The organism is Enterococcus sp. CSURQ0835 (genome assembly GCF_902706605.1).
Lineage (GTDB): Bacteria > Bacillota > Bacilli > Lactobacillales > Enterococcaceae > Enterococcus_A.
Window position 1 is genome coordinate 1 of record NZ_CACSLH010000021.1, and the last position, 53,008, is coordinate 53,008.

The window sequence follows — 53,008 nt, forward strand, 5'->3', positions numbered from 1 at the left end:
TTAAAGTAGCCTTTCAGGGCGTTACCCCGTCATTCGACTATTCGTGTGTTTAGTTCTCCAACACACATTAAATATTGATTTAATGAAGTGCTGTGCCTACTCTTTTCAAGTAGGAACGTTTCGCACCCCCCTTTGGATCGACAATCACAGCTTGACCACCAAAAAGGACGGCATAATAGACTAAGAGATTGTTGCTAAAAGATTTCCCACCACCAAGAGAACCAAGGAATGCCGCTGCTAGTGCATTGGTAATTGAACCCTTTACTCCTTGTGAAGCCAATGCCGGTTTCAGGTAAACATTACGGCCTGTATCTACGTTATAGCCAAAGTAAATGCCTTCCAATTCTCCTAACATTTGAGTGGCACCAAAACCAAGTCCGGCGAGAAAATCAGACGTAACATACTGAATATAATCATTCATGTATCGCTTACTAGAAGGTAAGAATTCTTCATGTAGCCCCATCATATCGCCAAAGGGCCGGACTAGTTTTACATTGGTATCATCATAAAAATCGAACACTTCATCACAGCGGCGCTTTAGTTCATCTACCGATTCTGCACTCACTCGAATCACATAACTCAATTTGTACATGGATTCTTTTGACTGGTCCAAGGCAGTTTCCAATTCATCCACGGAATCCAAAGCGTCTAAGACATTGAAATTCGTTTCATTATCGGATTGATAAGCATGGTTGTCTAAATCTTTCAGTTCTTTTTTCTTATTGCGAACGGTAGCTAGGGCCTTTTTGTTCGTCACGATTTCCACATTCATTGAAGTATCAATCGGAAAAGTGAATTGTTGTTGCTGGTAATAGAAAAGCTCTGAGGAAGGAAATTCCATCTCTCCTACAATCGTATTGATTGTTAAGTACGCTACATATGATTCATGATTTTCATGTTCAATCCGTAAGTAACGAGTCTTTTCTTCAATCAAACAACGACTAGGACGTAATAAGTCGTAACGTTTCACCAAAGTTTCCGACTTCAGCTTTTTCTTTGGTAGCTGAAATTCATATTCTTCAAACGGTGTCCCTTTTTCACCATAGATATGTTCAATCAAATACGTCAGATCACTCGGTGTGACTCGTCTGACTTTAAATCTTCGGGCCAATTTACTTTCCATTAGTTTTTCAAGCTTGGTGTACCGGCGAATTTCTTCATTAGATAAGGAAACGAAATCACCCATCAAATGGTGATTCACTCCATAGACAAATTCTTGAAGCCCAGAAAAGAAAGATTTCTTGAGACTCTTTAGATTGACCTCTTCATCTGTCGCAATTAGTTTGAAGCCAATAAAAAAGCGATAATCAATCTGACTATCACCAATCATAGATACTAATGCATCTGTCTGTAAATCAATTCGTTGTTTCGCTACTTCTTTGAGTCTACCGGTAATTTCCTTTTTCGATCGCTCTTGTGTGGCATGAATACTACTTTCTGTGGCAATTTGTAAGGCATGGATCTTACCTTCTCTGTTCTGAGCAATTAATTGGCGAAAGTTATCGTGCACTTGATACTTCTGTTCAGGTGACAAGAAAGAGTAATTATAAGGTACTAGTTCATAATAGGCAAAACACTCTCCCTCTTGATTAAAGACAAGATTATTTTCGATATACTTAATCGGGTACATAGTTCACACTCCTTACAAGAGTAATAGGTTCATTCCATCGTTTCTTCTGTTCTTTGACTTTCTTCCCAGCAAAAGTGACCTTAAATCGCAAGTGATAACTGATAAAGGATCGTAAAAATCCCAATGGTTTCTTACCGTCAAACGTCTTTTGCGACATAAACCAAGTAACCGCCAACGGTATGCCTAAGTATTTTAAAAAGGCCCCCTCTATCATGGATAGTGGAGGCACATGGGCAAATACAATGACAAACAGCAAGGATAAAACAAACCAAGCCATCTGGTTAAAGGTCACAGGAAAAGGCAGCTGAAAGTCATTAATTGCATAAATGACTTTTTCAACTGCCCAGATACTGGTGTAGCTTTTTATTTTTTTCATTTAATCTCCTCTCAGTTATCTCTTAGTTTTACTACAGATAAAATTTTCATATTTATCATAGTTAATATTGTAAAAATCAAGTTCAGTTGTAATCTCAAGTAAGTCACTTTTACTTATTAAGCCTTTAGTTAATAAAATATCCATATTGGTGCTACATTGAGTCGCAATTTCCATATCTCTAGACTCTATGAATATTACAGAAATAATAAAAATGTCCATAATATTTTCTTCATCTATCTCCAAAGTAAGGAAAAAGGATTTTAAAGGAATCGTGATTTCATCTAACTTTATCTTATTATGGTTTTCAAGATAACTCCAAAAGATATTTTCCCACGTAATTCCTAACTCATTACCGATTGAAGTTTTTAAAGTATTTGCCGATATAACTTTATATTTATCTGGTTCCGCTAAAAAATCCCGAATTTTTTTAAAAGGTGGCTTCAAATAATTACGTGCAATCACAGCATATTCTTCATCCCAAGAACTTATTCCAAAAAAATTCCCAATCAGTTTTTTTACAAGATAACGCAACATATCTGCTTCTGTAATATTTTTTGAGATGTTAAAAAAAGGGGTTAAAGGCCAGCGAAAAACAGGTTGGAATAGAATCCGTCCATGTGCAATACCGTTTCTAAGTTTGACTATAGTTTCAACAAAATACATTTCATTTTCAGAGATTATCCCATTTTTAAAAAGAAGATACTTTATTTTAGTTGCAAAATTTGGATTATTAGAATCTAAGGATTTTGAAATAATACTCAAATTTTGATTAACATACTCTTCTAATTCGCTCTCCCTTATCAACATAAGAGAACCGTATTCTCTAAGACTCTCCTTTATTTTTCTGTTTGCTTCTTTCTTCAATTCACCAGCACAGTTTTCACTAAGTAACTCTAAAATATGAAATAAACCCAGTAATGATTCATCCCGATAAAGATGACCATCAATATCCTCATTTTCTAAATTGAGATTTTTTCTCCATCTATCTAAAATTGAAATAGACAAGTTTCTATTTTGAGATTCATTCAATTTTACTAAGACTTTTTTTAAATCTTGTGTGAAATCTCTATCTCCAACTTTAAAAACATACTCTTTCAAATCTTCATCAGCGATAACTTCCTTGAAATAATTTGTACTCTCAATTTCATAAACTGTAATAGGAATATCTAAAAAAAGTGAGAGTATTCCTTGAATAATTAATAGTAACGGTCTAATTAATCTACCCGTCTCAAAAAGTGATTGCTTAGAATTTTTATTCACATATCCTTTAATCTCAATACATTTCACATTTTGTTTAGTGTCAATAATCGATTCAACAATGATATTTTCATAACAAAAATATATTTTAAGATCCTCTATATCTGGAAAATTCTCAGGAATATCCTGGACTATACAAAAATTCACGTTAATGTTAATCCCTCTTCTCTTCACATTTTATGTGTAAAGTATATCATCAATCTTAAGATATTTGATATTTTGTAATGTAACTTACAATTATTTGCTTTCCTGAATTTAATTGCTATTCAGCAAATTCAAAAATACCTAGATTTGTAACAAGATAGTTCCCTTCCAATTCCAAGTCACGTCCATACGCTTCATAATCAATATAATTTTGTAGATTAGTCGGTATCTCGCCTAGAGCTCCTGTTTCTTCAATCAAGTAATACGCTACATCACTCATATCATTACAATCCGGATAATAAATAATATCATCCACATGCTCTACCATTTCCTCAAAAGAATTGAAGAAGGCATGTTGAATCTCAGAAGCAACTTCACCAATTGGCGTTCCTTCTAGTTCCTCCGCTAAACCACACAACCGATTAATCTCTTCAATTGGCGTATACTCATCAAGCTCAAAAGGCAGTTCATAATCATGAATTGCGTACTCTTCGTATTCATTATTTAATCCAATCCGTTCTTTCACTTCATCAAAATCGACAGGTGGGGTAAACCACGCCCCCACCAACTCACCTTCATTGTATTTTCCAAGGTTCGCAATATACACACGCATCTGTTCCATCGTGATTCCCCCTCAGGCACCGATAATTCGGTTAAACAAATTGAGTAAGACATCCTTCACACCAGAAGCATTAAAGACCAGACCTACCGCAATCAAAGCAATCACCAAAAAGCCAATCAGTTTGGAAAACTCTCGCTTAAATCCTAAAAACAAACCAATGACCACAATCGCTAGTAAGACTAAAGATTGAGCATTGGTTAAAAACCATTGATATAAATTTTGTCCGAAATTCATCTCATCACTTTCCTTTCTTCTCCATTGCTCGGTCTGCTGCTGCACTTGCATGCATCAAGCACATCACAGTAACACCAAGCATACTGCCACCAAATACCAAAAAAATATCTTTTACAATTCCCATGACGATTCCTCTTTTCATATAATCAAATTTTCAATTGCCATACTTTGTTGCTCCAAAATCTTTTTGTGCCGGTCTGATAACCGTGCATTCTGTACCATATCCTGGATATAGGTTGTCTGATTCAAACGATCTAATTCTTTAGCCATTTTCCAAGTAGGGGCGACTTGTCGGCCTAGCCAATTCAAGGTTCGTTCAATGGTATACGGTTTCGGTTCAGAAGTTAATTGAATCTCTTTCCGATTCCGACCAATAAAACGACCCCATTGTTCATTCAAGGGCCAGTTGGTTCGCCGTTTTCCTTCCACTTTATCCGCAAATCGCAAATACCGATTGATAATAGAAAATGTGGTACTTTCAATACTACGACCTTTTAACAAATCTTGAATCGCATAATAAGCCCGGTCATTTTTCAGTCGAATCTCAAAGCGATTTTTCGTTTCAGTTTGGTCTAATGGAATCCCTAACTTGATATATTGTTCATAATCTTTTTCGTACAAACAGAAGTAAACCTCACTTTTGAGACTGCCGATATATAAGGTATTGCCCATACCATCCTTTTCATCAGCTTTCAACAGTTCCCCGGAACGGTAACTTTTAAAGGTACGAAACAAGGAGATACATTCTTCCTTCTGACATTTTTTCGTTAAATCAGGAATATCTAACAAACCAACTCGATCATTGATTGCCAAGTCTAAGCGTTTCATCACGCCACCGGCTTTTAGACAATCCTCGAAAAAGTCGTACCAGCTACGCTTTTGGGCGAGTAAAAAAGTTTCAAACTGCCGAGAACCTCGCCCTTTTAATTCTAAAAGCACACCTTTGTCTTCTTCATGAGACAACATCACCACAATATCGCCCATAACATATTGTTCCTGATAAGAGTAAAAGGCGTAATCTTCGTGGAGCATATACTCAAATTTCAAATGGAGAATTTCTTGAATAATTTTTCGTGCATCCGTTGTGGGAAAACGAATCCTTACATAGTCAAACAGTAACGTCAAAGGCAAATCAGGATTGAAACTTTCCAGTTGGTCAAAAATTTTCCTCATAGTCTTTATAGAGGCAGTTACACCACCGTTTTCTATCTGATTTAAATAGGGACGACTAAGCCCACAAGCCGTAGCCAATTTATTTTGTGAAACGCCATATTCGTTGCGTCGGTCTTTTAATAACCGATAATCTAAATTCCTTTGTGCCAAGTTCTCACCTCCAAATTCAAGGTGTTAACTTTTTCAAATGAGTTAACACCTAAACAAATTACTTAATATCCTTGATACAACAATCATTCTTAATGGTTACTTGATTATTTTTTGTGTTTTTGTACCCCCCTGTTAGATACGGGGGGTGAGACATCATGGCCGGCTGGCGCCGTCCATGAACAGGCACAGCACCACGGAGGATTTCTGCTTCGCAAATCCCCCGCGGTCAGCGCCTATCAGTGGTTTATTTGGCTGTTACTCTGCAGTAATACCCTCAATTTCCAACTCTGCCTTTATCTCAAACAAATATTGACGGATATCGGGTTCTTTGGTGAGATCCGCAATTCGTTCAAATTCTGCAATTACTTGATTCACTTCAATTCTGGCATCCGTTTCTTCATCCATTACATATGGATCACCCGGGACTTTCACCCCATTTTTGCGAATCTCAAAATTGAGCCGGTGCAATTCCTCTTCTAGCTCCGGATCTGACCGAATCTTACCAATCACCCAATAGATTTCCCCAATCAACTCATCATAAATCATGCTTCTCCACCTCCTTTAGTCTTCTGGCAATATCAAAAATGACCGGAACTGTCACAGAGTTTCCGGCCTGTTTGTACAATTGACTATCTGAATTGACTTGAGCTGCCCGATCAAAGGCCCAATCAGGAAAGCCTTGTAGCCGCCAGCACTCTCTTGGCGTGAGCTTCCGAATCTGATACCGATCCGTGACGACTGCTTGTTGGTCTCCTGTTAATAAGGTATGCACACTTTGTTTCCCAAGACGACCTCGACGACTAGTGGAATGAGGAAAAGCCAGGTTCACACTATCCCCTGGCTTCACTTCTTGGTATTCAGTTTCATTTTTCCGAATCATAATTTTCGTTCCACCTTGTTTCGTTGACAAGGTAGGCGCTGTTCCAGTTACCTCATACACCCGATTCCCTTGTTCAAAATTCCCCGGCAACACCCCCGCCACCGATATGCCTTCTTTGACTGGTAACGCGATTTTGATTCCTTCATCTCCTGTTAAGGTTGGTGCCACGCCATCTGGACCATAGACTTGTCCACCCATCCCACGATTGGAAGGATTGATATTTACCACGTTTCTGATGTTTTGATCAGATGTTGAAGACGATCCAATGATAGGAAATACTTGTTCGGTACATGCGTCTCGAGAATGTCCGATAAGGAAGACCCGCTCACGGCTTTGGGGAACGTAGGCCTTTGAGTTAAGCACTTGCCATTCCACATCATACCCCAATCCATCCAACGTTCGGAGGATCGTCTCGAACGTAGCCCCTCCTTCGTGATTGAGCAATCCCCGGACGTTCTCAAGGAATAAAAGCTTAGGTCGGAGAAGAGTGGCGAACCGAGCGATTTCAAAGAATAAAGTACCTCGAGTATCGGAAAATCCTTGCCGCTTTCCCGCAATTGAAAAAGCTTGGCACGGAAATCCGCCGCAAAGGATGTCCACTGGTCCGAGGGATCGAACAAACTCGTCTGATACACTTGTGATGTCATGCATTTCCACCTCCTTCCTTGTATCATGGATTGCGTTATAACTCCGCCGAGCAAATTCATCAATTTCACAAAAACCGATACACTGGTGGCCCGCTTGTTCCATGCCTAAGCGAAAGCCACCAATCCCAGCGAATAAATCTAAAAATGTCATAAATCACCTCATTCATTGCAAAGAAAAAAGCCAAGAACATTTTGCTCTTGGCTAAACACAGATGTTATCCATTATTTTCTTGTAAATCCTTCCATTTTTTAAAATCCTTCACGTTCACTAAATAAAGGTTCCCTTTAGATCTGGTAAGCGCTACATACAATTTGTTTCTTGTACTCACGCTATCTATATCACCCCATTTTTCTAATTTATCAGTTTTACCCGTTAAAATTACACATGTGTCATCATAGGTGTCCCCCTTTGAATATGACCAGTTGACAAAATTCTTTCCATATTTTTGTTGATTAGCCCTGTTCCAAATCAGTTTTACAATTTTTTCGTTATTCATTAAAGAATCTATTTGGGTTTCATCCTCAACAAAAAAGTAATTACCCGTTGATTCTGACTGAGAATATATTTCAATATTCATATTATCTCTTATTAACTTACAAATATTTTCAGAAACCCTACGAGTATTTAGTAATACAGTAGAGTCTATCTTAATCTTTTTGTAAGTAATATTACACAAGTCTTCTATAGATTCAATCTTATTGAATGGCCATGACGCATCCTTAACTCCTTTATGTCTTATTGGGGTTACTCCACTCTGAAATATATCACCTACAGCAAAAGCATTGAGTTTAATATTTTTGAGAATGTAATCCATCACCTTATAGTCAAAGCAAGTGTAGTCCTGAAATTCATCAAAATAGATAGCATCGAAATATCTTTCAATTCTTCGTAAAGTCTTCTTTTTGAATTCAGAGTTATGTTCCGTAAAAAGTTTTGACATCCTACTGACATAATATTTACCGCTTTGAGTTAAAAAATGATATGGATTGTCTTTTTTTTGGTATCTCCAATCCTGAGTGTCTGTGACAGGATCAGCCTTAACTTCTACACCTCTAGATTTGAAATTCTTAAACTTCATTATAGGCTCAAATGGTCTCAATAAAAAATTATATACAAAGGAATCAAAGGTCAGAATCATTATATTATCGGGTATTATCCCATCAAATCTTACCCTTACTTCTTTTCTAATATTTTCTACATTCCCATTTGTAAATGAAACTAGTAATACGGATGAATCTGCAGGAAAATCATTAGCAATGTAATATGTTTTACCCGATCCTGCCGTAGCAAGTATTATTTTCCTATCCATTTAATTGCCTCGCAAATATATTCTGGTATCTCAATGTGTTCAAGCTTATCTTCTAAATCTAAAGCAACATCAGTTTTATTTTTTAACATATGAGCTAATGCCTTGTCCATTGATTTTCCATTATACTCAGCTTTCGTTCTTTTTCCTTTATATAACTCCTGAATAAAACTCCTATTCTTATTATATAATGCAACTTCGAGAGTATAATTTTCTTTTGAAGCATCTGTATATACATGAAACTTATCTGTTTTCATGGCTTCAGTATCAATCTCATTTTTATCATTATCAGTAATAGCTACAACTTTCTTATCTAAAAGTTCAGAAAGCTCCTGATAATTTTTGTAGGAAATACTTCCCATAGAAATGACATCAACTTCAAAATTATCCATAGATTTCCCAGTTACTTTTTCTATAATTTTTGGCATCAAAATATATTCCGCAGCGCCTTCCACCAAAATAACTTTTTTTGCCAATATAAATCTTAATATATCCAAATTATCTATCGCTTTAAAATATTTTGCAGTTTGACTTCTTAAATCCTTCAAAGAAAAGGTGTTAGTATCTGACAAATAAATAGCATTCTTTAGATTTAGTTTGTTTACTATAAGAGAACTATGAGAGGCGATTATCACTTGGCCACCAGTCGTTTCTGATACCGAATCTATTAATTTTCGAGTTCTAGTATAGCTTAAATGGCTTTCCGGTTCATCTATTACTACCAAATCAAAAAGTTTATCATTAAGTGCCATTTCTGTCCTAACAATATTTTCTTTTCCTTTCCCCATATCTTGAATAGAAATATCACCCTCATAGATATCTAGTAATTTAGTGATATCAGTTTTACTGGAATCAAGACCAATTTTTTTCATTTTTTCTATTGCTAAATCCGTATCATGATCATTACGAAATTTATTCACTGCTTTTTTAAAATCTGTTGATAAAACTCGTTTCTTTTCTTCACTTATTTTTGCGTCATATATTTTTTTTGCGTAACCACCAAATACATCATTTTTTAGGGTAGCGTTATCCAAATAAATCATTTTTAGCGGTGCCATTCGGCGTACGTAACTTTTTCCCTCAAATGTATTCCATGAAGATTTATAGTACTCAAGTGGGAGCATTTTATTTTCAGCGAGACCTGCAAAATCAACTATATTTGAAAATTCTGTATTAAATTCATAAGAAAAACGTATACCCGTTTTCTCCATCTTGCTATTATAAGCTTCTTTGTAATGTAACCCATCAAAATCTGAAATTTTAGCTTTAGGAAATCCCTCTAAATCTAAAAATAACTCAAATTCGATTTTAGGTAAATCATTCATTTTGCCACTATTAAAGAAAATCTCAGCAAGCTCGTTATTAATGTATCTTTCCAAACTTCCGTCATTGAAATAGAACAACGATTGATTCAATACAATGTCCAACGCTCTCAAAATAGTCGATTTTCCCATTTCATTTTCTCCGATAATTACTGAGAAACGATCATTAAATTCTATTTTCATTTCCTTAAATTTTTTAAATCCCCAAATATTTAGAGCAGTTATTCTCATGTAATCGCCTACTTTTTCATTTTATTAATATTTTAGCACTACATGAGGTAAATGGCTTCTTTAATCTGAAAAGTTGTACATCAAGATAACACTATCTTTTACAACCTTCTTTATTTGACAAAGAAAGTCATATTTCTTTGGTACAAGTGGCGTATAAAACTCACTAATCGCACTCCCTCCTGCATCCACATATCCTCGACCTTTGATGCGTTTCATGGCGAATAAATCTAAAAATGTCATAAATCACCTCGTTCATTACAAAGAAAAAAGCCAAGAATATTTTTGCTCTTGGCTTCTACATCTACATTATTACTTTATTTTACTATTTTTTATCTAACCCAACTAATCTCCGCTGTTTTTCATTGGCCTGATCGGCAACATACTTAATTACCGTTTTAAACTCTTTCGCAGTAGCATTATCCGACAAATCCGCTATGCTCTTATTATATTTTTTTACAATTTTCGTTACTTGTTCTTTCTCAGTCATGTAATTGAACCTCCAAATCTTCCTTATCGTACTGTAATGGCAAAAACAATTCCAAATTATCCGCAGCATAATGAACTTCGGAAATGTTATTCATATAATCTTTTATAATAATATGAAGCAGCACATCTGGATGCTTACTCTTTACTTTTGCAATATTTTCTCTTGATTTGAAAAAGGAGTTAATGAATACCTTTTTGGGCACATGGCGTCCCTCTGCCAGTTCACGTTCTTGTGTAAAATTCCAAGCGATTTTTGGGTCTTGATAAACATAGAAAATCGTTACTCGAAAATGATTTTTCAATGCCCGCGAAATATTTTTTTCAGCACTTAATATAGCAAAAGTTGCATCCAGGATAAAAGAATAGCCATAATCTAAGACATATCTAAATGCCTGCTCCACCAACCAAGAAGATGCTTTTTGAAAGAGACTAGAGTTTTTTCCATTATAATCAGGAAACAGGGTACGAAAGTAATCCGCATCAATAATTACGTGATTATCATAATTCTCGGCCAATCCAATGGCAACCTCTGACTTTCCAGCGCCAGGACTCCCTGCCATAAAAACTGCGTCTCGTCCAACTTCGGGGGATTTCCCTTTGATAATATAAGAAATAAAACTATCCTTATTTGCTTTTGCATACTCTAAATAAGAATCATTACTTTCCAAATTATTCGCCCCCTTTTTTCTACTACATAAAAGTATTATACGTTACTTAAAGTATAAAGTCAGTATTTGAAGGTCACTCAATCATTCAACTTTCTTAATTTATTAATTGAGCCTAAAAAATCATATCCTTTTGGTACAAGTGGTGTATAAAACTCACTAATCACACTCCCTCCTGTATCTACATAACCTCGTCCTTTGATACGTTTCATAAAGAAATTTTTATCGACCTCACCAAACATCATGGAATACCCGAGCTCACTCATGCGACCCAGAGCGACCCGGAAGTTAAACTGATCGCGAATCCCATCTCCTAGATATTTCGCATCCGGTCTTTGGCAAGCCAAAATCAGAAAGAAACCCGACTGACGACCTAACATGACGATTTGCTTGAGCTTATTCAAAACCACCGCACTTTCTTTCGTCGTTAACATTTCCATATAAGCCACGTATTCATCAAAGATTAAAAAGTTTGGTGGAAGTCCAAGAAACGCATAATTCTCTCCTATTTTGTAGTTAGCCATTTCTTTCATTGTCTTGCTACGAGCCAGCATGCGTTCATGGAAATCTTCCACACATGCAGAAATTTCTTCCTTTTGAGAATAAACATGAGGCATCACCGTATCTAAATCGGCAAGGTCTGCATTTTTTGGATCGAGGATAAACAATTCTGCATCCGACTTCAATAGTGCTTGGATAATGGTGAGGAGGAAATAGGTCTTCCCTCCACCTGTGCCACCAGCAATTAACATATGAGGTAAGGAATCATACGCCCATACTTGATTTTTCATCAATCGTAAAGCTCCATTTTCAGCCACTACTTCTTCTATCCCAATTCGATTAGCAATCATATCGTATAACAAGGTGTATTCCACATAGGAGTCTTTGAGTTCTTTTTCTACTAGTTCACAATACAACCCACTTTCTAGCTTCTTTTCCAACTTCAATAGTTGATCTTGGTATTTCCCAAGTGAAATTTGAACACGTATGGAAAGTAAGCCATCTTTCATTCGATAATAGATTTTGGGGAAGTAACTGATAGTCTCTTTGGTCCGACTACTATTCAAATCTTTGAAAAAGCCTTCACTTTGAGTTTGTTTCACTTCATACCAATGGTTTTCTAGAATCATCCGAGCTAGCTTTTGTCGATGCCACAAACTTCGCCAATGATCCTGAAAAAAGTGAATATAAAGTAACATCATAGCTCCTGAAAGAGCGAGACTTCCAAGCAGACATACTAAATCTTTCATGGACCAAGCGATTTCAATAGTAGAAAGTGATAGCTTAGAAAGACCAAATTGTCTAAGCTCTTGAAAATAAAAGACACCCATCCAACCGATGAATAAGGCACTTAGCCATCCAAGAACAAAGTGATAAACCAAATACTGATCTCCTGCGCGTATGCGATGCCCTTTGTACATTTTAATGGTTTCCACCTCCATTCAAAAAGTGCCCAATAGAATTTATCAGGAAATTTCAAAAAGTTAAGCTAGTCCTTTACTGCTATAGGAAGTTGCTTTGTTTCGACTAATTGTTTTAAAAAGCTTTCAATGGCATCCGGCATTTCCACACCGATTTCTTCTAAGACTGATTCTGCTTGACGACATAAACTTTCATTTACCTCGACAACCATAAAGAAGGACTCTTCTTCCCCTAACCAATCCAGTACATCAAAGTCTTCTTTGGTATTGTTACCTACTTCCAGTAACCCTTGATGCATAATCAGAAACATTTTTTCATCATAGGTTAATGCGTTAGTGAGCTGTTCCTCCGTTAGCTCACCTTTTCCATATTGATCGAGACAATCTAAAATATGTTCCACATTAATTTCCATATTCTTCACCTATTTCTTTCCTTCATTTTGGTTCGTAGGATTTCCTTGATTCGGTTGTCGTTTCAAGACTAAATCATCCGCCTTAATGAACCAATTGACAGTAGTTCCTTCTCGGAAAACATAATTGGCAACCGTATCCACGATAGGATTGACCAACTCTACCTCTGCATCATAGGCAAATTCCCGTAATGGCACGTTAGCAGGAATACTCACTTGAATCATTCGCCCTTGCGCGGAGGATTTCAAGTTATAGGTTCGTTCTTTTACCTCGTTACTAATCGTTCCATCCTCATTTTGCTTCCGTACTTCTCGACGTAATGCAGAAAAACGCAACTTGCCAAACGTTAATCCTGAATCTACAACAATACCTTCTGTTAATCTCATCTTCTTTTCCTCCTATGCTTTCACTAAATCATCAACATACAACACGTAATCGGTAAACCCACGATTCTCAATCTCATAGCCTTTGGCAACCAAGTGGGGATTCACAGCTTTTAACGGTTGGTCTTGGTCAAAATCCTTTTCACCAGCTTCCGCAGCTACCACCACTTCAATATCATCAGCTCGTTGTTTACTGGAATACAAATGATAACTACGACCAATTACTGTAGTATTCCGTCCATATCCTTCTGTTAAAACTTCACCTTCGCCGGCATAACTTATCTTTCCAAAGGTTTCGGCCATATCTGGCACAACAAATTTCAATTCCATCTTCTTTTCCTCTTTTCATTGTTAGTTTTGGATACAAAAATAGTGCGACCACTTTTTTTAGGAGGCGGTCGCGCACGTTGGTTCTTCTTATTTACTTGTTTCATCTCATCGCCTTAGTTCCGGTGATTCCAGAAATAATACCCAGCCGTCGCAAAAATCAAGGTAAAGCCAATGAACAGTAACACATTGGAACTTTTCTCCCCAGTTTGAGGGAATGTCTTCACTGTAGGACTAGATTCTTGAGAGCCACTTGGAACGGTTGGTATTTCCGGTTGTTCCGGCGTACTTGGTGTGGTTGGCACTTCTTTTGGTGTTAAGGTTTGAGATTTTTCTTTCAAATCTTCATTGTGTTCCCCATTGATGTTTCCATCTTTGTCGTAGTTAATTTCTTTAAAGGTAAAACTTGTACCTTCTGGATATTTACTTGTATCCACTTTTTCCACAAGCACGGTTTTGGTGAATTCTTTGTCATTCACTTCGTAATCAATTTTTCCAGAATTCCAAATTTCTTTGGTCGTGCCATCTGGTAGTAGTGCATACAGAATTGTTTCGAAAGCTTCTTTTGAGCTATCCAGTACATCATGAGTAATGGATACATCATCAAACATATCCACCACATCACCATGAGTAAAGGTCTGAGAACCGTCTTCTAGGTGCGCTTTTGTTTGGATAGAAACATGACGTTCCACTGTACAATTGACAGTTTGGGCTTGGTTATTCAAACTAGCATCCTTCGCTACTGGATCGTCACCAGCTTCATAGGCTTCCTTATTTTCATACACATAGTTGAACAAGACGATGGTTTTATCCAAAACTTGTTCGGCGGTTAATTTATGCAGAATTTCCCAAGTTCCTGTTTTTTCTTTGTTCGCCAAGGTGGCCGTTGTTTTGGCAATTACCACTGGTTTGGCTTTTTCATCTTTTTCTTGAGTAGCTTTTGTGGCTTCTACATCAATGGCATGCGCTACCACATACCAGTCTTCTTTAATTTCATGAAGATTGTAGCTCAATTTATCAACTAGTTCAGTAGAATCATGAGTACTCAATTCTTTGTTTCCGTCCTTCCAAGTCGCAAGAGAAGTCAAACTATCTTCTTCCTCAGGCAAATCATAGAGCATCAAACGATTCAAACTGACAGAAAATTCTTTGTTAGTCAGCTTCTCATAAGGAACGCTCACCGTTTTAATTGGTTGTTTTTGGCCTTGTTCGGTAATGGTAAAGACGTACTCACTCTTGGCGTAATCCTCTTTATTTTCTTTAAAAGTGGAACGGATTTCTAAAGGCGTAATCTTTTGAAATCCTTCTGGGGCTTCTACTTCTTCAAGTAAATAATCCCCATAAGGAAGATTTTCAAACTTGCCGTAGCCATCAAACCCTAATTGCTCGTTATAAGCTGTGGTCGCTTCATCTTCAGCACCTGTGATCTCATTGGTTCCTTCTAAGGGCGACACTTTAAAGGTTAAGTCATTAAACCCAGTTTCGGCAGTGCCAGCAGCTGATCCGGCAAATTTGAAGAAATCAAAACCAAAGCAAATCACTTGTTCTTTTGCCGTAACATCTCGAGTAATCACAGCATTTTTTTCGCTATCATCCACCTTTTTGATGGATACAGGATACTTCGTTTCATCCAAAGTATACCCTTCAGGTGCTTTTGTTTCTTGCCAGTAATACTCATTAATGGCTAAGTGTTTAATAGCAACTTGATTCTTTTCATCTAAAGTCAAAGTCACCGTTTCATCAGAAGCTTTCGTTCCTTTCACTAATTCCGGTTTAAAGTCCTCGGTCCATTTGACCGCTTTTCCATCCTTAGCAGTAAACAAGGTATATTCAGTCCCCTCAAAGACTGACTTTCCTTGTGTTTTATCTCCAGTGTCTTTGTCTTCTTTCATCAAAGTAGTTTCTCCAGTAATTTCTTGGTTTTGTCCTTTTACGTTACTCGTAACGAGGGCTACGGTTTGATTGGCATACTTCAATTCAACTTTTACGGGTTTGAAAGTATTCACGAAACCATTAGATGCTTTGGTTTCGGTCACATAATAAGTTCCCAATTCCAACGCGTTAGCAATCTCTTTTGGTGTCTCTGCATGACCGTTTTCATCCATTATCATTTCTTGAACGATTTCACCAGTTGGGCTATCCTTGCGAATGGCAAACGTATTGCCCGCTAAAGAGTAATTATCGTTCCAAAGGTCAGTCCCTGTTTCAACTCCGGTTTTATCCAACAGAATTTGACCTTTTTCTCGCGTGTTTTTTGAAGTCACGGAAATGGTTTCGCCTGCTTTAATCGTAGCAGTCATAGGTGTGGCATCAATCGTATAAGGCGCCGGCACCGATTTTTCGGTAATGGTTACCTTTGTACCATGGGGAATCCCATCCAATATCGCAATGCCTTCTTTATCGGTAGTTACGTCTTTTACGGGTAATGTTTTCCCAAAATCTAAATGGAAAACTGTTCCTGGTACAACATCACCTGATTCTTTATCGACTTTTTTAATTTTTAAAGAACCCTCGGTTTCTACATCAATTTTGATCGTGTAGGTGTTCGGCTTATCAATTGCCCCGGCCATCAAGGTCTGTTGTCCAGCCATCTTATAAGCAACCGGTGTCCCCGTCCCAGCGGATTTCTTAAGCGTCAGCACACCGCTTTCTTTTGAATTGGTATTAGGTGTGATGACCAATTGATTACCGTTCACACGATAATCAATATTTGCAGTATTTTCGACAACTTCATCGAACTCTGACAAGTTCAGATTATTCGTATCCGTCACAGTAGTCGATTGACCTAACACTGTTTTTACTGTGGATTTATGGAAACTTGGTTTCTTCTGATAATCGGCAATAGCTTGATTAATTTTCGCTTCAATGGCTGCGATATTTACGGCACTACCATCTGGATGCTTCATAGAGTGAAGAGTATACCCGTTGGCCTCCTGCCAGATCATCTTTTGAGCAACCATTTGTGTATCAATGTCTGTACCGGCGTTTTTCCATAAAACGGAAACTAATTTGGCTTTCTCCGACATATCAGGCAATGGATTTTTCTCATAACCTGGAGTGAACTCATTGTAAATTGGCACTCCTGGTTCAATACAGAAAATATCTTGTTTCTCCCCATTATAGATAGCATAGTGAGGAACCGTTACCTCAGATAATGTTCGACCATCACTGAACGTGCCTTCGACCGCATATAAGTGTGACAAATCGCAGTGCACAGTCACTGTTTGCGGATGAGTAATCTCATCAGCAAAGGCAATCGTAGGACCAATCGCTCCGCCAATTGTTTGACCCAACAGAGCTAAAGTCGCAAACAATCGCCAATTTTTAAATCTCGGCTTTTTCATATAATTAATCTCCTTTCCCATTTGGGTAATAAAAAAGAGACATCCATCTCTGAATGTCTCAAATGTTTAAAACTATTCTTTTCAAAAATTGTCAGATACCATATATCAAAAACTCCAAAGAGACTTTTCCTATATAGGCATACTGAATAATACGATCCGTATTTGGGATATCTTTTCCATTCTCATATCTATCCATCGACCATTTTGTAATCAGTGGTGAAAAAAACTTTCCAAAGTCTTCTCTTTCTAAACGATAATCCCTTCGAATCTTCCTGAATCTTAGTCCCATTCGGAAAGGATCCAACTTTTCAAATTGGTTAATCGTATTTCCCCTTTTCAACATCTTGCTAAAAGTCTCTCCATACAAAATATAAGGGACAGTCACTTTTCCAAGATAGGCAACATTCATTAATCTTTCGATATCAGGAATATTTGTACCCTTTTCCCATCTATTCACAACATTCTTACCTGCTGGTTGAGTAAAGTTCTTACCAAATTTTTCCAGTGTCTCACCTCGATTTTTCCGAATCTCTTGGATTCGTCTTCCCATCGCTATTTTATCGATAATGGGTAATTTAAACGAACCATCCTCTTGTTTTATATCCATCAAAATCTCTTTACCATCGTTAGAGAGAAACACAGCAATTTTTTGCTGCACATCCTTTGATGGCTTTCGACTACCGCTCAATATACGACTCATCAAGGGTGCATCAATTCCAATCTTTTGCGCTAACTGTTTACTTGTTAAACAATTCTTTTCTTTAAAAGCTGACAATTGATTTACTGTAGTTGTTACTAAGTCAGTTTGATCACTTAAAAGTGTATCTACATTGAAGATTTCACTTAAAACAATATCAATATCCTTTGAGATTTTTCTTGTTCCTTTTTCATACTTCACTAAAGCGCTTTGCGAAATCCCCGCTAGGTCAGCTAGCTTCTTTTGAGACATTTTTTTCTCTTTCCTTAAAGACTTAAGAAGTTCTCCACTTATATTTTCAGACATGAAAAAAGCACCTCCCATGAGATGCTTTCATCATACGCTGACGGTTAAAAACCTTCAAGGAAAAATATTCCGTTTTTGACAATTTTTTTTGATCCGTGACAACCGTATGACAGTTTAAACTTTTTTAAACGGGTAAATCACGAATTTTACGCTACTCGAAAAGATTGATTTAATAGGGTTTTCCGTTGAAAACAAGCTATTTCGCGTTATCCTGGTCGTCCATTTTCAAAACCGCCATGAAGGCTTCTTGTGGGACTTCCACGGAACCAATTTGTTTCATCCGTTTCTTTCCTTCTTTTTGTTTTTCTAAGAGTTTGCGTTTACGGGAAACATCCCCGCCGTAACATTTAGCTAAGACGTTTTTCCGTAAAGCTTTGATATCAGTTCGAGCTACGATTTTTGTACCGATTGCAGCTTGGATTGGCACTTCGAATTGTTGGCGTGGGATCAAAGCTTTTAATTTTTCAACGATAGCCCGGCCACGTTCTTGGGCGAACTCACGGTGCACGATGAAGCTCAAGGCATCGACTTTTTCGGCGTTTAATAAAATATCCATCTTCACTAAACGGCTTTCGCGATAGCCAGACATTTCATAATCTAGTGATGCATAGCCTTTAGTGCTGGATTTTAATTTATCGAAGAAGTCGAACACGATTTCTGATAATGGGATCTCATAAATCACATTGACCCGATAATCATCTAAATAATCCATCGTCACAAATTCGCCGCGCTTGCGTTGGGATAATTCCATTACCGCACCAACGAAATCATTTGGCACCATGATATTAGCTTTGACATAAGGCTCTTCAACACTTTGGATCGTGGAAGGATCAGGAAATTCAGCTGGATTATCCACTACGATCTGCGTGCCATCGGTTAAATTGACGTGGTAAATTACCGATGGCGCGGTCGTGATGAGTTCTAAATTAAATTCCCGTTCTAATCGTTCTTGGACGACATCCATGTGCAATAGACCTAAGAAGCCGCAACGGAAGCCAAAACCTAATGCTTGTGAGGTTTCTGGTTCAAATTGCAATGCCGCATCATTTAATTGTAATTTTTCTAACGCTTCCCGTAACTCATTGTATTTTGACGTGTCGATCGGATACAGACCGCAATAAACCATGGGATTCATTTTCCGATAGCCCGGTAAAGCTTCTTTTGCTGGATTGTTGGCTAAGGTCACGGTGTCCCCGACCCGCGTGTCTTGGACGGATTTGATGCTGGCTGTGATGTAGCCGACATCTCCCACCATCAAATAATCGCGCTTGATCGCTTTAGGCGAGAAAACGCCGACTTCGGTCACTTCAAATTTTTTCCCGTTACTCATCAGTTCGATCGTATCACCGGGACGCACGACACCATCGTGAATCCGGACGTTTAGCACCACACCGCGATAACTGTCATAGATCGAGTCGAAGATCAACGCTTTGAGCGGTGCTTCGAGATCGCCTTGAGGTGCGGGAACTTTAGCCACGATCTGTTCTAAGATCTCGGCGATCCCGATTCCAGTTTTCGCACTAGCTAAAACGGCATCATCAGCGTCGATCCCGATCACGTCTTCGATTTCTTGGCGAACCCGTTCTGGATCAGCCGCGGGAAGATCGATTTTATTGATGACAGGCAAAATTTCTAAATCATTGTCAACTGCTAAATAAACGTTGGCCAATGTTTGTGCTTCGATCCCTTGGGCTGCATCGACAACTAAAATCGCGCCTTCACAGGCAGCTAAACTACGAGAGACTTCATAGGTGAAATCCACGTGTCCTGGAGTATCGATCAAGTGGAAAATATAGCGTTTGCCATCGTTAGCATCATAATGTAATTCAACTGCATTTAATTTAATCGTGATTCCGCGTTCGCGTTCAAGATCCATCGAGTCTAACAATTGATCTTGCATTTCCCGGGAACTAACGGTATTGGTTTGTTCTAAGATCCGATCGGCCAAGGTTGATTTTCCGTGGTCGATATGGGCGATGATGGAAAAATTGCGGATCTGGGTCTGTCTTTTTTTCATTTCATCCATACTCATACGTGTTCCTCATTTCTTTTAATCAGCACTTTCAATTATACCAACGAATGCCGGATAAAAAAAGTCTTTTCGTACTTTGGTGAGCTGGCCGTCGAAAAAAAAACAAGCTTTTGCTATACTTGAGTTGTATTCTAAAATTGGAGATGAAAAAATGGACAATGATCTGCGAAGTCAACTGGTCTTAAAACAAGTTGGCGAAGAACATTTATATCAATATGACGAGCTGCTGAGTTATGTCTTTCAAGTGACCGAATCTGATATCGAAAGCAGCGGTTACGAAAATAAACGTGAGATGGTGCGGGCTAAAAAACCGGTCTTGGAACAATCAAAAGTTTTCGGTTGGTTCCATGATGATAAATTGATCTCCCAAATCGCGATTTATCCGTGTGAAGTCAACATCCACGGCAAACTTTTTCAAATGGGCGGCGTGACAGGTGTCGGAACTTATCCTGAGTATGCCAATCACGGGCTGATGAAAGAGTTGATCAAACTGGCGTTAGTCGAGATGCGGGAAGATCAGCAGTGGATCTCTTATCTCTACCCTTACAACATCCCTTACTATCGGCGAAAGGGTTGGGAGATCATGTCTGATAAATTAAGTTTCAAAGTCAAAGACACGCAACTGCCAAAACAAGTCGAGGTGCCGGGGATCGTGGAACGCAAAGATGTCGACGATCCGGATGTCTATCGCGTCTATAATCAATTTGCGTTAGAAAATCACGGCGCGATGATCCGTAAAGAATTGAATTGGGAAGAATATTGGCGCTTTGAAAATGAAGAAGAACGGATTGCGGCGATTTATTATGATCAAGACAAAAAGCCGACTGGTGTGATGTTTTATTGGATCTCCGATGAAGTCTTCCACATCAAAGAGATGTTTTATTTGAATCAAGAAGCGCGCAATGGATTATGGAATTTTATCAGCGCGCATTTTTCGATGGTCTACTGGGTCAAAGGCGATATTTTTAAAAATGAGCCGCTCTCCTTCTTACTCGATGACAGTGAGATCAAAGAGACGATCGCACCCTTTTTCATGGCTCGGATCGTGGATGTCAAACGCTTTTTACAAGAATATCCCTTCATCAAGCCGACAGAAGATTTTTATTTCGAGGTAAGTGATCCGGTGGCCGAATGGAACAATGGGATCTTTGCTTTGCACTGGGATGAAAATGAGAACTTGCAGATCACCGATCAACCGCAAGGCAAGCGAGTCAAACTTTCGATCCAAACATTGACTTGCCTGTTGATGAATTACCGGAGGGCTTCTTATTTAGCACGAATCGAACGTTTGACTGCCGACAAAAAAACGATCCAATTGCTGGAAGCAACACTGCCTGACATGGAAGCTTATTTCAGTGATTATTTTTAAACACGTGAGCAAAAAGTTTTGCTCGTCAGGCTTTAGCTAGCAGTTGTTGCCTTAAACGCAACTGTCAGCTGTCTTAACTAGAAAAGAGGAAATAAAATGAAAATTTATTTTGCAGCGCCGTTATTTGCTCAAAGTGATCTGCGTTATAATGCGTACTTAGCTGAAAAGATCCGCGCACTTGATCCTGCGTTAGATCTTTACGTCCCACAAGAAAATGCAGCGATCAATGACAAACAAGCCTATGCCGATAGTAAGATGATCGCTCAAGCCGACACGAATGAAGTCCTCGCTAGCGAATTGATGATCGCCCTATTAGATGGCTTAGTGATCGATCCTGGGGTCGCTTCAGAGATCGGTGTCGCTTATGCGAAAAACATCCCGGTGATTGCACTTTACACCGATTCGCGGCAACAAGGCAGTGACAATAAACAAAAAATCACTGCGTTACAGACGCCTGCGGAAAATCAGTTTCACTATTTGAATCTCTACACCGTAGGGCTAGTCAAATTAAACGGCACGGTCACTACCAATGAAAACGAACTTTTAGCGGCACTCAGTCGCTTTGTAGAAAGCAGGAACGTTCATGACTTATAAAAAAGTGCAGACTGGCTTGATCGCATTTGGTCTCGTCTGTCTTGCCTATAATATTTTTGAATTTGCCACCGCGAAATATTCCACGAAACAAGGAATCATCTTTATCGTCGAATGTTTGGCGGGAATCGCGTTGATTTTTTTACCGCAACTGGTCAAAAAAATCTTTAAACTGATCATCCCAGCCAATATCGTTTATTTTTATTGGTTTTTCTTAGTGATCTCCGTTTTCTTAGGAACCTCGTTGCATATGATCTCGATCATTTCATTTTGGGATAAGATCTTGCATGCGGTCAGTCCGATGGTGCTCACAGCATTAGGTTATGGCTTGATCGGCTTGTTCATGAAAGACGCTTCGATCCCTAAGACTTCACCGTGGCTCTTCTTATTGTTCGGTTTTGCTTTTGCCGGCTTGTGCGGCGTCTTTTGGGAATTTTGGGAATTCATCTGCGATTCGTTAGGCGATATGAACTTGCAACGTTATGCGACTTCAGCTGGGAAAGCATTAGTCGGACGTGCGGCGTTGATGGATACGATGGGAGATTTGTTCACCAATACGATCGGCGCTCTAGTAATGGGGATTTTTGCCGGCATCGGTGCAAAAGGCAAACCCGCTTACTTTGAAAGTTATCGTTTAAAGTCACTTCGCACAAAAAATAAGTAAGCTAAAGCAACTCTTTTTCACTGATTTATAGCCAGCTAACTGGTCATAAAAAAACGAGTAGCTTCTCAGCTGAGAAGCTACTTCTGATTTATCAAAAATACTTAAACAAAAAATCGTAATCAAAATCTTTTTCAAGATTTTGATTACGATTTTTTAACTTTTGAGGCTATTTAAGGGTTTTGTCCCAGCCTCTTTTTTTTTAGTTCAGAGCAAATTGAAAATCTAAATTCAACTTGAGTGATTTCGTTTGTTGATAATCACCGAAGTATTGACCTTGCAATTGAAATTTAGCTTGCTGGTTTGTCGTAATTTGGGTCAATGATTCTGTCGACATAGATTCAATTAAACTGATTTGCTTTTGACCACTCACTAATTGTAATTTAGCAGCGGTTTGTTTAGCAGCAGGATCAGCTTTTCCTGCCAACAGCTGGATTTTTTGTGGATTGTCTTCGATTGAAAGTCCTGTCAGCGCTACTTGCAGCGGGCGCGGACTCAGATTTTCAATCGTATACTCCGGTGATTGGACTTTGCCATCATTGACATCGGTTGTACCAAACACGATTTCTTTTGGTAGTTTAAGATCGATCAAGCGATCATTTGTTTCAACTTCGAATGGAACTTCATACACTTTAGTCACCCATTTACCACTCATTAGTTTTTGAGCAACTTCGATCTTGCCTTTCGTTTCACCCACTTGATTTGTTTTTGGAAACTCAGTGAAACGTCGAATCACGATATTCGTTTTTGACACATCAAGGTATTGCTTGATGTTTGCTGTTAATTCTTTTTCTGTCATCCCTTGTTGGATCAGTTGTTTTTTGGGTTCTAACTGGTTGATTGTTAACAGTTGAAAGCCTTTAGTCGTTATTTCGTAGTAGACTTCTTGACGGCCTTGGTTGTAACTTTTCTTTTGCTCTTGTTCATATAACCAATTTTTTGCTGGCTCTTCTTGCCAAGCACGGATCACATCGCCATAAGCTACTGGCTGTTCCCGCTGCTTTCCGAATCGATCAAGCGCTGTTTGTTTACGATCATCCCCATTTGCGATCACTGTATAATCACCAACTCCAGCATCGGTCACTTGCAACTCATGGTGCTTATTCATCGTAAACTGATCCAGGCGCCAATATTGTTCATTCGGAAAATGACTATGGATCTGTGCATTGTCAAAGTTAATACCACTTGTTGCACGTAAAGAAGGAGTAGCTCCATGATGCAACGTGAAAGCCCCCGCCACTCGACCATTCCCGCCTAGATCATAGCAACCAAAAACGATACTATTGCCCCACAATACTTGGTAGTCAGCTTCTAGCTTTTGTTGATAACCAGTTTTTTTATGGGTTACGACAAGTTCAATTGTTTTTTTGCCGATTGAATCGGCATCAAGCAAACCGTTTACTTTTGCTTCGTAATCAGCTGGACTCACTACTTGATCATTATATTTAACCGCTTTGATCCAATCAGCAGTGGTAAATTTTTTTTGACCTAATGGAAAAGAAGGGGTTTTAGTTTCAACTTCTAAGCGGTCGATTTGAAAAGGTACCGAATATTTTTTCCGGATTTTTTTGCCGCTTGGGCTCGTCTCTTCGACTTCTAACACTCCAGTGGTCTCGCCAGCTTGATCCGTTTTGGGATAGCTGACAAATCGTTTCACTTTCAGTGCCGGTAAAGCGGAAAGATCTAAAAATTCCGCACAGCGACGATCAAGTTCAGCCGTCGTCGTCCCTTTCAAAAGTGCTTGTTTTTTAGGTTGAGCTAAGTTGATCGTTAACTTTTGCAAACCATTGGGAGTTAATTCATAATACGCATCTCTTTGACCTTTCGTTTCTAAAACCAGTTGCTCATTACGCGAAACCCAAGTGTTCTTCCCGTAAAAATTCGAACTGGAGACTGCCTGTTTGTGGGCGGTAGCTACTAGCACTTGTCCATATTCCAACTGATCGCCTCGCTCGGTTAACTTCCGATTCCAATCATTCATTAAGCTTATAGCTGGTTGATTGACCGTATTATAGCCTAGCATCAGCACTTCTTCATCAGTATCGCTTCGTCGAATACTAATGTCTGGTCGTGATCCAAGTTTATTTCCAGTGGTCAGTCCATTTGCCTCGGTTGCCCGCAAGATCGGTTTTTGTTTTTCCGTTAAAAGTGAAACAGCAGCGACCGTTTGAGTTAAACCGTCATTTTTGAAGAGTAAGGTATGTCCCCAGACAATTTGATACTTGGCTTGAGTGAAGACCTGCTCACCACCATTTAGCGTGATTTCTAATTCTATTGGATATGTCCCCAGCTTTTGAGCGGTAAGGGATTGTTTCAAGACGACTTGATACGTATCTTTTGCGACAGCTTGACCGTTGACCGTAATTTTTTTAATAAACTGTTTCGGATCAGGTTTAGAAAGTTCACTGCCCAATGGAAAAGCTACTGTTTCAGTCTCGACTTTTACTTCTCGCGTTTCAAATGGAACCGTGTAGTCATAAGTGTATTTTTTACCAGTTTGACCAACTTCTGCCACGCGGATCACAGCTTCACTTTTCCCATACCCATTCAGTTTAGGGAATTGGATAAATTTTTCAACTTTTAATTGCGGATACGCTTTGGTGTCGATAAATTCAGCAACTCGTTTTTGTAAGTCTGCTTCACTGGTACCAGCTGCGACTTGTTGCAGCTGAGGCGTTAAACGATTCAATGAGAGTAACTGAAATCCTTGCGGTGTCAATTCATAATAGACTTGTTTAAATCCCTTGGCTTCTTGAACCAATTTTTCGTTACGACTGACCCACGTTTGTTTGTCAGTTATGATTTCACTTGCAACAGCATGACGTCTGATCTCAACTCCAACGACATCACCAAAGCGGATCTGAGTATCTTTGTTACGAAAATCCTTTTCAAACTGTTGACGTAATTGAGCCGGCGATTGATTGACCGTGTGATAGCCGATGTTAAATTTTGGTTGTTGTAAATGAGTATCATAGAAAGTCAATGTTGGCCGGCTATTCAAACTGGTTTGTTGACGCAAACCTGTTCCTTGGACAGCGGTTAAATGCGGCCGACCACGATTCAACATGCTAATCACTAGATCATTTGGCATGCCCTGTTCATGAATCGCGATCGTGTGACCATATTTTACCGTCACAGGAACAGTTAAATTAGCAGTAAATTGTTGGTATTGAAGAGCTATTTTAACTTTTTGTGTCCCATAAAGTGAAAGATCTAATGAACTGAGTAATTTAACCGTATAATCGGTAACCGGCTTGCCATAGCACCGGACATTTTTAACAAATTTTTTCAACTGACCAGCGGGTAGTTCAGCACCCAGCAAAAACTCCTGTGGTTGTGGCTCAGCTTCTAGGAGTAATGTTTGATCCGCAGCAACAGTGTACTTACCTTTTGTGGCGACTTTTTCCCCACTGCTTAACGTGATTTCCAAATCAGTCGAATACGCCCCTAGTTGCTTAGCTGCCAAAGGGTGCTTCATCGTAACACGGTAAGTGTCTTTTGCAACCGCTTGTCCATTGATCGTAACTTGTTTGATAAACTTTTTCGGATCATGTTTAGCAAGATCACTCCCTAATGGAAAAGCTAACGTCTCAGTTTCGACTTTTACTTCCCGTGTTTCAAATGGTACTCTGTAATCATAAGTAAATTTTTTTCCTGTACGACCGATTTCTGAAACACGGATTACAGCTTCACTTTTTCCATAGCCGGTTAGTTTGGGAAATCGAGTGAATTTTTCGACTTTTAACTGCGGATATGCTTTCGTATTGATGAATTTTGCGACCTGATTTTGTAGTTTGGCTTCACTTGTACCGGCTGCTACTTGGTGGTTTTTAGTCGTTAAACGATTTAATGAGAGTAAATGAAATCCTTGTGGTGTCAGTTCATAATAGACTTGCTGGAGCCCTTTTGCTTCTTGAACTAGTCTTTCATTACGGCTGACCCACGTCTGCTTGTCAGTCACAACTTCATTTGAAGCATTGCGATTTCTGACGTCAATCCCTACCACATCACCAAAACGAATCTGAGCTGCTTTATTACGAAAAGCTGTTTCAAATTGTTGACGTAATCGAGCGGGTGACTGATTAACTGTACCATAAGCGATGTTAAATTTTGGGTGTTGCAGATGTGTATCATAAAAATTTAAAGTTGGGCGACTGTTCAAATTAGGTTTATTTCGTAAACCAGTTCCTAGAACCGCAGTTAAGTGTGGCCGACCGCGATCCAACATACTAATCGCTAAATCATTCGGCATGCCCTGTTCATGGATAGCGATTGTGTGACCATATTTAACTGTCACAGGAACCGTCAAATTAGCGGTAAAGTGTTGATATTGAACTGCTACTTCCGCCTTTTGCGTCCCATAAAGCGAAAGATCTAATGGACCGATTAATTTGACCGTGTAGTCGGTGACTGGTTTGCCATAGCACCGTACATTTTTAACAAATTTTTTCAACTGGCCAACGGGTAATTCAGCGCCCATCAAAAACTCCTGTGGCTGTGCTTCAGCTTCTAATATTAATGTTGTGACTTTGATTCTCGCTTGTTTCTGAATCTTTTCTTTGTCCGCCTCCCCTACTTCGAACCTTTCGATCTCATCGGTTTGGGGATCATCGATCGACTCCCACTCTGGTTCATCAAAATCAACTGGCTCGCGAGTCGAATCATCGTCAGCAACTTCTTCTAGCTCTTCTGTAACCGATTCTTCGGTCTTTTCCGTAACTGACTCCGCTGTCTTTTCTGCGACTGCTTCAGGTGTTGGTTGAACTTCTTGTTCTACTGGTTCGCTGTGATCATCTGTTTGAGGTTCAGGCGTTTTCGTATCCACCACTTCAACGGGGATCTCTAGAGTCTGGGTTGCCGTTTCATCACCGTAAACTACCTGAACTGTTTTAGCACCCAACACATCGGGCGTTGGAAAATCATAACTTTTGACTTGTACCGCACCCATCTGGTCATGTGCTGTTACATACTCTAAATAATTTAACTGTTGCGGATCAAATTGACCAAGCTCAAAGCGTTGGGGCTGTTCTTTAGCCGTTAGTGACAAGGCTTGCGGCGGTTGTGGAACGGAAAACGTCACAGAAGTCGTATCCACGACACGCGTATCCTGTATTTTTCCATGAGGTTGATCATCCCCTGTTGGACTCTTAGTGAAACACTCTAAATCATAATTTACCTGCCAATGAAAAGTCAGGGTAACAGTTTGCACTTGCCCGCGTCCGCGCGTCATGATGAGCTGATCGTCTACTAATTTAACGGCCACTGTTTCAGGATCACTTGATTGAACTTCCCGCACGCTGAAAAACACTTCGCCTGAGTAGACAAAGGATTCAGATTGAACGTGATCCAACTGTGTACGTTTTGTCCAAAGTGTTTTTTTGAGCTCCGTACCGACTCGCTGGCTCAAGCTTTCTGTTTGTAGTTCATTGGTCCAGTTATCCCGTTCTGGTTTATTGGCTTTAGCAACAGCTGCAACGGGATCAAGTGTAGCTGCCGGTGTTGGCGTTGTCTCAGCCAATGCTCCGATCGGTTGGAACAACCCAGGATTTGCTCCTAAAAGCAAGCCTCCAATCGACAGCAAGCAGAGTAATTTTTTCATCAATTTGCTCCTTTCCTGACAAAAAAATTCCCCGCCAACCTTCAAGCAACGGGGAACGACTGACTAATTTGTAGCTTGGAACGACAACAAGAATTCATACTCAGGTTTAATCGTTTTATCAAATTGGAAATTCGGTCCGGCATTCCCAGTTAACGTAAACGTAGCTTCTTCATCTTTATTTTTCAGGTCAGCTAACATCACTGGCTGTGTTGGATTTTTTGGATCTACCAGAGGATATTCTTTTCCATGAACTCTGGCATTTAAAGTCAACTCTTTCAATTCATCCGCATGGAGTCCTGGTTTGACTTCATTGATCATGATCTTAACACCTTTTTTCGAAAGGTTTTTAACTTTGTACAGTGGTGAAATGATTTGATTATTCGTCGCATCCGTTTGCCCAAACAAGATCTTCGCTGGTACTTCAACATCAACCCAGTATTTTGGATCAATCGGATTTGGCCCTGGATCAGGATCATTTGGATCCCATTTTTTGAAGACGCCTTCTGCTGGAACGACACCATCTGTCTTACCTTGAATCTCTTGCTGTGAACTATTGGGGTCAGGTACGCCACCTGTCCAAGCATGACCTGTTTGAGCAGCTAAACTTAAAGCGCCTAAACTTAATACAGCCGAGAAAATAATTTTTTTATTCATCATCTGATTCTCCTTTTCGATTATGGCTTGACGAGTAGTTGGCCGGCGATCGTTGATTTGCCTACGACTTTTTGATTAGAATCTAAAAATTCGATTCGACTGCGTGTTTTGTAATTTCCACTGGTCAAGGTCTTTTTCAATTGGCCTTCTAATACGTAATGTTTTGGTCGAATGATACCAGAATGGTAGATCAGTTCTCCTGTCTTGACCAAATACGTTTTGACCCGCATCGCATGCTCATTGGCTGGCGGATTTTGGATATGGACTTTACCGACCTTTTGACCAGCTTGCCATTCCATCTGCGTGTTCAGCGTGAGCCGGACGTAATTTTTATCGGCTTCTTTTTGCATATACTTCAACAATTCATCATCGGTCATTTTTTTAATAAATGAGCTGTCCGCTTTATCCGAATTGACTAGTGTTTGCGGTGTCCGATAAAAAAACACGTACGCTGCGATCAAACTAATGAGTAATAACAATAAAACTAGCAAGATCATTCGCTTTTTTTCAGTTTCTTTTTCGTACAAATCAATCCTCCCCTTTCAACTTAATTCCAACCAGTTTTAGCAAATGTGTGGATGCAATTCATTTACTTGCATCTTTCACACTGTTATACTAACATCGAGTTTGACGAGCAACAATTCCACTTTATGTCCAAGCAGAACCAGTTTTTGGAAAAATAGTGAGGAGGGAGCTTATGCTGATCCCAGATTCGAAGCGAAAAGAATTAAATATTTTATTCACCATCATCCACGAAGAAACCCAGTCATTACAGTATTTAGCTCAATTGCAAGCGGTTTCGAAAAGAACTGTCAAAGAAGATTTAGCCAAATTAAATGAGACGGCTGATCAGCTGCTAGGTATCGACTCTTTAATCACAGCGAATCATCGTGGCGATATCACGATTAATAAAAAACATAAAAAACAAGCTTTGCTGTATTTTTATCAAATCAAATTACACTATTTTGAAGATTCACCTAAATTTCGTCTACTCTTACAGTTGATCATTCAATACCAAGTATCAAAAGACGATTTGTTAGACAAGTTATTTATTTCTGATTCGTACCTCTACAAATTAGTTCGACAATTAAATACCGACTTGAAACCTTACGCGATTTTCGTGGCCAACGATCGCGATGGGTATCGTTTAGCCGGCGATGAGATTTCGTTGCGTTTATTTGCCTATGTGATTTTGACCGATACCTATCAAGGGATGAAATGGCCATTTCCGCAATTGAGTTTAGCCGAACTAGAACGCCGAATCCCCAATGACTTGCTGACTCATGCGCACACTCGCTCCAACAATAAGAAACATTATTTGTTCTTACTGTATATGATCATTGAAGTCCGCTTTGAAGGCCAACGCTATTTAATGCCACCTGAAACGCCTGATCTGTCGACTTTTATGGAACAATTCGAAACTAACCTTGATGTCGGCTATTTATTTTATGAAAATTTCTTACCTAAGATCCCGGAAATAGCATTAAAAACCGAGATCACTTTCTTTAATTTTCTAGGCCGGATCTTTGTGGCTGATTTGATCCCCGCTAGTGCGCAACTCACGATGGGGCAAAAACTAATGCGCAGTGAAAATCCCCTCAGTCAACAAATCACGCAAGGGTTGATTCGTTTGCAAAAAGAATTACCCTTACACCTTTCTCGTGAACAGCAAGCCAGCTACACCTACTATTTAGCGATCTTTTATGGTATGTTTTTGATTTTAGGTGAACGGACCGGGACTTATGCTCAATTGATGATCCCGCAACCGAATTTTTATCTAGAAACGGAAACCAAACGCCAGCAGCAGATCACTGCAGTCTTGACTGATTGTTTTAAAACGTCCCAACCCGATCGTGCTCCAGCGTTAGCACAGTTTTTAGCAAGCTTATTGGCTTCGCTTTTACGCAGTAACCGTACTTCAGCTTTGAAGATCTATGTCCATGTCGCCAAAGACTTTACCGCTTCTTACGTGATCAAAGAGCGCTTAGCCGCATTGTTTAATCCTAAGCAGATCGTTGTGACGACTGACTATGAACAAGCGCACTTGATCGTCACGGATAACTTGGAACGCGCTGAAAGTGGCAAGCGGATTTTTTATCTTGATTCGATCAACAATGAAACAGCTTGGCGCAAATTATGTTCTTTGATCAAAGATTTATGCTTGGAACAGTTACAGCAAAGCAATTAAAAAAATATGACATAAAAGCTAAAAAGCGAGCAGCAACCGAATCGGTTACTGCTCGCTTTTGTTAGTCTGACGATTTGAGTCAGCGACTTATTTATTGTAGATCTTTGGCCCTTTACGCATATTTTTGCGATCGTTTTTTGGATCGGCAAAATCTTTGGCCCGGCCGCCACCTTGTTTTTGCTTGATCAGCTCTAACATTTTAGCTTTTTGATCTTTTGCTTCAGTCATTTAATCCACCGCCTTTTTCAGTAGTGCCACGGCTTCCACATGGGTCGTTTGTGGGAAAAGATCCACTGGTTGAATCTTTTCAGTCGTGTAGCCCAATTCTTGATAAAGTTTCAAATCACGCGCTAATGTCGCTGGGTTGCATGAGATATAAATGATTTTTTCCGGGGTAACTTCCACCGAAGCAGTGATAAAACTTTCTGCTAACCCTTTGCGCGGTGGGTCAACGACGATCACATCGGCTTTGATCCCGACTTTGTTCCAGCGTGGCATAACGATCTCCGCTTTGCCGACTTCAAATGTCGCGTTTTCGACGTGGTTGCGTTCCGCATTTTGTTGCGCGTCAGCAACAGCTGATTTCACGACATCCATTCCGTACACATGTTTGACCTGATCCGCTAGTGAAAGCGCGATCGTCCCGATACCGCTATATGCGTCGATCACGACATTCTCTTTCGTCAGCTTCGCAAAATCAATCGCTGTTTGGTATAATTTTTCAGCTTGTTCGGTATTGATCTGATAAAAAGATTCGGCTGAAATTTGGTACGTTTTGCCTAATAATTGATCTTCAATCGTCTCTTTACCAGCTAATTTTTTCGTAACTTTGCCTAAGATGACATTCGTTTTTTCAGGATTGACATTTTGCATCACGGAAACGACTTCCGGTAATGCTTTTTGAATTTCTTTAGCGATCTCTTCGCCTTTGAAGAATTTTTCCGTCCGGGTCACGAGTACGACCATCATCTCATGGGAATAATGTCCTCGTCGCACGATCAAATGACGTAATAAGCCAGTATTATCTACTTCGTTATACGTCTTGAGATTAAAGCGCCGTAAAATATCACGGATCACGATGATCGCCTGATCGATCGCAGGATCTTGGATCAAATAATTTTCGATAGGAAGCAGATCATGGGAATTTTTCCGATAAAAACCGGTCATGATCTCACCGTTGACTCGTCGTACAGGAATTTGGGCTTTGTTCCGATAACCGATCGGATCAGCCATCCCGATCGTAGGCAATACCGGAACGTCGGGCAGTTGCGCGACTTTTTGCATCACTTTTTCAACTTGCGTTTGCTTGAAAGCCAATTGTTTAGCGTACGTCAAATGACTCAACGGCGCAATGCCGCTTCGCAACAAATTTTGATCCGCACTCGGTACTCGATCAGGACTTTCTTTCAATAACTTCAAGACTTTACCATAGCCAAATTTTTTGCCGACTTTCACGACTAAAACTTCCGCTTCTTCACCTGGTAATGCATTTTCGATAAACAACGGGAAACGTTCGATGTGGGCGACCCCTAGACCTTCATAAGTCAAATCATCGATCGTGACCGTTACTGTTTGATTTTTTTCTAATTGCGTCATGTTATTCTCCTTTATCCTACTTGAGTCATTTTAGTCAACTCGAACGAAAAAAGCAAATGCTTTCGCGATCAATGGCGGAAATCTTAAATTCTGACTTACCAAACAGCCAACTATCTTCTCTAAGAAAAGCTGACCGAACCGATCAGCTCGCGAACATTTTATAATCTTTTAGGCTGTAAAAAAATCGCGAGTCCGCCTGATGACGCGACTCGCGATTAAAACCTAAAGACCATGGCAACTTTTTAACTATGAAAAAATTACTTTGGCTTTAGCTGTTTATTCTTCTTCATCTTCATCATTTAAGCGTTCGACTTCTTTAACAAATTCGATCCCGGCTTCTTTTTCTTCTAGTTCAATGCCTAAGATCGCATCATCTGAGATCTCATCGGTGTTGGCGAAAAATTCGATGTGCTGGTGCAGATTTTCAAACCGCATCGGCGCATCGCCACCGTATTCGCCATCTAAATTGATCATCATTTTTTTCTTCGGATCGACTGGTGCTGCTTCTAAAAAGTTCGTTTTGACGTATAAAACGCGCGGATCATTCACGTGTTTACCGCCATTTAAGACAAGCGAGATCAAATGGACGATCTCAAATAGATTGGCCGTCTTCACGACGATCAATGAAAACTTTCCATCGTCTAATTTCGCGTCTGGCACGATCGATTCAAAACCGCCGACTGAATTGGTCAAGCCTAAGAAAAACATCGACGCGTTACCTTCGAATTCACCGCCTTCATATTTCAACCGCATCTTGATCGGTTTGACCCGCGGCAGCATCTCCGCCCCTTTAGCTAAATACGCTAAATAGCCGAAAATACTTTTTAATTCAGAAGGCACATCATAGGTCAGCTCCGTTAAATAACCGCCGGCTGCGATGTTGATGAAATACGTCTCTTGCGCTTTCCCGATATCCATCTTGACTGTTTGCTGCTTTTGGATCACTTGGGCGGCAGCTTTAACGTTACTGCGAGGGATCTTCAACGCGCGGGCATAGTCATTAGTAGTCCCAGCTGGAATAATCGCCATCTTCGGCCGTTTGGCTAATGGCGCGATTCCATTGACAACTTCATTGATGGTCCCATCACCGCCTGCAGCTACGATCAAATCAAAACCGGCTAGCGCCGCCCGTCGTGCTTCATTTTTTGCCGAATCGGGAGCTGGCGTCGTGGCAAAGGCACTGGTTTCAAAACCAGCGCCTTCGATCGCGATCAAAATATCTGCCAAATTATTCTTTAAGATCTCTTTGCCAGAAGTTGGGTTATAGATTAAGCGTGCTTTTTTCACCATCTAGCTCCAGCTCCTTTTAACGTTTCGCTAATTCTGCTTGTAAAAGTTTATTGACGACCCCAGGATTCGCTTTCCCTTTAGTCGCTTTCATGATCTGACCGACTAAGAAGCCGACTGCCCGATCTTTTCCGTTTTTGAAATCATTGACGGATTGTTCATTTTGATCTAAGACATCATTGATCAGTGGCAACAATTGCGCTGGATCAGAAAGTTGAACTAAGCCTTTTTTCTCAACGACTTCTTTAGCGTCGCCGCCATTTGTAATCAATTCACGGAAAACTTTTTTCGCGATCTTCGAGCTGATCGTGCCATCATTGATCAATTTGATCATGCCGGCTAAATTATCCGAAGTCAATTTCGTTTCAGCCAGTTCTAATTTCTCGCTGTTCAAATAAGCAGAAACTTCTCCCATCAACCAGTTAGAAGCTTGTTTTGCATCGGCTCCTTTGGCTAATGTATCTTCAAAGAAATCAGACATTTCTTTACTCAACGTCAAGACCATCGCATCATATTCTGGTAAGCCTAATTCACTTACATAACGCGTCCGACGAGAAGCTGGCAACTCTGGTAAACTGGCGCGCATTTTTTCGACCCATTCATCATCGATCACAAAATGCGGAATATCTGGTTCTGGGAAATAACGATAATCACTTGAACCTTCTTTGACCCGCATCAAGACCGTTTTATTCGTTCCTTCATCATAGCGCCGCGTTTCTTGTTGGATCTCGCCGCCAGATAATAAAACTTTCGTTTGACGTTGGACTTCAAAAGCCAAGCCTTTTTTAACGAAGCTCAATGAGTTCAAGTTTTTCAATTCGGTTTTCGTCCCGAATTTTTCTTGCCCATAAGGACGTAGTGAGATATTGGCATCACACCGCATCGAACCTTCTTCCATCTTCACATCGGAAACACCGGTGAACTGGATGATCGAGCGCAACGCTTCTAAGTAAGCATATGCTTCTTCTGGTGAACGCATGTCTGCTTCTGACACGATCTCGATCAGTGGTGTTCCTTGACGGTTTAGATCGACATATGAATAACCGCCGATACCGTGCATATTTTTCCCAGCATCTTCTTCTAAATGGACGCGTTCGATCCGAATTTTTTTCTTTTTACCGGCAACTTCGATCTCGATCCAGCCGTCATGTCCGATCGGTTCATCAAATTGTGAGATTTGGTAAGCTTTCGGATTATCTGGATAGAAATAGTTTTTACGGTCAAAGTGCATATTTTTCGCGACTTGACAATTTAACGCCAAGGCAGCTTTCATCCCAAATTCAACTGCTGATTCATTCATCACTGGTAACACACCAGGGTAACCCCAGTCGATGATATTGGTGTTCGTATTGGGTTCAGCCCCAAAGTGAGCAGGTGCGGGTGAAAAGATTTTAGAGTTGGTTTTTAACTCAACGTGGACTTCCAGCCCGATGATAGTTTCTAAGTTCATTAGTTATGCCCCCCTAAAATCACAGGTTTCATGTTTGCAAAACCAGTTGCTTGTTCAAACGCATAGGCTGCTTTATACATCGTATTTTCATCAAACCGTTTCCCGATGATTTGCAAGCCGACTGGTAAGCCTTCTGATAAGCCAGCTGGAACAGACATTCCTGGTAGACCCGCTAAGTTGACTGGGATCGTCAAGATGTCGTTCATGTACATCGTAATCGGATCATTGATATTTTCGCCGATTCCAAACGCAACAGTCGGCGTCGTTGGACCAATGATCAAATCATAGTCCGCAAAGATCTGATCAAAGTCTTGCATGATCAAAGTCCGCACTTGGCCAGCTTTTTTGAAGTAGGCATCGTAGTAGCCCGCTGAAAGTGAGAAGGTCCCTAACATGATCCGACGTTTGACTTCATCGCCAAAACCTTCTGTCCGTGAATTGACGTAAACATCTTCTAAGTTTTGCACGTTTTCCGAACGATAACCGTAACGAATCCCGTCAAAACGTTGTAAGTTGGAACTAGCTTCTGATGAGGCGATGATGTAATACACTTCCACCCCGTATTTTGAATGTGGTAAGCTGACTTCTTCAACAGTGGCACCAAGCGCTTTAAAGGTATCGACTGCTTTTAAGATCGCTGCTTTGACGCCTTCATCGACTCCTTCAGCTAAAAATTCTTTTGGCAATCCGATCTTCATGCCTTTGATATTGCCATCTAGTCCTGCCGCAAAATCTGGAACTGGTTGGCCAGCTGACGTGCCGTCTTTTGGATCATACCCGCTGATCGCGTTTAAAGCTAACGCATTATCTTTTACACTACGCGTAAAGGGTCCGATTTGATCCAATGATGAAGCAAATGCGATCAAACCAAAACGTGACACACGACCATACGTTGGTTTCATTCCGACTACTCCATTAAAGGCTGCTGGCTGACGAATACTCCCGCCGGTATCAGAACCTAAAGAAACCGGTACTTGCCCTGCCGCAACGGCTGCAGCCGAACCACCAGATGAACCACCAGGGACTTTGCTGTGATCCCAAGCATTTTTAGTTTTTTTGAAGTAAGACGTTTCCGTTGAACTCCCCATCGCAAATTCATCCATGTTGAGTTTGCCTACTGGGATCATATCAGAACTGTAAACTTTTTCCATGACAGTGGCATCATAGATCGGATTGAAATTTGATAAGATCTTCGAAGCCGCTGTTGTCAGCAAGCCTTTCGTCACGATGTTGTCTTTGATCCCGATCGGAATCCCAGCTAAGACATTAGCTTCATCGATCCCTTTTTCGTCGATTGCTTTAGCGATTGCTTGCGCGTTTGCTTCATTTAATGTAATAAAGGCACCTAATTCGTCTTCGGTGTCTTTGATGCGCGCTAAAATATCCGTTGTCAGATCAGCGGCGGTGATTTCTTTTGAAACTAATAATTCGTGTAACTCTTCGATTGATTTATCGTATAATTTTTCCATTACGCACCCGCCTCTCCGTTGTCGATGATGGCCGGAACTTTAATGAAGCCATCTTCACTTTCTGGAACGTTTTCCATCAATTCTTTTCGTGGCCAACCTGGTGCTGCTTCATCTTTTCGCATCACGTTGACTGCACTGAATACATTCGAGGTAAACGGTACGCCTTCTGTATCGACTTCGCCTAATTGTTCCACCATGTCAATGATCTCGCCTAATTGATCAGTGAAGCCGGCTAATTCATCTTCAGAAAAAGAAAGTTTCGCAAGTTTTGCAACGTGCTTGACTTGATCTTGATTGATTGCCATATTATCCCTACTTTCTACTATTCGTTCGTCGGTTTATTCTATCATATCTCTTTTAGAAATGAATATTTTTCTTGAAATTTTTTGAAAAATGAAACATTTAATTGAGTCGACGAGTGATCTCATTTATAATACTCGTTTTTAAATCGACTCGTCAACTCTCAGTCGTGAATATTTATCCAACTTGACTTGCCGCTAACGCATCGACCATTTGTTGTTCATCCCAAACTGTCACGCCTAACGTTTGCGCCTTCGTCAATTTACTACCGGCATCTTCGCCCGCAATCACGAGATCGGTTTTTTTCGAGACGCTACCGGTAACTTTTCCGCCGAGATTCTCGATTTTTTCTTTGGCTTCTTCTCGCGTATATTGATAAAGTTTGCCCGTCAAGACGATCGTTTTATCTTTGAAAGGAGACTCAACAGTGGCTAATTGACTCGTTCGTAAGCCTTTATAAGTCAAATTGACCCCGGCTGCTGCTAATTCTTGCACGAGTTCATGGACTTCTTCATTTTCAAAATACGTTACGACACTATCGGCAATCACATCGCCTAATGTATTTAAATTGACGATCTCAGCTTTCGTCGCGTGGCTCAAAGTTTCCAGATCACCAAAATGTTCTGCTAAAATCCGCGCCGCTTTTGCACCCACGTGGCGGATGCCTAAACCAAACAAGAGTCGTTCCACCGAATTTCCACGGCTAGCATCGATCGCTTGTAAAATATTTTCTGCTGCTTTGTCTTTGATCTTATCTAAGGTCAACAGTTGATCTTTGGTCAATTTATAGAGATCCGCCACATCGGCCACCAAGTGCTTGTCATACATTTGTGCTAAGACTCGTGGACCAAGACCGTCGATATTCATCGCGTTACGTGAAACGAAATGATTCAAACCTTCTTTGATCTGGGCAGGACATTTTGGATTGATGCAGCGCAATGCTACCTCTTCATCTAAATGGACCAGCTCGCTGTCACAAACAGGGCAATGAGTCGGGATCGGATACGGCGTGCTGTCTTTTGGCCGCGCGTCTAATACGACTTGCGCTACTTCGGGAATGATGTCACCGGCTTTATATACTAACACCGTATCCCCTAGCCGAATATCTTTGGCTTCGATGTAATCACTGTTGTGGAGACTCGCCCGACTAACTGTCGTCCCCGCTAAACGAACCGGTTCCATGATCGCTGTTGGAGTCACGACGCCAGTGCGGCCGATCGTCCATTCGATCTCCACTAAACGCGTCTGCACTTCTTCCGGCGGAAATTTATACGCCGTCGCCCAGCGTGGAGCTTTCACGGTAAAACCTAATTCGTCCTGTAAATCAAACTGATTGACTTTCACTACGATGCCGTCGATCTCATAATCCAACTGCGCTCGTTTTTCATGAAATGCTTCGATGTAGGCCCACACTTCATCGATCGTGTGACACACTTTGCGTTCAGCGTTGGTTTTAAAACCTAAACGTGCTAGCTCAGTCAATGCTTGATCTTGCGTCTGGGCTTCTAAAGGACCAAAATCAGCTAATGTGTATAAAAACGTGCTGAGATTACGTTTGGCAGTGATCTTTGAATCTAATTGACGCAAACTGCCAGCTGCCGCATTCCGAGGATTTGCAAAAACAGCTTGTCCCTCAGCTTCTCGTTTTTGATTCAACGCGACAAATGATTTTTTCGGCATGTAGCACTCGCCTCGCACTTCGATCGTTAAAGGTTCCGTTAATGTCAACGGGATCGATTTGACGGTCTTGAGGTTTTCGGTGATATTTTCACCGACTGTTCCGTCACCGCGGGTTGCCCCTTGAACGAAGCGGCCGTTCTCATACTTCAATGAAATCGACAATCCATCGATTTTCAACTCACAACAATAAGTGACTTGTTCGCCGACACTTTTTTTGACCCGCTGATCAAATGCGACTAACTCTTCACGGCTGAACACGTCATTCAAACTATACAGCGGAATATCATGGGTGACTTTTTCAAACCCCGCCAGCACTTTGCCGCCAACTCGTTGCGTCGGTGAATCGCTAGTGATCAGATCGGGATACGCTTCTTCTAGCTCCACTAGCTCTTGGTACAATTTATCATAGACATAATCTTCAACACTCGGCTGATCTTTCACATAATATTCATACGCATATTGATTCAGCTGGGCCCGTAATTGTGCGACCCGGCTTTCTGCTTGCTGTAAAGATTCCTCCATTGCCTGAACCTCCTAGACTTTTTCGATCGGTGCAAAAGCCGCCAACAATCGTTTGACTCCTTGACCGGGAAAGGCGATATCTAACTCAATGTCTTGCCCTGTTCCTGAAACCGAAACTACCGTACCGATGCCCCATTTTTTATGTTGCGCTTTGTCACCTGTCCGCCAAGCCGTCTTTTCACCACCGGTCGCCGTTTTAGCAGTTACCGGTGGCCGCGTCGCTTGAGCGTAACGCTGTTCTTTACGCGTCATCGGTTGCGTCGTTTGGCTAGTTGATTGAGTTGTCCGCGTTGCAAACGGCGAATTTTTTTGCGGCTGCATACCTGTTGGCGCCAATAACTCGTCATCGATCTCTTCAATAAAACGCGACGGCTGATTGTATTGGGTCTTCCCATAAAGCGTGCGGGAAAAGGCGTTCGTCAAATACAACTCTTCTTCGGCCCGAGTGATCCCCACATAAGCTAGCCGCCGTTCCTCTTCTAATTCAGCTTCTTCCATCAACGCGCGCGACAATGGGAAGAGATTTTCTTCCATCCCGACTAAAAAGACGACTGGAAATTCCAACCCTTTAGCTGCGTGAAGGGTCATCAACGTGACTTGCGCGCTCGTTTCTTGGTAATCATCCAAATCAGAAACCAATGCCAAATCATTTAAAAAGATCGCCAATTTTTCTTCTGGTGCCGCTTCTTCGTCTTGATTTTCAAACCGCTTGTCAAACTCTTGGGTAACGGAACGAAATTCTTCTAAGTTTTCCAGCCGTGATTCGGCTTCGATCGTCCGCTGATTTTTTAGATCTTGCAAATAACCACTTTTTTCTAAGACTTGATCCACTAATTCCGTCACTGACAAATACGGGATCATCTCTTGAAAATGTCCGATCATCATACCAAATTCCCCTAGCTGTTTGCCAGCTTTCCCGGAAATATTAGCTAAGTCAACATTTTCAGCCGCTTCTGTCATCGACCAATCATGCAGTTGCGCAAATGCCCGCAATTTTTCGACTGAGGCCGCACCGATTCCGCGTTTTGGAACATTGACGATCCGTTCAAAACTGACACCGTCCCGCGGATTATTGATGATATTCAAATAAGCGATGATGTCTTTGATCTCTTTTCGATCGTAGAACTTATGCCCGCCCACCATCGTATACGGAATATTCGATTTCACCAACGTATCTTCCACCATCCGCGATTGCGCATTCGTTCGATACAACACCGCAAAATCATTGAAGCTCCGATTTTTCTCATGGATCTCTTGTTGGATCACAGAAACGATAAACTGCGCCTCGGAACGTTCACTATCGCCGCGATAATACGTGATCTGCTTACCGTCAGTATTTTCCGTCCACAAATCTTTCGGCCGCCGATTGCTGTTGTTTTGGATCACTTGGTTTGCCGCCGCTAAGATTTTTTTCGTCGAACGATAATTTTGTTCTAACAAGATCACACTGGCATCGGGATAATCTTTTTCAAAATCTAAAATATTTTGCATATCCGCCCCGCGCCAACCATAAATACTTTGGTCCGCATCCCCTACGACACAGAGATTTTTAAACCGCGCCGCCAACAAATTGACTAACGTGTACTGGGCATGGTTCGTATCTTGGTACTCATCCACATGCAAATAATGAAATTTATTTTGGTAATAAGCTAACACTTCTGGCCGCTCAGAAAACAACCGGATCGTGTTCATGATCAAATCATCAAAATCCATACTTTGATTGTTTCGTAACGCTTTTTGATACGCATCATAACATTGTGCGGTCAACTGTTGGAAATAATCGCCTTGCAACTGCGCATAATCTTCCGGTGTCTGCAATTCATTTTTCGCATTGCTGATGTTGCCTAAGATCGCCCGGGGATTAAATTTTTTCGGATCGATATTCAGCTCTTTTAAGATCCGTTTCATCAAGGTCAACTGATCAGAACTATCTAAAATCGTAAAATTCCGATCATACCCAATTGCATCGACATCTCGCCGTAAGATCCGGACACACATCGAGTGAAACGTCGAGACCCAAACATCTTCACCGCCTTGACCTAAGATTCCATTGACCCGCTCTTTCATCTCGCGCGCGGCTTTATTCGTAAAGGTAATCGCTAAAATATTCCAAGGATTGACTTCTTTTTCTTCTATTAAATAAGCGATCCGGTGCGTCAAGACCCGCGTCTTTCCACTACCGGCTCCGGCCATGATAAGAAGTGGCCCTTCTGTATGTAACACTGCTTCTTGTTGTTTCGGATTTAATCCTTCGAGCAATTCTTGCTTGCGTGGCATGCAAAACGTCCTTTCATTTTTCGATCTTTCCTATTATAGCATCTCGCACGCGTTTGAACAGCCGAACAGCCAAAAATCCAAAGCGGTTTTTCCAAACGATCTTCAAACTTTTCTCGCTGCCAGTTTTGAATACCTTAAACTAATTCACCGGCTGACAAAGGACTGATTTCCCCTAGAAAAAAACTCGGCTTTTTCCATAAAAAAGTTCCCCAGCTTACCATTTTCGTGCTACATTATGTTAGTTGAAACCTTTTTTGGAGGCCAGGAAATGAAAAAAAAGAACCATGAGATCACCCGTTTGGATGATACGAAATTGATTTTTATTTTAAAAGGATTACTGATCGGTTTGTTATCTGGTACAGTCGTCAGTTTTTTTCGTTTAGCGATCGAAAAACTGATGGCCCAAACAGTTAAATTTTATCAGTGGTCCCACACTCACCCCAGTTATTTACTATTATGGGCAGTGCTCATGACTGTCATTGCTGTCATCTTAGCCCAACTGATCAAATCAGATCCAGACATCAAAGGCAGCGGGATCCCACAAGTCGAAGGCCAACTTCAAGGCGAGATCCACCAACGTTGGTTTTCCGTCTTATGGAAAAAATTCGTCGGTGGTGTCTTAGGAGTCGGCGCTGGTCTATTTTTAGGACGAGAAGGCCCCTCGATCCAACTGGGCGCGATGGTCGCACAAGGCTTTAGCGAAAAAACTCGCGCCAGTACTTCTGAAAGCAAGATCTTCTTATCCAGTGGCGCGGCCGCCGGGTTAGCCGCAGCTTTCAATGCACCAATCGCCGGCTTGATGTTTGTGATCGAAGAAGTCCACCACACCTTTTCTCCTTTGATGTGGCTGACCTCACTGACAGCGGCGATCGCGTCAAACCTCGTCTCACTGAATTTTTTCGGTTTGCGTCCTGTCTTATATGTCGAAAACGTTCCACAATTGCCATTGCATTTGTATGCCCCACTCGTTTTATTAGGTGTGATCTTGGGCATCTTAGGCTATGTCTATCAGGCCACCTTGCTTTCACTGCCTTATTGGTTTAGTAAAACAAAACTGCCAACCAATTTTTATTGCATCATTCCTTTTTTATTGATCATTCCGGTTGGCTACTTTTTCCCCCATTACTTAGGCGGTGGGAACCAGATCGTGATTGCATTAGGTCATGAATACTTTCCGTTTACCTTTTTGTGCGTGATCTTTTTACTGCGTTTTATTTTTTCGATGGTCTCATACGGCTCCAACTTACCTGGCGGGATCTTTTTACCGATCTTGACTTTAGGTGCGTTGATCGGCGCGATCTACGGGACGGCTTTACAACAACTGTTCGGCATGGACCCGATCTTTATCCGCGACTTTGCGATTTTTGCGATGGCTGGCTATTTCACCGCCATCGGAAAAGCCCCATTGACTGCGATCTTACTGGTCACTGAAATGGTGGGCAACATCACTCATTTGATGCCGTTAGCGGTCGTCTCGTTAGTCGCTTATGTCGTCAATGATATCTTAGGTGGCAATCCGATCTACGAATCACTGCTAGAACGACTGTTGAAACACAAAACTGTCACCATCAGCGGCAAAAAAACGATCATCGAATATCCCGTGACCGTCGAAAGTAATCTCGACAACGTGATGGTCCGCGATTTCAATTGGCCCAAAGAAATGATCCTCGTCTCATTGCGCCGCGGCACCAATGAGATCATCACCCACGGCGACACGGTCATGAAAGCCGGCGACATCTTGCAGATCTTGACCGATGAAGGCAGTGAGCGTACGATCCGTCAAAAGATCGGCCAAAAAGACAATGCTCCTACGGTGATGAAACAAGATAAAAAATAAACAACGAAAAAGCTATGAAAACGCGTTGCATTGCGATTTTCATAGCTTTTTACTTTGCCCTTTAACTAACTTCAGCACATCACTTTAATCAGCGGAACTCATTTCCTCTTCTACGACTTGGTCCAACACATCAGTCGTTTCCAAATTAACCGTTTCTAACACCACTTGTGACGGTTCCCTTGAAAAATCTGGGGTATTGTCACATTCTGTGGTCTCAGCATCACTTTCTTCTTTTGTTGCCTCTGCTCTTGGCTCTTCTTTTTTCGTTTCAGCTTTTGTAGTAGTTGGCTTTTTAGCTGATACTTCTGACTTAGCCGACTCTTTTTTAGCTGACTCCGTGTCGTCGCTACCTGCAATTTTTTCTTTTGCTGGCTGGTCAGCTTCCTCAGTTGAACGTTCTTCGACTTCTTTTGCTGAAGCGGTAGTCAATTCTTTTTTAGCATCGACCTGTGAGTCTTTTTCAGCCTCGTTTTCTGAATTTTTAACAGACTCCATTTCTGAATCTTTAGCAGCTTGATCGTCTGAAGACTCGCTTGAATCTTCAGTTGAAGCTGATTCGGAATGTGCTTTAGTTGATTCCTGGCTTTCTTCTGCTTCTTTTTCTTCTGCCGCGGCTTTTTCTTCTTCCGTCAAAATATCAACAATATTCAAATTGACTTCGACTACCTCAAGCCCGGTCATTTTTTTGACTTCCGTATACATGAGCTCGCGCAATTCGTCGGCCATCTTCGGCACATCCGTCCCATAATCGATGGCGATGTCTAGATCGGCCGCCACTTCTTTTTCTCCGACCTCGGTGTCGATCCCGCTGGTTGCTGCCTGTTCATCGCTGACTTTTTCAGCCACTTTGGCAAATAGACTGTCTGAAATATTCAACAGACCTTCCACTTGCTCGATCGTTTCTTTGATGATCTTTTGGACCACTTGATCACTGATCGTTACGCTTCCTTCGACCGCTGATTCAGTGGTCGCCGCCTGCTGCTGGTTTGCTGTGTTTTCTTCCATCTGAATTCCTCCTAGTCTTTACGTGCGTTTGATTCTTTCCGAGCGGTCAGCCATTCACTTGACTCACTTGACCACTTGATTGGACAGTTTAATCTGCCCCTCTGCTTTTGATGATACGGGGAATCACGTACATTTCGCAACTATTCCGCTTAAGATCCTATTTATTTTATAAATAATGAATAAACAAAGCGTTTCATTTGAAAGCTATTTCATTTTATGTTAAACAAACGAGGCGCTCGACGACGTTTGAACTTTAAAAATAATTCTGTTTTCTCGTAGCACGCCTGTAACAAAAAAAAGCGGCTCACACCACTTTAGAATTTCGCGCAATTGTTCAGTTAACTTTTGATTTGAAAATGACGCAAGCCATATCCGCCGAGAAAATACCCAAGCCAACAACCACAAAAATTTAACAAAATATCACTCAACGCAAACGTCCCCAAATAAAAAACATACTGAATCGTCTCGATGCCTAAAATCGTCAAAAGCGCGATCACCACGAACTGCTTTTTACTTGCATGCAGGCGATACAAGATGCCCAACGGTAAAAAATAAATGATATTCAAGCCAGCTTCCATCAATATTTTCGCATCCCAACGAATAAAATCAAATAACGCAGACGTAAACGTATGATACGTGGCCGCCTTCGTAAACAAAACGACAAACAATAAAAACAAATACACACTGAACACCAAATACATATACACCGCTGAGATCTTCCGAGCTTGCCACTGCAAAACAAACAGCCAAATAGTCAATCCCAAAAATAAAATCAGCACTTCATCCGTATAATAAAAACGTTCCATCATCCGACTCAACCGCAAATAATGATCCAATGTCGGCAACGCGATTTTTTCAATGATCACAAAGGCAGCCGCAAAAGAGATAAACAAGTTGATCGTGCTCATAAAAAATTTCTTCATCGACTCCCACCTTTCTCAGAAAAAAGTATCACCGCGAAGGCGATGATACTTTTAGGGTTTGTTAGACACTGAGTAGCTTACATCTATTAAATCATTTCTTTCCCATAAAATCGTTGAATTTTTTTTGCATATTCAGGTATTTTTAAAATCTTTATTAGCTTGGAAAATTCTTTTGTTCTGCTAAAGAACAAAAGAAAGATTACTAATGATAAAGCTGAGCTTACGCCCAAACGCCATATCAATAGCAAATAAGAAGAGAAGGACACATTTACTTCAATTAAGGCTAGCAAACCAAAATTTACTAAAATCGCGCTTAACAAATAAAACATTTGAACTAGATAATTTCTAAATCGATCTCCCAACTCTTTAGTCACCACTAAGTATGGCTCATACCAAGAAACTGTTAGCAAACTTGAACAAATAGTACCTAATAATACTCCAGCTACTTGTAAATCAGTAAATTTGATAAATAGAAAAGAAAAAACTATATTAGTAACTGACTCAACGATGGGTTTCCACCGCTGTTTCCAAGCTAAGCCATGAGAGCTAATAAAAACTAGTGGTGTTCCTCGAAACCCCTGAATAAAATAATTGATGACAATCACCGTTAAAGTAAGGCGGCTGACTTGGTAACTACTTCCTACCCAAATAGAGATGAACGGATTAATACACGCAGCAAAAATTATTCCTGAGAAATAAACTAATGAATTATTTACAAAGTTATGCAAGTAAAAAAGTTCTCTATTTTTAGCAACTGACTCCTCAACCGCCGCATTACCTAAACCAGATGTCACGGAAGTAATCGCACTGTTAATAACCATCTGAAGACTATTTAAGATCATCACATAGTTTGAATAAACCCCTACCGCAGTTACACTGACAAAACGAGCGATAATCAAATTATCAGAGGATTTAACTATGATCGTTCCAACCTTGTTAGCAACATTTCCTACTGTTAAATGCTTCATCTCAGATATTTCTTTAGTATTGATGGGAACTAAATCAGAGTTCCAAACTATCGAATACATAGTATGTACTCTTTTAGAAATAATAATATTAAATACAAAATTGACTATTATCGCAACTACCAAATAATACATGAAGCTTTTCGTTAAAACTAAAATCCCTACTTGCAAAATGGAAATTACTATATTAGCAATTAAAGTATACGATGTATTGATATAATTTTTTTGATCCGCCATTAACAATGATCGATTATACGTGAAAAAGTAAGAGGAAACTGAATTCAATAAAAATAAGCCATAAATCATTTGTATTCTGAACATTGGAATAGACATGGCCTGATCAATAAAAAATTTCATAAAAGGCAGAAAGCTGATTCCTAAAATAAACACTAACACTGCTATAATTCGATATGTCTTTTGATAAAGCCTCATTAATGACTTTACTGTCCCCCACTGCTTCTTTGCCAGAGGTTTATATAATGAATAAGTTATCGTGGGTCCAATCCCCAATTCAACTAAAGAAAGAAAAGAAAGAACACTAGTAAACAACCCATTGATACCTAGATATTCTTTACCTAAATAATAGATAAAAAACGTTCTCGAAATATAAGTCACTAAAATTTGTAAAACAGTCGCGATTGTAGAAGTAGCTGAATTTTTTAAAGCTAACTTTGTTCTGTTTTGTTGTGCCATGCTACACCTCTAACTGAATAAAGCATATTTTTTACAATTTGTTTTAACTTGAATTTTTTATCTATTATTTTAGTTTCACTCATATTTTTTCTATAAAGTTCACTAGCCATTTGATTGCATGCAGCAATTTGTCCTTTGTATTTCATTTTAAAGTAGTGATTAAATTCTGTTGAAAATTCATTTCCATATTTAGTATAAAACAGATCAAATTGATCAATAATAATGTTTCTTGAACGATAGCGTTCTAAAATATGTAAATGACTTGTTGTGGTCATAATTGAATTATCACGCAACCGATGATAATAACCAACTTCATTGATATACATCACTTTTTCCACATGAAAGAATAGGTGCATTAAAAATAAATCATCTTCATGCAAAATTCCAGGATAAAACAAAAGATCACACCTATCAAGTAAGGACTTCCTAATTAAGCAAGATGTAACCACAGTTGGCAGATTATATTCGCATTCTTCGAAAAATTTATTTTTAGTATACAACTTTTCTGCTATCAATTTAGTAAAACGTTTGTTAGTTTTGGATCTTTCAATTGATTTACTATACCTACTATTATCAGTAAAAGAGTTCATATCAAAAAATATCATATCTGCTTTTTGAAGAGCAGAAGTCTTAATAGTTTGGGATAAGAAATCTCTCCCCATATAATCATCTGAATCCAGGAAAAAAATAAACTCACCTGTAGCACATTTTAGACCCTTGTTTCTAGCAACAGATGGTCCTTGATTCAGTTGAAGTATATAAACTAAGTTATTATACTTCTTATCATATTCTTTAATTATTTTTGCAGTATTATCAGTACTGCCATCATCTATTACAATACACTCAATATTTTTATAAGTTTGATTAAATACACTTTCTAAACATTCCGCTATATAATTTTCTACATTATATGCGGGAATTATGATAGATACTTTTTCCATAAATCATTCACCACCTATTTCTATGCTTTTAAGACTTTTTGTTTCTCAGTGGGTTCGGTAACGTTAGCCATTCTCCCATCACGTTTTGAGCTGTATCGGTAAAAGTATCTAAAAATCCTGATGCAGGTGAAAAAGTTAATTCCCCTAAAACAACTCGATCAATACATTGGAAAAAATCTACTCGTACGAAGGGAAACTCTTTTGCAACTTTATTACAAACATCAACCATTTCTTCTAATTGATCAGGCCGTTTAGGAATACTGTCCATTTTACTTTTATCATTATCAAATTTCATATCTTTCCAGTCATTATCTAGACAGATTCCTTTATTTTCTTTTGTTACTTTGTCAGAAAAACTAAGCACCTTACAAAATTTAGGCTCTCCATTAAAACAATAAAAACTATAATCTAAGTTTCGACTATCAAATACTAACATTTCTTCAGCTATGATTTTAGGTTTCATTTTAGAATATTGTAGTTCATAGCTATTGAAACCAAAATCTTGTTTATAAAAGCGTTCAACCTCATTGATTGCTTTACTCATATTAAATATTTTTTTGTCTCCACAAAAAATATTAGTTCCACTAGCATTATTTGTCTTTAATACAAACTTTTCTGGTAAAGATGAAAGATTAATTTCATCGGGAGAATCCCAAGCCTTTAATAGTCTATTACTATATTGGCTTAATCCTTCTTTCTCTAAGTAGTTATAAAAACGATATTTATCTGCACATTCAATGATTCTCTCATTATAAGGATTGTAGTAGTATTTTAACCATTGTATTTTCTCGTTAAAAGTTTTTGGATTTTTTAGATTTAATTTCTTTCCAGTAGTTCGATAATAAAGTAACTGGAGTGTACTTTTAGGCATAGTACGAAACATTATATTTTTTATTTGTTTTTTCATTTTGTTAATCCTCTAATCTCTCCCAAAGATATCTCTCGTATAAATTTTTTCTTCTATATCTGCTAACTCTTCTTCAAAGCGATTAGATACAATCACATCACACATATTTTTAAAATCAGCAAGATTTCTAACTACCGGTGAATTGAAAAAATCAGCTGCTTCTAAAGTTGGTTCAAATACCACAACTGGAATCCCTTTTGCTTTGATTCGTTTCATGACGCCTTGCACAGATGAATAACGGAAATTATCAGAATTTGCCTTCATAGTCAGACGATAAATTCCAACGATTCGTGGTTTTCTAGCAATAATCTGCTCAGCAATAAAATCTTTTCGCGTCGTATTAGAATCCACGATCGCGCCAATAATATTACTAGGTACTTCAGCATAATTTGCTCGTAATTGCTTCGTGTCTTTTGGTAAACAGTACCCACCATAACCGAATGATGGATTGTTATAATGTGATCCCACTCGAGGATCAAGACAGACACCTTCAATGATTTGTCTACTATCTAGGTGGCGAGATTCCGCATATGTATCTAGTTCGTTAAAGTACGCCACTCGAGCAGCTAAATACGTATTTGAAAACAACTTGATCGCTTCAGCTTCAGTTGAGTTCGTCAATAAAACTGGTGTGTCTTGATCAAGCGTATTTGCTTTAAACATATCTGCCAATTGCTGACCACGTTCTGAAACTTCACCAATTACAATCCTAGAAGGATGCAAGTTATCATACAGTGCGCGTCCTTCTCTTAGAAACTCAGGCGAGAAAATAATATTTTCAGTTTTAAATTTAGCTTTTACTTCAAGGGTATACCCTACTGGAACAGTTGATTTGATGACAAATGTAGCATTGGGACGAATCGCCAGCGCTTTTTCAATTACATCCTCAACCGTCGATGTGTCAAAATAATTTTTCTTTTCATCATAATCGGTTGGCGTAGCAATGATCAAATAGTCGCCGAACTTTACTGCTGCTTCAAAATCACTCGTAAACTCTACTTTTAAATCTTTTCGATCCATAAATTCATGGATTTCTTTATCTTCTAAAGGTGATTGTCCCTTTTGAAGCAAACTAACTTTTTCCTCAACGATATCATAAGCCATTACTTGCTCTTTTTGAGCTAATAGTAAGGCATTAGCAAGACCAACATAACCTAAGCCGAATATTGAAATTTTCATAATTATCCTCTCAATCTAAAAAGTCCTAGTCCATTTTTTTTCAATATTATATATGAAGTAAACACATTTAAAATACTTACATTAAACATTCTAGAGTCTTTTAGAATCCATTTTTTCGAGCTCCATCCCGTCATTTTTTGTTCCGTATAGTTAAGATGTTCACACACATAGCGAGAAGCTTTTGCCAAACTTTCTGTACGTATCTTATAGTCCTCACTGCTCTTTCCTGCCGTTAAACTCGAATTAGATTTAGTTATGCAATAAATAACTCTATCGGATCCTTCTATTTCATTTGCTAAAATTCCTGCTTTAACTGAAAAATATATGTCATTTGATACCCGTACATTATCGAACACTATTTCATTTAATAAAATAAACTTTCTGTTGATCATTTTCCCCCATGGAGTAACCCATCTTGTTCTCAAGGCTAATTCACATGAGATAGATTTCGCAAGAATGTAATTGCTTAGTAGATGATTAACATGAACATGTCTATCTGCAACTTGAGTACTATTTTCATAACAACTATGACAATGGAAATAAATAATATCAGCAGAACTGTTTTTATATAACGAGATTGATTCATAATAATCCTTCAAAAAAAAGTCATCTGCATCTGCAAAAATAATCCATTTCCCTTTTGATAATTTCAAACCTTCATTTCTTGCGGCTCCTGCCCCTTTATTTGGATTTATAAAAAAGCTAATATTTTCAAATTTTTCAATATATTTAAGTAAGATATCTATATTGACGGTACTCTGATCATCCACAATAATAACTTCAACATCTTTATGAGTTTTAAGTTTCAATGTTTTTAATAATCTCACTGTTTTTTTGGGACTATTAAAAGTCGGGACTATAATACTAAAGTTGATCATTCATAACTCCTCATATCGTATAATTTTTTTAGCTTTTTTCCTAATTTGTCGCCTATTCTATTACTTTCAAACTTTTTTGCAGTTTTTAATGCTTCAAACTTCATCTGTTTCCTTGTCTCTTCGCTTTGACTTCCAAATTTGATTAAACATTTTGTTAAATGTACATAATCTCCAGTTTCAAATAAATAGCCATTTACTCCATCCTCAATATAAGATGCAATTCCTTCGTTATCTGCCCCGATAACAGGACAAGCACAGGCCATTGCTTCTATTCCCAGTAAGCCTAAACTTTCTTGTCGACTTGGAAAAACAAAAACATCTATCTTATTAAATATTTTACTCAGTTCTGTCTGCTTCATTGCTGAATAAGTATCAATTTTGAATTTTTCCCTCAAATGACTTATTTTTTCCATCATAAGCTTTTTTTCGCTTCCTGATCCAATAATAATAAATTCAAATTTTTTTGAGTCTAGTTTAGTGATTGCTTTTAAAAACGTTCTCCACTCTTTACTTTTTTCAATTCTACTTATGAACGCAACTGTTGAAATTCTGGTCTTTTTTCTTAATCCATTTGAAAAGAATATATCAGTATTTACTCCACCAGACGGAGAAATAAATATTTTTTTAGAGGTAATACTAAATCTATCTTCTAATACTGATTTATAATAATTCGATGGTACAACTATTAAATCTGATTTCTTTAAGGATTTTCTTACAACTGGAAGAAATAGACGTTGTTTAAGAGAAGTTGGTAATATATCTGTGCCATGAACATTTAAGATTAATAAATTTTTTTTTCTAGCGAAAAGTAAAGGTACGGATGAATGAGATATATAATGAACGTAAGTTATATCGTAATTGTAGATTTGCTCTTTTTTCCACACATTAAAATAAAAAAATAAATACCTGTTTATCTTTTTGAAGAAATTTCCTTTTTTATTATTTATTACTGACAAATCAATTATGAATCCATTTTTCTTCAATTGATCACATGAACTTTTTACGAAAGTACCAAACGTAGGAGCCTCCCTAGACGGATACATATTAGATACTACATGTAATTTTAATTTATTTACCATGAATTAATCTACTCCAATTTTTTTACATAGTTTCTTCTAACTATAACGAATATAGTAACTTTTTTGTAACTGATGATTTCTCACCATTGATTGTATCTATCCCCATTTTTATTCCCCTAAGAATAATTATCCTACCCCTAATCAAAATATTATTTTCAAAAAATCTCATCTAAACTTTGAAGCTCTAATATTTCTAAAATTATCATTAGATAATCGCCTATGTGCATATATCTCTGTACTTTAGATTTCATTCCTTCTCTGGTATTGTTGCTCGAATTGAATATTATTTTTGGAAAGAAAAAAATATTCAATTTTATAATCCATATAAAAATTTATTTTTATTTACATCATTTTCCTTTCTTTCTCTCAAACATCCCAAGCCAATTAGCAGAGCAATTAATGTTGATGAAATAATATCTACAAAAACATGTCCTCCAAATATACTAAATAGCTCACCGATTAGAACCATAGCTAAACAAAAATATCTCCACTTATTTTCCTGATTTATAGTTAGCTTGAATACTCCTTTTTGAACAATACCATAAGAAAGAAATACGCCTGGTATTCCAGTAGTAAACCATATATCAAAGATATCCATCTCTGCTATGTGTTTAGTTTGTTTTAATAGCTCTGAAATGCCAATTCCAAATAAGTAACCGGATATATTAACTTTCTCCAACCAGAAGATAATTATCTTCTTCAAAAAGATAAATCTTCCAGAATTAATATAGTTTCCAAATCCAGAATTATTTCTAACTTGATATTTTTGTCTTTCTATAAAAGGATTTAAAATCACAGTGAACCATTGTATTACCTCTTTTGAAAAATAGTATGTAAACACTAATATCAGTATACTGATAATGACAAGAATAACTAATGAAAGAATATTTTTATTTGTTGTTCTAACTAGAGA

At 39.3% G+C, this 53,008-nt stretch carries 45 protein-coding genes and 1 pseudogene; 5 read left to right on the top strand and 41 right to left on the bottom strand.

Going from position 1 to position 53,008, the window contains the following annotated elements; translation table 11 throughout:
• Window positions 1-130: 130 nt before the first annotated feature.
• The 21 genes and pseudogenes from GVJ38_RS09265 to lepA all read right to left on the bottom strand — a co-directional run.
• A pseudogene (locus GVJ38_RS09265) lies at window positions 131-1,630 on the bottom strand (ATP-binding protein); the annotation flags it as partial.
• On the bottom strand, window positions 1,617-2,006 hold the full coding sequence (locus GVJ38_RS09270; protein ID WP_159722877.1) for a conjugal transfer protein: 390 nt from the start codon (window positions 2,004-2,006) through the stop codon (window positions 1,617-1,619). The pseudogene GVJ38_RS09265 and the gene GVJ38_RS09270, both read right to left, overlap by 14 nt.
• Before the next feature lie 15 nt (window positions 2,007-2,021).
• On the bottom strand, window positions 2,022-3,410 hold the full coding sequence (locus tag GVJ38_RS09275; RefSeq protein WP_235032861.1) for a hypothetical protein: 1,389 nt from the start codon (window positions 3,408-3,410) through the stop codon (window positions 2,022-2,024).
• Window positions 3,411-3,525: 115 nt separating this feature from the next.
• On the bottom strand, window positions 3,526-4,029 hold the full coding sequence (locus GVJ38_RS09280) for an antirestriction protein ArdA (protein ID WP_159722878.1): 504 nt from the start codon (window positions 4,027-4,029) through the stop codon (window positions 3,526-3,528).
• Window positions 4,030-4,041: 12 nt separating this feature from the next.
• A complete protein-coding gene (locus GVJ38_RS09285; RefSeq protein WP_061724786.1) occupies window positions 4,042-4,263 on the bottom strand; it encodes a hypothetical protein in 222 nt (73 codons plus the stop codon).
• A 4-nt stretch (window positions 4,264-4,267) separates the two neighbouring features.
• Window positions 4,268-4,405, bottom strand: coding sequence for a DUF3789 domain-containing protein (locus GVJ38_RS09290; protein WP_002322329.1), 138 nt, complete (start codon window positions 4,403-4,405; stop codon window positions 4,268-4,270).
• Window positions 4,402-5,586 carry a MobT family relaxase gene (gene mobT / locus GVJ38_RS09295; protein WP_159722879.1) on the bottom strand — a complete coding sequence of 395 codons (1,185 nt, stop codon included), beginning with the start codon at window positions 5,584-5,586 and terminating at the stop codon, window positions 4,402-4,404. Before mobT ends, GVJ38_RS09290 begins: the two co-directional genes overlap by 4 nt.
• A gap of 255 nt (window positions 5,587-5,841) precedes the next feature.
• On the bottom strand, window positions 5,842-6,132 hold the full coding sequence (locus GVJ38_RS09300; RefSeq protein ID WP_159722880.1) for a hypothetical protein: 291 nt from the start codon (window positions 6,130-6,132) through the stop codon (window positions 5,842-5,844).
• Window positions 6,122-7,264: a DNA cytosine methyltransferase gene (locus GVJ38_RS09305; protein ID WP_159722881.1), complete on the bottom strand. Its 1,143-nt coding sequence runs from the start codon at window positions 7,262-7,264 to the stop codon at window positions 6,122-6,124. The genes GVJ38_RS09300 and GVJ38_RS09305 overlap by 11 nt, the downstream gene beginning before the upstream one ends.
• Before the next feature lie 64 nt (window positions 7,265-7,328).
• Complete coding sequence (locus tag GVJ38_RS09310) at window positions 7,329-8,423, bottom strand: UvrD-helicase domain-containing protein (RefSeq protein ID WP_159722882.1); 1,095 nt, start codon at window positions 8,421-8,423, stop codon at window positions 7,329-7,331.
• Window positions 8,408-9,973 carry an ATP-dependent nuclease gene (locus tag GVJ38_RS09315; RefSeq protein WP_159722883.1) on the bottom strand — a complete coding sequence of 522 codons (1,566 nt, stop codon included), beginning with the start codon at window positions 9,971-9,973 and terminating at the stop codon, window positions 8,408-8,410. The genes GVJ38_RS09310 and GVJ38_RS09315 overlap by 16 nt, the downstream gene beginning before the upstream one ends.
• 60 nt (window positions 9,974-10,033) lie before the next feature.
• Window positions 10,034-10,213, bottom strand: a complete 180-nt coding sequence (locus GVJ38_RS09320) for a hypothetical protein (protein WP_159722884.1) — start codon at window positions 10,211-10,213, stop codon at window positions 10,034-10,036.
• Window positions 10,214-10,295: 82 nt separating this feature from the next.
• A complete protein-coding gene (locus GVJ38_RS14180; protein WP_200849484.1) occupies window positions 10,296-10,460 on the bottom strand; it encodes a hypothetical protein in 165 nt (54 codons plus the stop codon).
• A complete protein-coding gene (locus GVJ38_RS09325; protein WP_159722885.1) occupies window positions 10,453-11,127 on the bottom strand; it encodes a zeta toxin family protein in 675 nt (224 codons plus the stop codon). Before GVJ38_RS09325 ends, GVJ38_RS14180 begins: the two co-directional genes overlap by 8 nt.
• Before the next feature lie 77 nt (window positions 11,128-11,204).
• Window positions 11,205-12,545 (bottom strand): FtsK/SpoIIIE domain-containing protein, encoded by a 1,341-nt coding sequence (locus GVJ38_RS09330; RefSeq protein ID WP_159722886.1) that lies wholly within the window; start codon window positions 12,543-12,545, stop codon window positions 11,205-11,207.
• 68 nt (window positions 12,546-12,613) lie between these two features.
• Window positions 12,614-12,958 (bottom strand): type II toxin-antitoxin system RelB/DinJ family antitoxin, encoded by a 345-nt coding sequence (locus GVJ38_RS09335; RefSeq protein WP_159722914.1) that lies wholly within the window; start codon window positions 12,956-12,958, stop codon window positions 12,614-12,616.
• A 9-nt stretch (window positions 12,959-12,967) separates the two neighbouring features.
• A complete protein-coding gene (locus tag GVJ38_RS09340; protein ID WP_029487158.1) occupies window positions 12,968-13,342 on the bottom strand; it encodes a YdcP family protein in 375 nt (124 codons plus the stop codon).
• A 12-nt stretch (window positions 13,343-13,354) separates the two neighbouring features.
• Window positions 13,355-13,669: a YdcP family protein gene (locus tag GVJ38_RS09345; protein ID WP_095803570.1), complete on the bottom strand. Its 315-nt coding sequence runs from the start codon at window positions 13,667-13,669 to the stop codon at window positions 13,355-13,357.
• 113 nt (window positions 13,670-13,782) lie between these two features.
• Window positions 13,783-17,010 (bottom strand): fibrinogen-binding MSCRAMM adhesin Fss3, encoded by a 3,228-nt coding sequence (gene fss3, locus GVJ38_RS09350; protein ID WP_159722887.1) that lies wholly within the window; start codon window positions 17,008-17,010, stop codon window positions 13,783-13,785.
• Window positions 17,011-17,101: 91 nt separating this feature from the next.
• On the bottom strand, window positions 17,102-18,013 hold the full coding sequence (locus tag GVJ38_RS09355) for a helix-turn-helix domain-containing protein (RefSeq protein WP_159722888.1): 912 nt from the start codon (window positions 18,011-18,013) through the stop codon (window positions 17,102-17,104).
• 196 nt (window positions 18,014-18,209) lie between these two features.
• Window positions 18,210-20,045, bottom strand: a complete 1,836-nt coding sequence (gene lepA / locus GVJ38_RS09360; RefSeq protein WP_159722889.1) for a translation elongation factor 4 — start codon at window positions 20,043-20,045, stop codon at window positions 18,210-18,212.
• A gap of 151 nt (window positions 20,046-20,196) precedes the next feature.
• On the opposite strand from lepA, the gene GVJ38_RS09365 reads away from it, so the two are divergent.
• From GVJ38_RS09365 to GVJ38_RS09375, 3 genes are all read left to right on the top strand, one after another.
• Window positions 20,197-21,414 (top strand): GNAT family N-acetyltransferase, encoded by a 1,218-nt coding sequence (locus tag GVJ38_RS09365; protein ID WP_159722890.1) that lies wholly within the window; start codon window positions 20,197-20,199, stop codon window positions 21,412-21,414.
• Window positions 21,415-21,510: 96 nt separating this feature from the next.
• The gene (locus GVJ38_RS09370) at window positions 21,511-22,008 is read left to right on the top strand and encodes a nucleoside 2-deoxyribosyltransferase (RefSeq protein ID WP_159722891.1); all 498 of its coding nucleotides are present in this window, start codon (window positions 21,511-21,513) and stop codon (window positions 22,006-22,008) included.
• A complete protein-coding gene (locus GVJ38_RS09375) occupies window positions 21,998-22,669 on the top strand; it encodes a hypothetical protein (RefSeq protein ID WP_159722892.1) in 672 nt (223 codons plus the stop codon). Before GVJ38_RS09370 ends, GVJ38_RS09375 begins: the two co-directional genes overlap by 11 nt.
• Before the next feature lie 199 nt (window positions 22,670-22,868).
• On the opposite strand, the gene GVJ38_RS09380 is transcribed toward GVJ38_RS09375, so the two are convergent.
• The 3 genes from GVJ38_RS09380 to GVJ38_RS09390 all read right to left on the bottom strand — a co-directional run bounded on the left by GVJ38_RS09380 (window position 22,869) and on the right by GVJ38_RS09390 (window position 29,446).
• Window positions 22,869-28,265 carry a hypothetical protein gene (locus tag GVJ38_RS09380; RefSeq protein WP_159722893.1) on the bottom strand — a complete coding sequence of 1,799 codons (5,397 nt, stop codon included), beginning with the start codon at window positions 28,263-28,265 and terminating at the stop codon, window positions 22,869-22,871.
• Between the two features lie 63 nt (window positions 28,266-28,328).
• Window positions 28,329-28,919, bottom strand: a complete 591-nt coding sequence (locus tag GVJ38_RS09385; RefSeq protein ID WP_159722894.1) for a hypothetical protein — start codon at window positions 28,917-28,919, stop codon at window positions 28,329-28,331.
• A gap of 20 nt (window positions 28,920-28,939) precedes the next feature.
• Window positions 28,940-29,446 (bottom strand): hypothetical protein, encoded by a 507-nt coding sequence (locus GVJ38_RS09390; RefSeq protein WP_159722895.1) that lies wholly within the window; start codon window positions 29,444-29,446, stop codon window positions 28,940-28,942.
• Window positions 29,447-29,616: 170 nt separating this feature from the next.
• Here GVJ38_RS09390 and GVJ38_RS09395 point away from each other — a divergent pair, with 170 nt between their 5' ends.
• Window positions 29,617-31,107, top strand: coding sequence for a helix-turn-helix domain-containing protein (locus tag GVJ38_RS09395; protein WP_159722896.1), 1,491 nt, complete (start codon window positions 29,617-29,619; stop codon window positions 31,105-31,107).
• A gap of 87 nt (window positions 31,108-31,194) precedes the next feature.
• Here the strand turns inward: GVJ38_RS09395 and GVJ38_RS14185 are convergent, their stop codons facing one another.
• The 8 genes from GVJ38_RS14185 to pcrA all read right to left on the bottom strand — a co-directional run bounded on the left by GVJ38_RS14185 (window position 31,195) and on the right by pcrA (window position 41,688).
• Window positions 31,195-31,335 (bottom strand): hypothetical protein, encoded by a 141-nt coding sequence (locus GVJ38_RS14185; protein ID WP_200849485.1) that lies wholly within the window; start codon window positions 31,333-31,335, stop codon window positions 31,195-31,197.
• Window positions 31,336-32,703, bottom strand: a complete 1,368-nt coding sequence (gene rlmD / locus GVJ38_RS09400; protein ID WP_159722897.1) for a 23S rRNA (uracil(1939)-C(5))-methyltransferase RlmD — start codon at window positions 32,701-32,703, stop codon at window positions 31,336-31,338.
• Window positions 32,704-32,979: 276 nt separating this feature from the next.
• On the bottom strand, window positions 32,980-33,990 hold the full coding sequence (locus tag GVJ38_RS09405) for a diacylglycerol kinase (RefSeq protein ID WP_159722915.1): 1,011 nt from the start codon (window positions 33,988-33,990) through the stop codon (window positions 32,980-32,982).
• 19 nt (window positions 33,991-34,009) lie between these two features.
• Window positions 34,010-35,440 (bottom strand): Asp-tRNA(Asn)/Glu-tRNA(Gln) amidotransferase subunit GatB, encoded by a 1,431-nt coding sequence (gene gatB, locus GVJ38_RS09410; RefSeq protein WP_159722898.1) that lies wholly within the window; start codon window positions 35,438-35,440, stop codon window positions 34,010-34,012.
• Window positions 35,440-36,909, bottom strand: coding sequence for an Asp-tRNA(Asn)/Glu-tRNA(Gln) amidotransferase subunit GatA (gene gatA / locus GVJ38_RS09415; RefSeq protein ID WP_159722899.1), 1,470 nt, complete (start codon window positions 36,907-36,909; stop codon window positions 35,440-35,442). Before gatA ends, gatB begins: the two co-directional genes overlap by 1 nt.
• Window positions 36,909-37,214, bottom strand: coding sequence for an Asp-tRNA(Asn)/Glu-tRNA(Gln) amidotransferase subunit GatC (gene gatC, locus GVJ38_RS09420; protein WP_159722900.1), 306 nt, complete (start codon window positions 37,212-37,214; stop codon window positions 36,909-36,911). Before gatC ends, gatA begins: the two co-directional genes overlap by 1 nt.
• A gap of 172 nt (window positions 37,215-37,386) precedes the next feature.
• Window positions 37,387-39,411: an NAD-dependent DNA ligase LigA gene (gene ligA / locus GVJ38_RS09425; protein WP_159722901.1), complete on the bottom strand. Its 2,025-nt coding sequence runs from the start codon at window positions 39,409-39,411 to the stop codon at window positions 37,387-37,389.
• 12 nt (window positions 39,412-39,423) lie between these two features.
• Window positions 39,424-41,688 (bottom strand): DNA helicase PcrA, encoded by a 2,265-nt coding sequence (pcrA, locus tag GVJ38_RS09430; protein ID WP_159722902.1) that lies wholly within the window; start codon window positions 41,686-41,688, stop codon window positions 39,424-39,426.
• A 268-nt stretch (window positions 41,689-41,956) separates the two neighbouring features.
• Here pcrA and GVJ38_RS09435 point away from each other — a divergent pair, with 268 nt between their 5' ends.
• Entirely contained in the window at window positions 41,957-43,525 is a 1,569-nt protein-coding gene (locus tag GVJ38_RS09435; protein ID WP_159722903.1) for a ClC family H(+)/Cl(-) exchange transporter, read from the top strand.
• Window positions 43,526-43,609: 84 nt separating this feature from the next.
• Here GVJ38_RS09435 and GVJ38_RS09440 read toward each other — a convergent pair whose 3' ends face one another.
• The 9 genes from GVJ38_RS09440 to GVJ38_RS09480 all read right to left on the bottom strand — a co-directional run.
• Window positions 43,610-44,530 (bottom strand): Asp23/Gls24 family envelope stress response protein, encoded by a 921-nt coding sequence (locus GVJ38_RS09440; RefSeq protein ID WP_159722904.1) that lies wholly within the window; start codon window positions 44,528-44,530, stop codon window positions 43,610-43,612.
• A 338-nt stretch (window positions 44,531-44,868) separates the two neighbouring features.
• Window positions 44,869-45,453, bottom strand: a complete 585-nt coding sequence (locus tag GVJ38_RS09445) for a VanZ family protein (RefSeq protein ID WP_159722905.1) — start codon at window positions 45,451-45,453, stop codon at window positions 44,869-44,871.
• A gap of 86 nt (window positions 45,454-45,539) precedes the next feature.
• Complete coding sequence (locus GVJ38_RS09450) at window positions 45,540-47,111, bottom strand: lipopolysaccharide biosynthesis protein (RefSeq protein WP_159722906.1); 1,572 nt, start codon at window positions 47,109-47,111, stop codon at window positions 45,540-45,542.
• Complete coding sequence (locus tag GVJ38_RS09455) at window positions 47,084-48,052, bottom strand: glycosyltransferase family 2 protein (protein ID WP_159722907.1); 969 nt, start codon at window positions 48,050-48,052, stop codon at window positions 47,084-47,086. The genes GVJ38_RS09450 and GVJ38_RS09455 overlap by 28 nt, the downstream gene beginning before the upstream one ends.
• A 28-nt stretch (window positions 48,053-48,080) precedes the next feature.
• Entirely contained in the window at window positions 48,081-48,959 is an 879-nt protein-coding gene (locus GVJ38_RS09460; RefSeq protein ID WP_159722908.1) for an ATP-grasp fold amidoligase family protein, read from the bottom strand.
• 12 nt (window positions 48,960-48,971) lie between these two features.
• On the bottom strand, window positions 48,972-50,138 hold the full coding sequence (locus tag GVJ38_RS09465) for a nucleotide sugar dehydrogenase (protein ID WP_159722909.1): 1,167 nt from the start codon (window positions 50,136-50,138) through the stop codon (window positions 48,972-48,974).
• 2 nt (window positions 50,139-50,140) lie between these two features.
• On the bottom strand, window positions 50,141-51,016 hold the full coding sequence (locus tag GVJ38_RS09470) for a glycosyltransferase family A protein (RefSeq protein ID WP_159722910.1): 876 nt from the start codon (window positions 51,014-51,016) through the stop codon (window positions 50,141-50,143).
• A complete protein-coding gene (locus GVJ38_RS09475; RefSeq protein ID WP_159722911.1) occupies window positions 51,013-52,095 on the bottom strand; it encodes a glycosyltransferase in 1,083 nt (360 codons plus the stop codon). The genes GVJ38_RS09470 and GVJ38_RS09475 overlap by 4 nt, the downstream gene beginning before the upstream one ends.
• Window positions 52,096-52,408: 313 nt before the next feature.
• A partial coding sequence (locus tag GVJ38_RS09480) for a hypothetical protein (RefSeq protein WP_159722912.1) occupies window positions 52,409-53,008 on the bottom strand: 600 nt, incomplete at its 5' end.

What these genes read in the sequence shown, in the direction of transcription:
- GVJ38_RS09270 (WP_159722877.1), bottom strand. Translation starts at nt 2,006, where the DNA reads ATGAAAAAAATAAAAAGCTACACCAGTATCTGGGCAGTTGAAAAAGTC.
- GVJ38_RS09280 (WP_159722878.1), bottom strand. Translation starts at nt 4,029, where the DNA reads ATGGAACAGATGCGTGTGTATATTGCGAACCTTGGAAAATACAATGAA.
- GVJ38_RS09285 (WP_061724786.1), bottom strand. Translation starts at nt 4,263, where the DNA reads ATGAATTTCGGACAAAATTTATATCAATGGTTTTTAACCAATGCTCAA.
- GVJ38_RS09290 (WP_002322329.1), bottom strand. Translation starts at nt 4,405, where the DNA reads ATGAAAAGAGGAATCGTCATGGGAATTGTAAAAGATATTTTTTTGGTA.
- GVJ38_RS09300 (WP_159722880.1), bottom strand. Translation starts at nt 6,132, where the DNA reads ATGATTTATGATGAGTTGATTGGGGAAATCTATTGGGTGATTGGTAAG.
- GVJ38_RS09305 (WP_159722881.1), bottom strand. Translation starts at nt 7,264, where the DNA reads ATGACATTTTTAGATTTATTCGCTGGGATTGGTGGCTTTCGCTTAGGC.
- GVJ38_RS09310 (WP_159722882.1), bottom strand. Translation starts at nt 8,423, where the DNA reads ATGGATAGGAAAATAATACTTGCTACGGCAGGATCGGGTAAAACATAT.
- GVJ38_RS09315 (WP_159722883.1), bottom strand. Translation starts at nt 9,973, where the DNA reads ATGAGAATAACTGCTCTAAATATTTGGGGATTTAAAAAATTTAAGGAA.
- GVJ38_RS09320 (WP_159722884.1), bottom strand. Translation starts at nt 10,213, where the DNA reads ATGACATTTTTAGATTTATTCGCCATGAAACGCATCAAAGGTCGAGGA.
- GVJ38_RS14180 (WP_200849484.1), bottom strand. Translation starts at nt 10,460, where the DNA reads ATGACTGAGAAAGAACAAGTAACGAAAATTGTAAAAAAATATAATAAG.
- GVJ38_RS09330 (WP_159722886.1), bottom strand. Translation starts at nt 12,545, where the DNA reads ATGTACAAAGGGCATCGCATACGCGCAGGAGATCAGTATTTGGTTTAT.
- GVJ38_RS09335 (WP_159722914.1), bottom strand. Translation starts at nt 12,958, where the DNA reads ATGGAAATTAATGTGGAACATATTTTAGATTGTCTCGATCAATATGGA.
- GVJ38_RS09340 (WP_029487158.1), bottom strand. Translation starts at nt 13,342, where the DNA reads ATGAGATTAACAGAAGGTATTGTTGTAGATTCAGGATTAACGTTTGGC.
- GVJ38_RS09345 (WP_095803570.1), bottom strand. Translation starts at nt 13,669, where the DNA reads ATGGAATTGAAATTTGTTGTGCCAGATATGGCCGAAACCTTTGGAAAG.
- fss3 (WP_159722887.1), bottom strand. Translation starts at nt 17,010, where the DNA reads ATGAAAAAGCCGAGATTTAAAAATTGGCGATTGTTTGCGACTTTAGCT.
- GVJ38_RS09355 (WP_159722888.1), bottom strand. Translation starts at nt 18,013, where the DNA reads ATGTCTGAAAATATAAGTGGAGAACTTCTTAAGTCTTTAAGGAAAGAG.
- lepA (WP_159722889.1), bottom strand. Translation starts at nt 20,045, where the DNA reads ATGAGTATGGATGAAATGAAAAAAAGACAGACCCAGATCCGCAATTTT.
- GVJ38_RS09365 (WP_159722890.1), top strand. Translation starts at nt 20,197, where the DNA reads ATGGACAATGATCTGCGAAGTCAACTGGTCTTAAAACAAGTTGGCGAA.
- GVJ38_RS09370 (WP_159722891.1), top strand. Translation starts at nt 21,511, where the DNA reads ATGAAAATTTATTTTGCAGCGCCGTTATTTGCTCAAAGTGATCTGCGT.
- GVJ38_RS09375 (WP_159722892.1), top strand. Translation starts at nt 21,998, where the DNA reads ATGACTTATAAAAAAGTGCAGACTGGCTTGATCGCATTTGGTCTCGTC.
- GVJ38_RS09380 (WP_159722893.1), bottom strand. Translation starts at nt 28,265, where the DNA reads ATGAAAAAATTACTCTGCTTGCTGTCGATTGGAGGCTTGCTTTTAGGA.
- GVJ38_RS09385 (WP_159722894.1), bottom strand. Translation starts at nt 28,919, where the DNA reads ATGAATAAAAAAATTATTTTCTCGGCTGTATTAAGTTTAGGCGCTTTA.
- GVJ38_RS09395 (WP_159722896.1), top strand. Translation starts at nt 29,617, where the DNA reads ATGCTGATCCCAGATTCGAAGCGAAAAGAATTAAATATTTTATTCACC.
- GVJ38_RS14185 (WP_200849485.1), bottom strand. Translation starts at nt 31,335, where the DNA reads ATGACTGAAGCAAAAGATCAAAAAGCTAAAATGTTAGAGCTGATCAAG.
- rlmD (WP_159722897.1), bottom strand. Translation starts at nt 32,703, where the DNA reads ATGACGCAATTAGAAAAAAATCAAACAGTAACGGTCACGATCGATGAT.
- gatB (WP_159722898.1), bottom strand. Translation starts at nt 35,440, where the DNA reads ATGAACTTAGAAACTATCATCGGGCTGGAAGTCCACGTTGAGTTAAAA.
- gatA (WP_159722899.1), bottom strand. Translation starts at nt 36,909, where the DNA reads ATGGAAAAATTATACGATAAATCAATCGAAGAGTTACACGAATTATTA.
- gatC (WP_159722900.1), bottom strand. Translation starts at nt 37,214, where the DNA reads ATGGCAATCAATCAAGATCAAGTCAAGCACGTTGCAAAACTTGCGAAA.
- ligA (WP_159722901.1), bottom strand. Translation starts at nt 39,411, where the DNA reads ATGGAGGAATCTTTACAGCAAGCAGAAAGCCGGGTCGCACAATTACGG.
- pcrA (WP_159722902.1), bottom strand. Translation starts at nt 41,688, where the DNA reads ATGCCACGCAAGCAAGAATTGCTCGAAGGATTAAATCCGAAACAACAA.
- GVJ38_RS09435 (WP_159722903.1), top strand. Translation starts at nt 41,957, where the DNA reads ATGAAAAAAAAGAACCATGAGATCACCCGTTTGGATGATACGAAATTG.
- GVJ38_RS09440 (WP_159722904.1), bottom strand. Translation starts at nt 44,530, where the DNA reads ATGGAAGAAAACACAGCAAACCAGCAGCAGGCGGCGACCACTGAATCA.
- GVJ38_RS09445 (WP_159722905.1), bottom strand. Translation starts at nt 45,453, where the DNA reads ATGAAGAAATTTTTTATGAGCACGATCAACTTGTTTATCTCTTTTGCG.
- GVJ38_RS09450 (WP_159722906.1), bottom strand. Translation starts at nt 47,111, where the DNA reads ATGGCACAACAAAACAGAACAAAGTTAGCTTTAAAAAATTCAGCTACT.
- GVJ38_RS09455 (WP_159722907.1), bottom strand. Translation starts at nt 48,052, where the DNA reads ATGGAAAAAGTATCTATCATAATTCCCGCATATAATGTAGAAAATTAT.
- GVJ38_RS09460 (WP_159722908.1), bottom strand. Translation starts at nt 48,959, where the DNA reads ATGAAAAAACAAATAAAAAATATAATGTTTCGTACTATGCCTAAAAGT.
- GVJ38_RS09465 (WP_159722909.1), bottom strand. Translation starts at nt 50,138, where the DNA reads ATGAAAATTTCAATATTCGGCTTAGGTTATGTTGGTCTTGCTAATGCC.
- GVJ38_RS09470 (WP_159722910.1), bottom strand. Translation starts at nt 51,016, where the DNA reads ATGATCAACTTTAGTATTATAGTCCCGACTTTTAATAGTCCCAAAAAA.
- GVJ38_RS09475 (WP_159722911.1), bottom strand. Translation starts at nt 52,095, where the DNA reads ATGGTAAATAAATTAAAATTACATGTAGTATCTAATATGTATCCGTCT.